Origin of the sequence: Hyphomonas atlantica corrig., assembly GCF_000682715.1 — a bacterium.
Taxonomy (GTDB): domain Bacteria; phylum Pseudomonadota; class Alphaproteobacteria; order Caulobacterales; family Hyphomonadaceae; genus Hyphomonas; species Hyphomonas atlantica.
This window is the reverse complement of the sequence record NZ_AWFH01000013.1, coordinates 1-43172: the sequence shown is the minus strand read 5'-3', so window position 1 is coordinate 43172 and position 43172 is coordinate 1. Positions and strand designations below refer to the sequence as shown.

The following is a 43172-nucleotide window of genomic DNA, read 5'->3' as shown; positions in this document are numbered from 1 at the left end:
CTGGTGGATCACCCCTGTGGGGCAGGCCAAGTCCTTCGTGTCGAATGCAAACAATTCGCATCTTTGGTCGATGGCGATTCAGAGATGGAACGCAGACTAGGCGACCTTACAGGTGAGATGCTTCATGCGCGCCTAGCAGATAATGTTGAGCCAAAAGGCAAGTTGTCCACCGATTGGGTGACCATGTCGGTCTTGGTCGGAGCTGGCTGCTGGTTAATTCTAGCTGTGATACTAAAAACTCAATTTGGTTTTTCGTTTGGCGTGTCAGCGCTTATCGGAGCTATCTTTGGAGCGATGGCCAGCATATTTCTATTGATGAATAATCCCAAGTTCTTTTACCGATCAATGTTTCGCCTCACTCTATTGGCCGGATTGGGGTACGCCACTTTTGGCGGAATCGTAGTTGCTGGTGGCACCAGATTAGAAATCCTGCCAGGCACATCCGGTGACCTCGGTAGCTACATCATCACTCTGATTTTTGTCTTTCTGATCTGTATGCTCTGCGTTTGGAAAGATAAATCATCTTAGCTTGTGCCCACCTCACCGTTCTGGTGAGTAGAGAAAAGCGGATCACCTAGCTTCTCGAATGTGATCGGAAAGCTGAGTTCATCCTAAATGAAGAGTTTTTGTTCCCTCTTCATCCCGCGAAATCCATCGGTTCGAAACGGCGAAAGAGAGTAACTTTTCAGCCTGTCGAACGAGAATTTTTTTCATCACTCCCACCAAGTTCCTCCTTGGCCAGTTTCTGCTGACGCTTTTGCTAATCACCTGTTCGGTGTGGATCGCGACGCAATGGGTGGCGGAGGTTCTTGACCATCAGCCTCGCTTGGGCGGTCCTTGGTTCGAACTAGCGGGTCAGCCTGTCTACAAACCCTGGCGGCTGTTCCAGTGGTGGTATGCCTATGACGCTTATGCGCCGAATGTATTTGCGCGTGCGGGTTTGATTGCCTCGCTGGGGGGCATCGCCGGGATTGTGATGGCGATCATCGCGTCGCTCTGGCGGGCAAGACGTGAGAAGAATGCGACGACTTATGGCTCCGCGCGCTGGTCATCGGTTCGGGATGTCCGACTATCCGGCCTGCTTGGCTCGTCAGGTGTGGTGCTGGGACAGTTCAACGGACGCTATCTCCGGCACGCTGGCGCCGAGCACGTAATGGCCTTTGCGCCAACCCGGTCGGGCAAGGGTGTGGGCTTGGTGATCCCTACCCTTCTTTCCTGGACCGGCAATGCGATCATTCATGACATCAAAGGAGAGAACTGGGCACTGACATCGAATTGGCGATCGAGCTTCTCTCGCTGTGTCCGTTTCGATCCGACGGATTTGTCGAGTTCGCGGTTCAATCCACTGCTGGAAGTGCGGCTCGGCGCGCACGAGGTTCGGGATGCGCAGAATGTGGCAGACATTCTGGTCGATCCGGATGGATCCCTCGAGCGGCGAAGTCATTGGGACAAGACGGCGCATTCACTGCTGGTTGGTGCAATCCTGCATGTTATCTACGCTGAAGATGATAAGTCGCTCGCGGGCGTGGCGACCCTGCTGTCCGATCCGGCCCGGCCGATCGATGACACGCTGGAGCGAATGCTTGAGGCGAACCATCTGGGAAGCCGTGACCGGCCATTGACGCATCCGGTTGTGGCGGAAGCAGCGCGAGAACTCCTGAATAAGTCTGAGAATGAAAAGTCGTCGGTCGTGTCGACGGCGATCTCGTTCCTGGGGCTTTACCGCGACCCGGTCGTGCAGCGGGCGACATCCGGCTCGGATTGGCGGATCGAGGACCTGTTCCGGGGAGAGATTCCAGCATCGCTCTACCTAGTCGTTCCGCCGTCTGATCTCTCACGGACCAAGCCGTTGATGCGGTTGATCCTCAACCAGATTGCGCGCCGGCTTTGTGAAGAGTTGCCACATGGGCAGGACCGTCGGCAGACCCTGTTGTTGCTGGATGAATTCCCGGCGCTCGGACGGCTGGACTTCTTCGAGAGTTCGCTGGCCTTCATGGCTGGGTATGGGATCCGTGCCTTCCTGATTGCCCAGTCCCTGAACCAGGTCGAGAAGGCCTATGGGCAGAACAATTCGATCCTCGACAACTGCCATGTCCGGATCGCGTTCGCGACGAATGACGAGCGCACTGCCAAGCGCATCTCCGACATGCTAGGCACCACGACAGAGCAGCGAAACCAGAAGAACTATACCGGGCACCGGCTCGCACCCTGGCTCAGCCATGTCATGGTCTCACAGCAGGAAACACAACGCCCGCTCCTGACGCCCGGCGAGGTGATGCAGTTGTCGGCTGATGACTCCCTGATCTTTCTGGCAAGCCATCCGCCAATCCGCGCAAAGAAACTGCGCTACTATGAAGACCGAAACTTCACCGAGCGGGTCGGCGCGCTACCGATTGCGGCGACCGATGCGCATACGTCGCAGTTCGGCGGGCACAGCTATGCCGGCCCGTCGCCGTCCAGCGAGAATTCCGGCGGACTGGCGCGGTCTGTCGGTCCGGATTTCGGAGATCAGGAGGAGGCCACACAGAACATAGCGGCGGAGGCAGAACACGTCCCGCCTGAAAGAGGCGGCATACAGGACCAGATTGCCCGCTACTACCTGCAAGTTGACGCGTCTCGCGGACGGGAGGTCTGACCATGGCGAAGAACCCTCGCCTACATGTGCGGATCTCTGAAACAAACCTTCAAAAATTGCGGCAGATTTCCGGAACGCATGGCGTCCATATGGGCGCCCTGGTCGATGAAGCCCTGACCCTTCTCTTCTCTCCACCAGGCGAACGTCCGGACGCGGCCATCCTACAGCGACTGGACCGCGTTGAGGACCAGAGCGAGACATTGGAAACAGGCACAGCCTTCCACACCGACCTGCTGATTGAATTCATCTTCGAATGGCTGAGGCAGAGGCCGGGCAGGAATCCATTGGAGACGCCTGCAGATGCAGCGCGTGCGCGAACAGAACTCGAAGCTCTCACCCGGCGCGTCGTTGACCGCGCGAACCCGCACATCTGGCACTAGAGCCCTGATTTTCTGACACATCCGGGGAATGAGACGTTCATACCTCTGATTGAACAATCGGAGGTGAAATATGCGCAAACGTTTATGGCAGGTAGATGCGGTTGTCGTGGACCTCGAGGACCGGGATGCGACCGTCAGCATGGTTCATCAAAAGTCCCTGAGCGAGGTCATCGTGAAATTGAGGCTGTCCCCCCGCCAGCTCAATGATGCCGCAACGCCTTTGCGAAAACGCATAGAAACACTGGCGGCAGATCTCGTCCTTGATCTCGGGTCCTTCCTGGACTCGGTCTCCGATTAGGACGAAGAGACTACCGCAAGCACCATGACGCCCGCAATAATGAGGCCAATAAGCCCCCAGAACCACAGGGGCGGTGGCCGCGGGACATAGTCTCCCGTCTCATCCTTGTCCCAACCACCCATGGCACGCCCTCCCATCCGGGCCGAGTGTGCCAGCCAGGACGAAAAATTCAATACGAGCCGGCGCGTGGCTCACCGCATGATGTTCGAGACTGTCTTGCTGTCCTGGACGGTCCGGCTAGGCTGATCACATGACGAATCGCCCCGGTCCCGTGACGTCAGTGATCCTTGTCCTGACGCTCACCTCCTGTTCCCCGCCGACCAATACGGAGACGGTCACTGGAGCCGCGTCGGTTATTGATGGCGACACAATCGAGATTCATGGACAGCGCATCCGGCTGTCCGGGTACGACACACCGGAACGCGGCGCACGCTGCGGGACGGTCAATGTCTACCAGAAGGCTGCCTTCGCCCTCTCAGACCTGATTGGCAATCGGACCGTGACCTGCGCCGTCACTGACACCGACAAGTACGGCAGAGGCGTGGCCACTTGCTCGGCGGGTAGTGTTGATTTCGGAGACCATATGGTCGCAGCAGGTTGGGGCCGGGACTGGCCACGTTACAGCAGACGCCGCTATGCAGACGCGGAAGCTGAGGCGCGTGCGAGCAAAGCCGGGATCTGGGGACTGAATTGCCCGTCCGACCTCTGGGGCGACCGCACCTACAATTGACGAAGCTCACCCTGCTCGTCCAGGGCCTGCCGGAACGTGCGGGCGGCCTCTGGGGTCCGGAACATGAAATATGCCGTGTGCTCTCCTTTCCTGAATTTGCCATGGAGCCGCCACTCGTCCCCGAACGTCTCGTTGAGCCAGCTCGACAACACATCGAGCCGCTTGCCCAGTCCGTGACCGGGAATGGGAAGTTCGACATGATGGCGGAAATCGCGCGCATCCTGCTTCGCCCTGAGCACTGATTTGTATCGTCCCATATCGTCTCCACCTATAAATTTTGTTCTTGTTTTGTTTCTCTTCGCTTTCTGGAAGAGTTCAAGTTCGGCAGGGCGGAAAGATGTGAATTTCCCCTCTGTGTCCTCCTGGCTCCCGCAGGTGCCTTTCATCTCTTCCGGCCCCAATTGTGCGGCGGCCATAGATGGCCTGATGCTGGTCCCATCACTAATGAGGACCACGCCCCGCCATGCCTGCCCTGTCCCAGCCCAGCGAAACCGAGACCCGCCGCACGGCGATGCTCCGGACAGCATTCGATGGGCCGGTTGGCGTGGCCTTGGCCGCTCCCGATACAATCGAAATCCTCGCCAATCCCGATGGCTCGGTCTGGGTCGAGACGGCCGGGCATGGATTGCGGCAGGCGAACGAGACGCTCGAACGCGCGGAACGCGAGCGGATCATCCGGCTGGTCGCCTCCTCTGTCGGGGATGTCTGCAGCCCGGCCTCGCCAATCGTCTCGGCAGAGCTGCCCGGCTCCGGCGAGCGCTTTGAAGGCATCCTGCCGCCCGTCTCGGAAGCGCCCTGCTTTGCAATCCGCAAACCCGCTGACCGGCCCCTTTCGCTCGATGCCTGTGTCGAGACGGGCGCGCTGACGCCGGCGCTCTGCGCCGGACTGAAACAGGCGCTGGAAGACCGGCTCAACATCGTCATTGCAGGCGGCACGTCATCCGGGAAGACGACGTTTGCCAATGCCTTGCTGTCTGAACCTGCTTTGGCCGAGGACCGGATCGTCATCCTGGAGGATACCCGCGAGCTGCGTTGCAAGGCTGAGGATGTCACGCAACTGCGTACCCACCGGTCCGGCATCACGCTGCGCGACCTTGTCCGGTCAACCCTGCGGCTTCGGCCGGACCGGATCATAGTCGGCGAGGTGCGCGGCGGCGAAGCGCTCGATCTCCTCAAGGCCTGGAACACCGGCCATCCGGGCGGGATCACGACGCTACATGCCAATTCTGCGTGCGGCGCGCTCACTCGTCTTGAACAGCTGGTCGAGGAAGCGACGCCCGCCCTGCCGCACGCCCTGATTGGCGAGGCAATTGACGTGATTGTCTTCATGTCCCGCGCAAGCGGCGTACGCCGCGTCGAACAGGCGCTGCGAATTACCGGTTTTGACGGGGCGGAGTACCGCACCGAAGCGCTCTCCACCCCGTTCCTCAACATCGTGCATTAAGGAGACCCATTGCATGTTCTATGATCAGATCAAGGCGCTCAACCGATCCCTGATGGCCGGCCTGCTGATGGTTCTGGCAGGTATCCTGGCCCTCCCGGCGCGCGCGGCCGGCACGGGCATGCCCTGGGAAGACCCGCTCGACCAGATCCTGCAATCCATCGAAGGCCCGGTCGCCCGGATCGTCGCGGTGATCATCATTACCCTGACAGGCCTGACCCTCGCCTTTGGGGAGACTTCCGGCGGATTCCGCAAACTCATCCAGATCGTGTTCGGCCTGTCGATCGCCTTTGCGGCCACATCCTTCTTCCTGACCTTCTTTTCCTTCGGCGGCGGCGCGGTGCTCTGATGCTGGACGGTTACGAGATCCCCCTTCACCGGTCGCTCATTGATCCCCTCCTGATGGCCGGTGCACCGCGCGCCGCAGCCATCGCGATCGGGACCCTTGCGGCGGCTTTGGCCCTTGGGCTCCGTCTCTGGGTTCCCGGCCTCGTCGTCTGGCTGGCAGGACATTCGTTCGCCGTCCTCCTGGCACGGTCGGACCCCGACTTCCTCTGGGTCGCAATCCGGTCAGCCCGGCACCGGGAGCATTTGTCATGCTGAATTTGACCGAATACGCTGCCCGCCCCCGACACCTCGCGGACTATCTCCCCTGGGCCTGCCTCGTCGCGCCGGGCGTCGTCCTCAACAAGGATGGCGCGTTCCAGACCAGTTTTCGCTATCGAGGCCCCGACCTTGAGAGCTCGACCGAAGCCGAACTCGTCTCGGTCTCAGCCCGGCTCAATAATGTCCTGCGTCGGTTCGGATCGGGATGGGCGCTCTTCTTCGACGCGGTGCGATCAGACGCCTCACCGCTCGAGACCAGTGAGTTTGCGAGCGCGGCGGCCTGGCTGATCGAACAGGAACGGCGCGCATCCCTCGAGATGACGGGCGCACAATTGGAAAGCACCTACTATCTCACCCTTCTCTGGTTACCTCCGGCCGATGCAACCGGCCGGGCGGAAAAAGCCCTGATCGAACGTCCTGCAACACGCGGCGGCGAAGACTGGCGGCAGCGGCTTGAGCACTTCCAGACCCGCGCTGCACAGACGCTGGATCTTCTCTCCACCACTTTCGACGACATTCATCCGCTATCGGATGAAGAAACGCTGACTTATCTCCATGCCTGTGTCTCCTCGAAACGGCATACCGTTTCGGTTCCGGAACTGCCAGTCTTCCTCGACGCCGTGCTCGCTGATGAGAGCCTTGCCGGCGGGTTGGAGCCGCGCATCGGCGACACGCATCTTGCAAGTCTCACCCTGCTTGGCTTTCCGGCCTCGACCCTGCCGGGCATGCTCGATGAACTGAACCGGCTCGGCTTCCCGTACCGCTGGACGACCCGCTATATCGCCATGGACAAGGCCGAGGCCGAGAAGCTTCTCGCCAGGAAGCGCCGGCACTGGTTTGCGAAACGGAAATCGATTGGCGCAGTGCTGCGCGAAACCCTGTTCAACGAGCAGGCTGCCCTGCTTGACAATGATGCCGACAACAAAGCCGCCGACGCCGATGCGGCCCTGCAGGCCCTCGGCTCTGATCTGGTTTCCTATGGATATCTCACAACCACCCTGACCGTTTGGGGCGCGTCGCGCGAAGAGGTCGAGGAGCGCATCCGGAATGCCGAACGCGCGATCCACGGACGCGGCTTCACGACAATCCGCGAAACCCTGAACGCTGTGGAAGCCTGGCTCGGATCACTCCCTGGTCACGTCTATGCCAATGTCCGCCAGCCGGTCCTGCACACGCTCAACCTCTCCCATCTGGTTCCGGTCTCTTCGGTCTGGGCCGGCAATGCGCGCAATGAGCATTTGGCAGACCGCGCCCTGATCGAGGCACAAACGGACGGAACGACGCCGTTCCGGCTCAACCTCCATGTGGGAGATGTCGGCCATACAATGATCATTGGCCCGACAGGCTCCGGCAAGTCCGTGTTGGTCTCGCTTCTGATCGCGCAGTGGCAACGCTATGGGGGCGCACAGACCTTTGTCTTCGAAAAGGGACGGTCCGCCCGCGCAATGACCCTTGCTCTGGAGGGCACCTGGCTGCCGCTGACCGGCGATGCGAGGCCAGCGCTCCAGCCCCTGAAGGACATCGACACAGACCGGGGCGCCGGCTTTGCGACAGACTGGTTGCTCGGCCTGCTCCGGGCGGAGGGCGTAATAGTCACGCCGGCTCTGAAATCGGATCTGTGGGATGCGATCAAATCCCTGGCGTCCGCCCCCATTTCCCAGCGGACCCTGACCGGGCTCGCCCTGATTCTGCAATCGGATACGCTGAAGGCCGCGCTCCACCCTTACACGCTGGACGGCGCGCATGGGCATTTGCTCGACAGCGATACAGAGACGCTGGACCTGTCATCGGTGGCCTGTTTCGAGATGGATGAGCTGATGCAGACCCCGGCAATCGTCGCCCCGGTCATCACCTATTTGTTCCACCGGCTGGAAGACCGGTTCGATGGCCGCCCGACCCTGCTCATCCTGGATGAGGCATGGCTATTTCTGGACCATGCGGTTTTTTCTGCCCGGCTGCGCGACTGGTTGAAGACACTGCGCAAGAAGAATGTGGCCGTCATCTTTGCGACCCAATCGCTGGCGGACATCGAAACTGCCTCAATTGCCCCCACCCTGATCGATTCCTGCCCCACACGGATATTCCTGCCAAATGAGCGCGCCCGCGAGCCGTCAGTCTCGGCGGTTTATGAGCGGTTCGGCCTGAATGAGCGGCAAATCGACCTTCTCGCAAAGGCGACGCCGAAGCAGGATTATTATTATGCCTCGCCGCTGGGCTGCCGGCTGTTCGAACTCGGCCTCGGTGAGCTAGCGCTCGCGTTTTGCGGCGCCGCTGCACCATCTGACCAGACCTTGATGGACACGCTCCATCCGCCGCCGGCTCCAGCCGATTTTGCCCACACCTGGCTAAAGCTCAAACAGCTCGGCTGGGCAGCCGACCTGCTGGCCGGAGTCACAGCGCCATCCTCGCCCATCGCTGCCGAATAGGAGATTTTCCATGAAAGCCTGCCTCTCATCCCTCGTCCTGGCCGCCCTGCCTCTGACAGGTCTTGTCGCGCCGCCTGCCTCGGCCCAATTGTTTGGCGGCGGGATTGTCTACGATCCGACAAACCATGCAGAGAACATTCTGCAGGCCACACGGGCCTTGCAGCAGATCGACAACCAGATCCGTCAGCTTACGCATGAAATCGACATGATCGAAAAGATGGCGCGGGACCTGGAGTCGCTGCCTGTCGAATATGTGCGGGCCATCATCGCCAATCGCATCCGCCGGATCGGCGAATTGATGGAAGAGGCCGAGGGCGTCGGCTACGGCGTCGAGAAGGTCAAACGCGACTATGAAGACCTCTATCCCGAAACCTATGGCGAGACGCCGCCAGCCAATGCGGTTCTTGTCGAAGACGCGCGGGCGCGCTGGCAGCAATCCCGGTCTGCGCACAAGCACACGCTACTGATGGTGGCCGAGACGGTGCGGGACAATGACCGCGACGCCGAAGCGCTGACCGGGCTTGTCGAGGAGAGCCAGATAGCTGTCGGCAATCTCCAGGCGCTTCAGGCCGGCAACCAGATCGAGGCCATGGCAGCCCAGCAGCTCATGCAGATGGAAGCCATGATGGCGGCGCATTACCGCGCCGAGGCCCTCGACCGGGCGCGCGAGCTGGAAGAAGCCGAGCGCGGCCGCGCGCGCCTCCAGAGCTTCTTCGGGAACTAGACCGTCATGGATGAAATGGGCGTCATTGACCGGTTTCTGGAGACCTTCATTGCCTATGTCGATTCAGGCTTCGGCCTGCTGGCAGGCGATGTCGCCTATCTGACAAGCACGCTGATCGTGATCGACATCACGCTGGCAGGCCTGTTCTGGGCCCTCTCGCAGAATGCAGATGTGATCTCGGGTTTGCTCAAGAAGGTCCTCTATGTCGGCTTCTTCGCCTTCATCCTCGGCAATTTCTCCCTCCTGGCAAACATCCTCTTTGCGAGTTTTGCCAATCTGGGTGTGAAGGCGGGCGCCTCGACACTGACAGCGGAGGATTTGATGCGGCCCGGCTATATTGCCGGGGTCGGGTTCGAGGCGGCGCAGCCGCTGCTCGAGGAGATCGGCGACATGCTGGGGCCGATCCGCTTCTTCCATAATTTCATCCTGATCGCCGTCATGCTGATTGCCTGGGCGATTATCCTCGTCGCCTTCTTCGTTCTGGCGGTCCAGCTCTTTGTCGCGATCCTGGAGTTCAAGCTGACGACGCTGGCGGGCTTTGTGCTCGTGCCTTTCGCGCTCTGGAACAAGACCTCGTTCCTTGCCGAGCGGGTGCTCGGCAATGTCATCACGTCCGGTATCAAACTGATGGTGCTCGCGATCGTCATCGGGATTGGCTCGACGCTCTTCATGTCGATCACCGAGGCCTTTGGCGGGCCGGGCGATGTGACGCTGGCGGAAGTCATGGGCACGGTTCTCGCCTCCATGGTTTTCCTGTGGATGGGTGTGTTCGCGCCCGGCATTGCCTCCGGCCTTGTCACTGGCGCGCCGCAACTAGGTGCCGGCTCCGTTGTCGGCACAACCGCGGCTGTTGGCGCAGGCGCTGTGCTGGCGACGACGGGAACGGTTGCGGCAGGGCGTGCGGCCCTCGGCGGCGTATCCGGCGCGGTGAAGGCCGGAGCATCTATGTCGGGCGGTTCCCGCACTTCTTATGACCTCGGCCGCATGGCCTCTGGAAAAACAGGCTGGCGCGGGGCAGCGGCGGGTGTTGCCGGCGTCGCGCAGGCTGGCGGTGATACGCTCCGCCGGATGGCAGGACGGCCCTTTGCCTCTGTCGGCAATGCTTATCGGCGCGGCAGCGAAACGGCATTCGCCGCGACCGGCGGCACCATGGCAGCCGCATCAGGCGATGCGCCGTCTGCCGGCTCTGCCAGCCCGGCCTGGGCGCGGCGCCTTCGCACAGAACAACGCCTGCAGCATGCCGGCGCAATCACGGTTCACGCCCTGAAGGACGGTGATCGCGGCATGGCGGGCGACAATCCGAAACTCAGACAAGACGAGGACTGATGAGCATGGCCTTCCGGCGATCTTCCACCCATTACGGGCAAAGTCCGCATCCCGTAACACCCTACCAGAAAGCGGGCCAGATCTGGGACGAGCGGATCGGTTCGGCCCGCGTCCAGGCAAAGAACTGGCGGCTGATGGCGTTGGGTCTGCTAGGGCTCCTGGCGGCATCCTCCGCAGCCCTTGTCTGGCGCAGCCTGCAGTCGACGGTCACCCCCTATGTGATTGAGGTCGATGAGATGGGCGCCGTGAAGACAATCGGCGAGGCGCTGTCGGACTATCAGCCGACGGATGCGCAGATTGCACATCATGTCGCCAATTTCATTTCAGATGTGCGGAGCCTGTCGATTGACCCGGTTATTGTCCGGCAAAACTGGCTCAGCGCCTATGACTATGTGACCGACAAGGCGGCGATCACACTCAGTGACTATGCCAGGGACAATGATCCCTTCGCAGATCTCGGCCGGCGCTCACGAAGCGTCGAAGTGGTGAGCGTCGTACGCGTGTCAGAGGAAACATTCCAGGCGCGTTGGCTCGAAAAGACCTACGAACATGGCGCGCTCACCGGCGTCAAACGGTTCACCGGCCTCTTCACCATCGTCAATTCCCCGCCGCGCGATGCGGAGACTCTCCGCGCCAATCCCCTCGGCCTCTACATCCACAGCCTCAATTGGGGCGAAGACCTTGTCACAGGAGACAACCAATGATCCGTACAATGAGCCTCGTATCCGCCCTTGCTCTGGCCGCGGCCTGCGCGAGCGTTCCGCCGGGGCCGGTCATTGAGGGCGCCGCCATTATTGAAGCGGCATTTGTGGAAGACGTGCTGGAGCGCCCTGTCGAGATTGTCGAAACCCCGACCGTGCTGGCGCTGCCCGGCCAGATGAAACCGGTGGACGGCACGAAGCGCACTGTTACACACGAGCAGACGACACCGACCGAGACAATCCTCAAGGGCACGAACGAGGCCAGGGTCGAACCTTCCGTCGATGGCTATGTGAACGCGATCCAAATCTATCCCTATACAGAAGGCGCCCTCTACCGGCTCTATGCCGCGCCGGGTCAGGTCTCCGACATTGCGCTACAACCGGGTGAGAAATTGGTCTCCGTCTCGGCAGGCGATACGGTCCGCTGGATTGTCGGGGACACGTCCTCCGGCTCAGGCGGCACGGCCCGCGCGCATGTGCTGGTCAAACCGATCACCGCTGATCTTTCGACCAATCTGATGATCGCGACCGACCGGAGGACCTATCACCTCGAGCTCGAAAGCGTCGCCGGCACCTATATGGCAGCTCTTTCCTGGCGCTATCCGGCGGATGAGCTGGCAGACCTGGTGTCACGCAACAAACTGGCGTCCGTGCGTGAGAATGCCTCCATCGCGCCGGGCGTTGCGGTTGACCGGCTCGACTTCGATTATCTGATTGAAGGCGACAAGCCTGCCTGGCGGCCTGTGCGCGTGTTCGATGACGGGCGGCAGGTCTTCATCCAAATGCCCGCAGACCTTGCGACGATGGACGCCCCGCCGCTCTTCATCCTTGGAGCATCAGGCGATGCCGAACTCGTCAATTATCGCCTGCGCGGCAATTATTACATCGTCGACCATCTGTTCCGCGCTGCAGAACTTCGGATCGGTGAGAAGGAGCAGATCGTGGTGCGGATCCGCAAGCGGGTGCAACGCTCCGGCCTTGCGAGCCTGTTCGAGAGCGAGGCATGAGCGAGCCGGCTCCTTTCCCGAAACAGGCGGACGAATTGAAACTGCGCGCGCGGCCGCAGCCCGTCACGCGGATAAACCGCAAGGTGCTGATGGCGGGCATATGTGTCGGTGTGCTGGGCCTCTTCGCCGCCGCCTCCATCGCGCTTGATCCACCAAAGGCCGTCCATCCGGCCGATCGGCAGGAACTCTACAATACGGAGACCAAGCGCGCGCCTGACGGGCTCTCGGACCTGCCCAGCTCCTACCTCAATTGGCAACCGGCTGCCGGCACGCCAAGACTTGGCGTGCCCATGGCGGGTGATCTCGGCGGCACTGTCGTGGCGGAGGAGGAAGAATGGGGCCTTGAGCCTGACTGGAATGTCGCGCCGTCAGATGATTTCCGGCCATCGGCAGAAGATGAGGCCCTCCGCGCGCAGAGACTGGCGGATGCGAAGCTGGCGGATGCGGCTGGCAGGGCCGACGTGTTCTTCGATGTCGGCAATCGGCAATTACTGGCCGGGTCAGTGTCTGAAACGGGGCGTCTGCCGAACAGTCTCGGTTCGGATTTTCTGAAGGTCCCTGCGCAGGGCGCAGGTCCACCCGGCTTTGCGGTCGCACCCGACAGGAACTTCCAGGCAGAGAAGATCGCGTTCGCGGCAGAGAAGCGGAATGGTGACATCTACAACCCTCATGATGTCGAGACCCCGGTCTCGCCCTATCAGGTCATGGCAGGCACGCTGATTCCGGCCTCTCTTGTCACAGGGCTGAATTCTGACCTGCCGGGCAGTATCATCGCGCAGGTGACCCAGCCCGTCTATGACACGGTGAGCGGCGCGCATCTGCTGATCCCGCAGGGCGCGCGCCTGATCGGGCGCTACCAGTCGGAAGTCTCCTTTGGCCAGGAACGCGCGCTCCTGGTCTGGGACCGGATTATCCTGCCAGATGGTAGCTCGCTGCAGATATCTGAACCTGCTTCAGATGCGCAGGGTTATGCGGGTGTGTCGGACCGAACCGACCACCACTGGGACCGCGTGTTTGCGGCCGCGGGGCTCGCGACGCTGCTCGGTATCGGCTCCGAACTCGGCTCGGACGATGATGATGTCGAGCGCGCGATAAGACGCGGGTTCGGGGACAGCGTCTCGGAAGCCGGTCAGCGTGTCGTCGACCGCAATCTCGGCATTCAGCCTACAATCCGCATACGACCAGGCTGGCCTGTGCGGGTGATCGTGACGCGAGACCTCGTACTGAGGCCTTATTTGGAAGGAGCTCGGCCATGAGCCTCCGCATCGGACGCCTCCCGGACAGGACCCCCGTCAAGCTCACAATATCTGTCGAACCTGAACTTGCGTCTGCGCTGGCTGACTATGCCGCGATCTATGCCGAGACCTATAGCGCGGACGAGAAACCCGAAGCCCTGGTGCCCGCCATGCTGGACATGTTCCTCAGCTCGGATGCCGGGTTCAAGCGGGCCCGAAAAGCCCTTCATGCCAGAGCCAGCAAAGGAGAATAGCAATGGCAACAATCGGCACCTTCAGCCAGAAGGATGGCAAATGGACCGGAACCATCCGGACCATGACGATCAATGTGAAAGCCCAGATGGTCCCGGTGACCGAGAAAACCGAAAGCGGACCGGATTACCGGATCTTTGCCGGCGGCGCAGAGCTCGGTGCAGCCTGGCGAGAGGAGAGCAAGGATGGCGAGACACCTTACCTCGCCGTGAAGCTCGATGATCCGGGGTTCGAGAAGCCGCTGCGGGCAGCCTTTTTCGAAAAGGAAGAAGATGGCAGTGGTGTATTGGTCTGGAACCGGCAGAAGCTGGACTGAACCATGGGCCATGCCAAACCTGTCACCGTCGGCGATATTGAGGACGTTCTTGATATCGCCGCGCGCGTGATCGACAAATTTGGCTATAAGTATTGGCCGATCTTTGAGCGGCTCGAGGCGGAGCTGGAATGCCGCTCCAGCCGGGAGGAGCGGCTAAAGGCAAGGCTGGATCGTTCGGTTGCTCCGTGACAGCGGTTGCTTGCACAGCTTGTCCCTATGCTAGCTCAATGAGTGAAGTCGGAACGAACTCAAACTTCGGGCCACTTTGCGGGTGTCAGACCAGATCCCCTCTCGCCGGTACAGCTCGGTAATGGAAGGTTCTCCGCGCAGGCCTTCCAGCGCGACACGGTTCCTCTCGTTGGCGGAGAGTTTATGTCGGATCCTGCGGCGTAGTTCTTAAACATGTCCTTCAGTCGATCCGTCCGGCCCGGATTTCTGTCTCATCTTCGCCGCCTTGATGGGCTACGTTGTGCCAGAAATCCTCCTAGAGCAATTTGGCCGGTCTGCCTCATGGTCGCTGACGCGGACAACCAGAACAGATGCAACTTGGTCTCCACTCAGCACCTCGTGAGTAAAGTGCCGATGCCATATTCCGTTTTGACGGCCACCAGCAGGCACGTTACTTCCCGAGACCTATGCATAGAGAATGGCAGATCAATCCCTCGTCGCTAGTCGCAGCGCTCATCTTTCTGGGCATTCTGGGCCGGCTTATCGAACTCGTCCTTCCTGTCTTCGTGGCGGCAGCGGGTCGCGATCTGAGCTTCAGCAATGACACACTCGGTATCATTGCAGGTGCAGAGCTGATCGGCACGGTCGTCTTTTCGCTTTTTTGCGCAAAGTCTCTATCGCTACTCGGGGCCAGAACCTTGGCCTGCATAGGTGTGGTCTGTCTTACCCTAGGTAATTTCCTCACAGGATTAGCGCACGGTGCCGGTTCTCTCATTGGGTTGAGATTTCTTGCTGGTTTGCTGGGGGAAGGCCCTCTTCTCGTCGTCGCAGTAACTCTGCTCGGACAGCAAAAGAACGCAAGCCGCGTTTACGCCCTGTTTATGGGAAGCCAAATGATCATCGGTGGCCTGGCGCTCGCCTTGCTAGGATGGATCGACTCATTGGCCGGCTTTCGAGGTGTCTCATTCTCCATGACGGCTCTGACGATTGCAGGCCTGGCGGCGGCGCTCTTGACGCCATCTCAGAAAAGCACCGCGAAGGCTGAGCCACCTTTGGATCGAATGTTTAAAATGGACGCTGCCACTTTGGTCCTCATCGGCATGGCAAGCTTCCACATCTCTGTCGCCGCGGCTTGGACGTTCCTGCAGCAGAAAGGGTCATTTATCGGATTGGATGAAGCTGAGAGCGGTGCATTGCTCGCCATTATGTTATCTGGTGGTCTGTTTGGCGCTGCCTATGTGGCGCTTCTGCAAACTGGGCGAGTCTGGGTCCTGATCTCTTGCGCGACACTTGCTCTCAGTGCGAACGCCGCGCTTTTGACAAATTCTCCAGTGGTCTACGCCATTGCCGGAACCTGCCTCATGATTTCATGGAACATCGCTGTACCCCATCAGATCGCTCAGCTGGGCGAGGATATTGGCGCAAAGAGACGGCTGGCACTGGTGCCCGGTGCGCAAGGGCTGGGTCTGGCCGCAGGTCCCGTGCTTGCCGGTCACATATCCGCACCAGGTCAATACATTGGAGTTGCCTGTCTGGTTGCTTTGAGTTTGGCGGTTGCGTACTTTTGTTTCTGGATGGGATACAAAAGTGTCCGGGGGGATTGAATGTTTTACGAAAAACACTGCAGCAAGCTGATTACAGATATGACACAAGTTGTTGTGGCAGTAGGCTTGGTGTCTATCACTGCGAACTATGTCAGAACGAGCAGCGCGGAAGTCACGTTGCTCCAGAATCCGGACTTTTGGCATCGGTCCATACTTCTCGGTCTGACGGTTCTCTTCTCTGCCTATCATTTGCTTGTCTACATCGCTGACAGCCAAACCAATGCCAGCGGAGACACGAGTTGGGCGCGGGAGTTTGAAAGTCCCCTTGTTGTCATCTTCCTATTCTTGTTGGACCTTCTGGCGCTCGCAGCTATGGGCGCAATGTTTGGTGTCCTGGCAATCGGACAACCCGCCCCTGATCAGGTCGTGGATGTGTTCGCGGTCAGTTGGCGCACGCTGGCCTTGCTCGCCGGACTCGCCGCCACATGGCACATAATGATTGGGCTTTGGCACATTGCAGCCAGGTCAAAGATTTTTGCGAGCTTGAGTCACCTCACCTTTGCAGTCGCCCACATAGGTTTGTCGATCGTCGCGGGCTTGAGCGGAGCAGTCGATGGGACGAATGTATCGATGCAGCTCTGGACCTTGGCGTTCGGTCTTGTGATTGCAGTGCTATATCTGTCGAGAGGTCGAAGAGTTCTCAAGCAAGCGATAGCTCATTCAGCTGAGTCATGACCCGTTTGCGGTGGCTCTGCCGCCCGCTCCCACCCGGGTGGATCCAATATCTTCGGCTCAAACCATCGAGAACTACCGGCACAGTGAACCCTATCGAATGGTGGTGAACCGATACATAGGAAGATGCCACGCGTTAACAGTCAACGACCACGTCATGCCGGAACAGGCCATTGGTCGGGCCCTCCTCGAAAGGCCGAAAATCGCCGATAGATGACAATCGATGTTCGGCAATAATTGCGCGGCGGGATCATTTTGATCGTGACAGGCCTTATAAAGCGGAGCTCAATTCTCCAGCACGCTGAGCATGATCCGGGTGAGCGCCGCGATAGCGGCCTTGCGGCTGATACGTCCGGGTATCGATTCTTGCGCCAACGCATCAGCCGCGCCGATCAGGCCGAGCATGACTCCTTTTTCATCCTTTTCAGAGAAGGTCTTGTACGGCGCGAGAGCTCGACGAAATAGATCCGTATACGACTCTCTTAACTCATGACCAAATGCGTCCTGCGCCCCAGTTGCGGCCAACGCAGCAGTGATTGATGTGAACTCCGGACCACTCTCGAACGCGCAATCAATATATGCCATCGCGAGCACATCGACAGCGGCGCCGAGACTGTCGGCGTGCTGTTCCAAGTCTGCTAGAGTGGCATCAATACGGTGCGCATCAAAATGGCGGTAAAGGGCCTTCAGCAATCCGGTGCGGGACTCGAAGTGTTCATATGCAATAGGCTTGCTCACACCAGCCCGCTCGGCAACGCGAGCAAGTGTCAGCGCATCGGCGCCCTCGTCCCGCACAATCCCCGCAGCCGCATCGAGCAATTGTTTTCTCCGCTGATCGCGCGGCAAACGTCTCCCTGCCATGATTTCCCGTTGACTCCCTACCTACGATACGTAACTTACACATCGTAACTTACGTTTGGTAATAATTCGTGGAGATGTACATGGCAAATGCGACAGTGCAAGCTGAAGCCTTGAGCGAAAGCGACAAGATGCGGTTTGCGCCGCTGGTTGCGCAGCTCGTGCGCGCCACCGGACCGGTCAGCTATGACTACCAATTTGGCACCGATGGGCTGCTGGAGCGGCTTGTGGCAGTGTCATGGCCCCGTCCTGAAACACTGTTTTGCGCCGCCTGCTCGACCACCATCATCGACGAAGGAGACTTGCTGGGCATTGAACTCGGCTTCGCGGGCCCGAACTTCTACGCATTCAAGGAAAACCTTGCGGCGCTGGCGCAGGGCCTATTGGCCCGGGGCGAGGCAAGCTATGAGGAGCTGGCGGGCTTGATGGTGCGAGCCAGAAAAGCCAGCTATCTCAACGCCTATATACCCGATGATGTGTATTACCTGCATGCTCTGGCCGCCTTTCCCCGGCACCGGGGCAAGGGACTCGGCAAGGCATTGCTGCAGGCCGCCATCGCACGGGCGCGGGCGCAGGGCTTCCGGGAACTGCAACTGGACGTGCTCGCCGACAATCCGGCCGTGAGCTTCTACCAGGCGATGGGCCTTTCCATCGTCTCAGAAATCAGGTCTCCTGAATTATCGAGGGATCACGGCTTTCCGCCTGAATACCGCATGGCGGTGTCGCTGTGAGGACGCGCATTCTGATTGCCGGCGGTTGGGGACTTGTCGGTTCCCGGATTGGAAAAGTTCTGCGCGAAGCGGAACATGACGTGGACCTCGTGCTGGGGGGCCGCAATCCTGATACCGGTAAGGTGCTGGCCGCGAATCTCGGCGCCAGCCTCGTCCGGCTGGATGTCGATGCTCCCTTAGAAGGCCTCGCGGCGGCCGGCCCTGTGGACCTGGTGATCGCGGCCCTTCAGGATCCAGACGATACGCTTCTGGCTGCCACCCTCCATTCCGGGGCAGGTTATATTGGCATCACCCGCACTGTCGACAACATGGCCTCGAGCGCGATCATAGCCGCCAACTGCGCCCAGCGACCTGCGATGATTCTGGGTCACTGGCAGGCGGGCGTGTTGACTCTTGCCGCCCTGTCTGCCGCGCGCCGCTTCGACACTGTCGACCGCGTCGAGATGGCCGCACTCTATGACTATGACGACCCGATTGGACCGATGACTGAAGCTGACGCCACCGGCTTCGTGGGTGAGGCCCTGATCCGACAAAACGGCCGCTGGCAAAAGGTCCTTGCACCAGATGCGGCCCGGTCGGTTCGCAGTGCAGGCCAGGCATCTTTTGATGCCATGCCCATGGGCGTGCTGGATACACCGGCTCTGACTGCAAAAACCGGCGCAAGGGATGTCCGGTTCGATCTCGGGTCCGGCGACTCACTCGGAACAATTGCGGGACGCGCAGCCTCGCACGATCTCTATATCGACATCACAGGCAGCAGGGCGGGTACTCCCGTCCATGATCGTACCCTTGTCTCCGATCCCCTTGGACAGGCTCACCTGACAGCGCTCGGTGTGCTCATTGGTGCAGAGCGGCTCCTCGGGCTCGACGGCGATCGGCCGCCGGAAGGACTGATCTTCCCTGAATCCATAATCGATCCCGACAGGGCGGTCGCCCGCCTTCGGAACTTTGGTGTCCAAATCGAGCCCCTGTCATGATGCGCGCCCTTGCGGTTGATCCTGTCACGCATTCCTCACGCATGGTAGATGTACCGGTTCCGAAACCGAAGCCAGGGCAAATCCTGGTCGAAGTGACAGTGGCCGGGGTCAACGAGATGGATGTCGAGGTCCGGGCGGGAGGCTGGGCGGCACAGGTGAAGCGCTTCCGGCGCGTTGGGCCGGTGCTCACGGGGTTCGAATTTGCAGGTATCGCTCGGACATCCGGCAAGCGCATTCGCGTCGGTCAACGGATCATGGGATACTCTCCGGTGCTGAACGGGCCGCGGGTGCATGCGCAGTTTGCCACGGTTCAAGAGAGAAGTATCCTCGCAATACCGGATTCTCTGAGCGATGAATCAGCCGCGGCACTCTGCGTTATGGGCCTGACCGCTGTGGAAGTCCTGGAACGCCTCTATCCGTTATCTCCTGCGCAATCCTGCTTAGTCATCGGCGCTGCTGGCGGGTTCGGCACCTACGCCGTACAGCTTGCCGCCAGCCGGGGCGCCCAGGTAACAGCCGTCGCCTCGGCAGCCAATGAAAGGTGGGTGCGCGCGCAGGGTGCGCAGGAGTTCAGGGCTTATGAAACGGCTCCCGCTCTTCAACCGGGTGACACCTACGACCTCATCATCGACACACCAGCACACCTGTCGTTCCACACCGCCGCACCAAGCCTCAACCGCTCAGGCATGTACGTATCCAGCGATCCAACATCAGACCTAGTCGGCCTCGCGCGGTCCAGCATTTCGCCCCGCCGTTCAGGCTTCCTTTTGATGCTGAAGACGTCCCCGTCCCGCCTCACCCGGCTCGCAGAACTTGCGGGTAAAGGTTCACTGCACGCTGCAATCGACAGCGTCTTCGACATTGCGGAGGCCGACAAGGCGTTCGACCGTTATGCGACGCGCGGGAAACAGGGCCGTGTGCTGCTCAGGATTTGAACGACAGGATGACGCCGCCTTGAGAAACACGGATTCGAAATATCAGAATGCTGGAAAACATACGTCACAAACACGTATGGACTGAATGGCAGGAAAGGGCCAATTCCGGTCTCTCACCCGGCTCGGCTCTAATGTCAGCTTTTTCATCCCCCGCCGCCGAATATTTCCTTGGAGAACGGGTGCGCAATTCTCGACAATTGCGCCCGCCGAAACGACAGGGATCCTCCCTGACCGTATTCTGGCCGATTGTTCTTGTGGCCCATCAGGGCGCAGCGCAGGCCATAATCAAGATTGCCTTCCAGCATGCGGTCCTCGAACGAGTGACGCAGCGAATAGATGACATGATCCTTGGTCGGCAGGAGTCCACGTTGTTTGAAAGCTTTCATCAGATTGGCTGAGACAAGCGTGTTGCGGTCATAATAGTGCTCAAACCCGGTTGGACAGAGCTTCATGGCGGGAAGCGCGATACCGACAAGCGGGATCTCCCGCTCTGAATCACTCGTCTTGAGTTCGCGGTTCTGCTCCGGCCGGATCACGATGTGGGGGATTTCATGGTCGAGCCGGATATCGTTCGGTCTCAGATTGACGATCTCACTGAGACGGGCACCGGTCTCAACAAGGAGATAAATGATCACCCGCAGTTCGAGACGAAGGTCATCGAACACACCTGGCGCAAGGATTTTCTCTCTCACCCATGCGTCACTGAATGAAGCGCGTTTTACGCGGGACTTGCCCGCGAAGAAAAAGCCACGGAACGGGTCATCGACATCGGTCTCACCGCGATATTTGAAGTAACGCAGATACAGCGAGCGCATGTTTCCGATATGGCGATTGACCGTGTTCGGGGTGAAGGGTTTTGAGCCATCCGTCTGAGGCAACATGCGTGACTGCCACCAATCACGGTAGCGTGTCGCAACATCCCTTGTGATGTCTAGAAGCGGAATGTCGCCTTCCCGATCAATGAAATAGTCTATCGAAACCTGCTTGCGCTTCTGCCAGGCTTTCCGCTGGGCCTCTGATTTGTTGAACTGGTCATCGAATGCGATTTTGGCGACGTAGAGCTCGAACGCTTCCGAGACCGTCGTACGGTCCTTTGCGGCAGGTGCACCGCCGAGTAATGCTTCAGCCTTCTCTTCGGTTGGCGTATGTCCCCGATCAACTTCCCTGAGCCGGGCGATGAGTTCGTCGAGATCTGGCAGGGCGGCGATTTCATCGACAGGACGATAGACAAAGCCTTCCGCCATGGCGCGGGCGACCGCAGCGCGATGGCGTTCGGTCGCGGCCCGGCTTCTTGACCGTTGTGTACCTTCTCTCTGGAGAGCCAGGCTGTTCCAGAGGGCGGCGTCGGCTTCTGCCAAACTGTTGCGGCGCATCATGGCCACTTCGAGAGACTGGGTGCGCAAGGCGATCTGGATCAGGCCGCGTTTGTCGACGTCTTTGAAGCGAGCCGGAACGCGCCTGACATAGTGCCACCAACCGCCGCGATCCTTTAGAAATTTTGATCCGAGTGAGAAATGCTTCATCGCCGTTTGTAGTGCAAAAAGTTTGCATTTTGTGGTGCAAATTGTAGTGCACGACCGGCGGAAAGGCGTGGAAGACCCGTAGATTCTCCAAGACTTTCAATGATTTCAAGGGATTTGGCAGTCGCCATCTGAAGAGAAATGGCGCGAGTGACGTGCCACATTCCATATTTTTTATCCATATTTTTCAATCACTTACGGGAAGTGTAATCGATTCTTGGTCCTCAGCTCGGTCTGATTTTGGTCCACAGTTTTGTAGACCGCTTGAGTTCGACGCCGCTCACCGGCACCGATAGCCATAGTTAACGCGGATTGTACTCCCTGCCAAATCAAGCTTGATCTATAGAACTAGATTTCACCGCTAACTACAATGCACAGAGCGCCGAAACTCAACACATCATACTAAAGTCAACACCTAGCGCTCGACCGATATCCGCATCATGCCCAGCAATCCTCCAAGAACGATATCGCCGCCCGGCAGGAGGTGAATGACAGAGTAAGCGCCATTGTAAATGTGGCTATCACCAAGGCGAAGCCGTGTAACGGCTTCACCCGTCTCCCAATCAAGACCTGTGACCTCCCATTTTCCGTCTACGAAACCATTGACATAGACCTGTTGGGCGCCGCCAGAAATCATGGGGACGGTTGATGGGCTCGATACAGTGGGATTTGCCCAGGCACGCACCCAGCGGTCAGCTTCAACGTCCCATTCAAACTTTTCAGCACCCGTCGGTCCTTTGCGTAGTCTACCAGACATGACAACATTCTCCAGCATTGTTGGCAATGGCGATGGCAATGTGTTGTTTACCACCAAGGCACCGTAGCCATATACCGCAACGGATTGCTCAGACTGGGCGCGCTCAAGGTCAGACTTTCCGAAACTAACCTGAATCTGGTCGGCAATTCGACGCGATTTGGTCCCTGGCTTCTGGACGAAATCCTCTGGAATATCGTCGCGCCAGAAGGCGACGACATTCATAATCAACTCTCCGTCCGTGATGACAACAAGTTTGTCTTCCTCGTCTCCGAAGCCCATAAGTGAGGGCGTAGAGCCTGATCCGTTGCCGAGACTCACGCCGCCAAGTTTGCCGGTGAAGGAATCGTATTCTGATGACCACGCGCCATACCCTCTAGAGTGAAGTGTTTCCCCGTCCCAAACCAGTTTATGGAGCCTCCTATTTGAGAGAACATAAATGCCACCACCCTCATCAATGGCGATCGAGTTCGTAACCTGCTCATCGTCAGCCAACTCATGAATGATCGGTGCCTGTTCAAAATTTCGGTCTACGATGACGACAACGCCGCCCATCGTCACCAGCGCCAGCATGCCATCATAAGTCAGATTCAATCCGAACACAGCATCAGGGTCTTCCAGTGTTGGATTGAAATATTCGCGCGGCAGCTGAAAGCGGCGCTTTTCCACCAGTGGTGACAGCGGATTGCCGGGTTCGGCATCACCATAAACGACGACATCGTTGTTGACGACAGTGTAGAAGTCACCATTGCGGTCGACGACATTATAGATTGCTGCTCTGGCGACGACCCGCTCAACATAACGTGGATAGTTCCGATTGAGATAGCCAAGCAGTTCAGCTTCTGAGGCCGTACTATCCATTTCGACGGCGATACGTTCAGCATCCTCGACAGACATGAAGGGTTGACCTTCCACAGGCAGAGCATTGATCAGTTGAAACTTGCCATCGCTAATCAGGATTTTGGAGATACGATTATTGTTGGCGGAGATGGCCACCTGCTCACCTGAAGGATAAGTTGGTAATTGCATAAGCGTGAGGTTCACCAACCCTGCCGGGACCCTTTGAATACCCTCATCATCAATCTCGTGAATACCGACCGGCCCAGCAAACGGAAGGGAATCCTGTTGAGCCGGATTAAAATGCGTGGTGGCAAGCTCGCTGTCCACCAGATTTGGGTTCATTGGAGGAAACTCCGGACCCGACGCATCAAAGACTGGGATAGTGGAGCATGCACCAAGCACGGCTACGATTGCGACTGCAGCAGCAGCGATATGAGGTTTCATTTGTTGTCTCCCAGAGTGACAGATTTGTACTGGTTTAGCGAATTGTCAGAATACTATTCAGCTTGAGACGTCGACTGTTGCTCGTCTTGAAACGCCATCCAGGCTCGAGAGAGGATGAAATCCTCAATATCATCGACTTCCTGTTGGCTTAGGCGGCCGGCGAAGTTGGGCATGCCAATCGCTTCGCCGGCCCCTTGAAGGAGGAAAGCATCAAAAGTGTCTATCCCGAGAGTCGCTGACTGCCTCAGATCGGGGAGCGTTCCGGACGAAATGGCCGCGCCGCCATGGCAGACACCGCAGAATCGACCGTAGAGGTCTGTGCCCCGTACAACCGCTTCAGCCGAATGCGGCTGTCGCGCTGGCTCAGGCGTTGCCTTCTGCGGAAGCGCGGCGACGTTTAGCTCGCCCTCTCCGCCAAGTTTGAAGGCAAGTACATGGCCTTCAACCGGGCCTCCTGTCTGCCCGACATAGAAGCCGGCGAGCAAATTGGCACCACTGCCCCAACCAGCTGATACAGCAACATACTGCTCGCCATTGACCTCATACGCCACAGGTCCACCGACCATTGCGACACCAACCGGATACGACCACAGTTCTTCGCCTGTTTTGGCGTTGTAAGCATTGAAAACGCCGCTCGTCGTGCCTTGGAATACCAGATCTCCAGACGTTGTCAGCGTACCTCCATTCCACATTCGCTCATGCTGAACACGCCAGACTTCTTTCTGAGCTACCGGATCCCAGGCAGCAAGATGTGCTTGGACAAGTTGGCGCAGAAGTGTGCGACGTGCTTCTTCTGTTTCCGGTAATGCGTCTGTCAGGCTGACACCGATATTGAATGCGTCTCGGTCAAAGCGGGCAATCTCGCCCTCGATCTGATCGGAATAGAGGAAAGGAACATCTTGTGCGGGAATATATACCAGCCCTGTTTCCGGATTGAATGACATGGGGTGCCAGTTGTGGGCACCAAATGGGCTGGGTTTGACGAGCGCAGGTCCACCAGACAGATAGCGCGCCTCGGGGTTTTCAACAGGACGCCCGGTCTCCATATCGATATGTGTGGCCCAGTTAATGGGAACAAATGGCTCTGCGGAAATAAGTTCGCCGCTTATTCGGTCGATGACATAAAAGAAGCCGTTTTTCGGCGCTTGCATCAGCACCTGACGAAGCTCTCCCTCGATCTCAAGATCAGCTAGAATGATATTCTGCGTAGCTGTGTAGTCCCAAGTTTCGCCCGGCGTCGTCTGATAGTGCCAGACATATTCTCCTGTGTCTGGACGTAACGCGACGATTGATGACAGGAACAGATTGTCGCCGCCGTCCGGGCTTCGTACTTTCTGATTCCAGGGCGAGCCGTTTCCAACGCCGATATAGAGGAGGTCCAGTTCAGGATCGAATGCCATGCTGTCCCAGACAGTCCCGCCACCGCCCAGCTTCCACCATTCGCCTGTCCAGGTCTCAGCAGCCATCTCGATGGCTTCGTTTTCGAATCCATTATCCGGATTTCCCGGCACAGTGTAGAACTTCCAGGCCCGTTCACCTGTTTCAGCATCATAGGCTGCAACAAATCCGCGAACGCCGAACTCACCACCGCCATTTCCGATGATGACCTTGCCTTTCACAATGCGAGGCGCCCCTGTGATCGTATAGGGTTCTTCGAGCGGTACAGTACGGGTCTCCCAGATCTGTTCGCCTGACTTTGAATCAAGAGCGATCAGACGACCATCCAGCGACCCGAATATGACCTTGTCGTTATAGACAGCCACGCCGCGATTGACGACATCGCAACAAGCATGTGCGCCCTTTGATCGGGGAACCTCCGGATCGTAGCGCCAAAGAATTTCTCCTGTGGCAGCATTAAGCGCCAGCACTTCGCTCCACGAACCCGTAGTGTACATGACACCATCAACAATGATCGGGGTTGCCTCTACGCCACGATAGCTGCCAAGCGGTGCCGCCCAGGCAAGATCCAGCTGGTCGATTGTTTCCAGATTAATGGCGTCAAGCGCGCTAAACCGCGTTTCTGAAAACGTGCCACCATGAGTAAGCCAGTTATGTGGTTCGCCTGCGGCATTGAGCAAACGTTCCTCATTGATCCCCTGGGAGGCTTGTGTGGAAGCGTCGCCAGAGTCGACCGCCCCTCCACAGGCAGCCAGAAGACCGATCGTAGCGCCCGTCAGAATGACTTTCAGCGCTGTAGCGGGCATTTTTTTGCCGTTCATTTTGTCCTCCCGGACACCCCAGTGGATGAGGTTCTGGATTTTTTCTCATACCAAGCAAGATTGCACTGGAACGGCGAAGTTTCTCAAGCCCCGCGCAACGCCAATGTTCCGTCATTTTGTGCCAGCGACAAAGCCTGGGACACCTACTTGCAACGGATCTAGTTGCGGGTTTTCAACTCCTTGAGCAGCTCTTGCTGGTGCTGACCATGCTCAGGTGCTGGACCGGGGATTGCCTGCACGTTCGATTGGAAACGCGGGGCCGGAACAGCCTGAACATAACCCTGGCTGTTTTCAAAGATTCCGCGCGCCAGATTATGAGGGTGCAAAGGTGCACTGATCGGACTTTCCACAAGGCCAAAGCATGCATCGGTCCCCTCTAGTAAGTCTTGCCAGTATGCAGATGGTTCGGTTGCGAAAAGAGCACGAAACTTCTCTGACTGCTTCGACCAGCTATCACGATCATACTGGTCTTCGAAGTCGGGATCGCCTGTAAGACCGAGGCGCTGTAGAAGTTCTGCGTAAAATTTCGGTTCTAGCGCGCCAAGCGTGATGTCACGCCCGTCTGCACAGCGATAGGAACTGTACCAAGGGGAATCATCCAGAAAGCCGCGCCCGCGCTCGGCTTGCATCATGCCGCTGGGCAGCAAATCGAAGATGAGGTTCATCATATGCGCCGACCCATCGACAATCGCTGCATCAATCACATCGCCCTCACCGGTGGCTCTGGCCTTTAGAATGCCCGCGAGAATGCCAATCGTCAGATAGTTCGCACCGCCGCCAATGTCCCCGACCAAGCCTGGTGGCGGCAGTGATCGCGTTCCAGTTGGGCTTGCAAACCAGGCAGCTGAACTGACGGATACATAATTGATATCATGTCCAGCCGCCTGGGCGAGCGGTCCCGCCTGCCCCCAGCCCGTCATGCGACCAAAGACAAGCTGTGGGTTCCGCCCCAGACAAACTTCCGGACCAAGGCCCAGGCGTTCCATCACTCCCGGCCGCATGCCCTCGATCAGGGCGTCCGCCGTCGCAATCAGATCCAGCGCGACCGCGCGGTCTTCAGAGTCTTTCAGGTCCAGAGCGATCGAGCGCTTGCCTCTTTTCAGAATGCCGACAGGCAAAGTCGATCCCGGATCGGAGCCCTTGGTCTTTCGCTCTATGAGAACGACATCCGCGCCCAGATCGGCCAGATGCATGCCACAAAAGGGCGCCGGCCCAATGCCCTCGATTTCGACAATCCGAATGCCCTGCAGAGGCCCTTTAGACACGGGACGTCACCTGAACGCCGAGACGCCCGTCAGGCTCCGCCCGATAAGGAGTTTCTGGATCTCAGTCGTTCCATCCGGAATGGGTGCGATCATCGCTTCGCGGGCGAGGCGCTCGACAATGAACTCCTTCGTGACGCCATTACCGCCGTGAATCTGTACTGCCTGGCGCGTTGCACTGACAGCGATTTCGGTACCGTACCATTTTGCCATTGCGCACTCCTTGTCGCAGCGCTGTCCGGCGTCAATCATGCCCGCTGCGCGCAAAGACAACAGGCGCGCTGCATCGATCTCTGTGGCCATTACAGCTAACTTTTCTGCAATGAGCTGGTGGCCGGCAATTGGTTTGCCATGCTGCGAACGGTCGATTGCATATTTTATTGACTCATCAAGCGCGCGCCGCGCCATGCCATAGCCCCACGACCCGACGTGAACTCGCGCGCGTTCGAACAGGGTGAGCGTGTTCTTCAGACCCGAGCCTATTTCACCGATAGTATTCTCGACCGGAACGCGCACATCATCGAGAAAAACCTGTGATGTTGATTGTCGATTGAGCGCGATCTTTGGAATACCGCGGACTTCATAAGGATGCTCATTGCGATCGAGCAGGATATGGGTCAGTTCGTTCTCGCCAGTTCGGCAGGTGCAGATGAAAAAATCTGAGTACTCACCATTGGTGATCCATGTTTTCTCACCAGAAATCACCCAATGGTCACCATCTCGCACAGCCCTGGTTTTCGCCGCCGCGACATCCGAACCGACATCCGGCTCGGAAATGCCGACAGACGCAAAAAGTTCCCCCGCCAACAATCTAGGCAGGTAACGTGTCTTGATGTGCTCCGGCGCGAGTTTGACCAGCATCGACGCTGCGCTGCCATTAACAAGTGCGGCTATCGCCAAGTCTCCCGAACTATAGGCAAGCTCTTCAATTAGTTGAACGTGCAGCTTCCAGGACAACCCCAGCCCGCCGGCAGATTCCGGCTGTGGGGCGTTGACGAGACCAAATTCTGCCAGCTTTTGCGTCCAGCTTTGCATTTTGTCCTTTGGAACGAAGTCTTCCCCATGCGCAGCCAGTTCCGGCTCCAGCTGCTCATCAAGATAGCGACGCAGGCTTTCGATTGCGGCGAGCTCAGCCTTGTCAAAGAAAATATCTAATCCCCCAATCATGCATTTGCCCTCTTGAAAATGTTGACCACAGCAACACCCTCCTCAATGCCAATTAGGCCGCCGCTGTTTTCGTGGATAGCGTGTCGGGCACCATCAACCTGGCGCTTTCCAGCTTCGCCGCGTAATTGGGTGACAAGCTCATGAATTTGCCCCAGCCCGGTTGCGCCGATGGGGTGGCCTTTGGACTCCAGCCCGCCAGACGGATTGATCGGGATTGAGCCGCCAATCGTGAAGTCCCCGCGTTCCGCTGCCGGGCCTGCTTCACCGATCGGAACTAACATCAAGTTCTCGGCGTGCATCAACTCACCAATCGCGGTTGCATCGTGCACCTCGGCAACGTCCATGTCTTCTGGTGAAAGGCAGGCCATTTCATACGCCCTCTCAGCGGCAATTCGCGCAACATGGCGTTCCGGTGCATCGGCGCTGCGCGCGGGGTTTCCACTTGCAACGGCGCTGGCCATAACCTGGACGGCTCGTGACGTAGTGGCACCAATCTTCCTCAAGCCTTCCTCATTGCAAAGGATGACCGCTGCAGCACCATCCGAGATCGGTGAGCACATTGGCAGCGTCAAAGGGTAAGTGATGGGAGGTGCTGAAAGAATTTCATCAATCGTGTAAGGCTGACGGTATTGCGAATACTCATTGTGCTCTGAATGCTGATGATTTTTCGCGGCTATCGCAGCAATCTGGCGCTGAGTCGTGCCATAGCGCTTCATATGGTTCCGGCCGAACGCTGCGTAGATTTTCATGAATACGCTATAAGGGCGTTCAGATTCCGATCCCTCCGGTTCGGCAACACCTTCACCCAACTGGAGAAGCCTTTTGGCATTCTCCTCAGGTGTCTCAACATCCCAACCGCCATCGAACACAGCGAACATCCTCGCCTTGTCAGGCACGTTCATTTTCTCGACACCCGCCGCCAGGACAACGTCCTGCATACCAGCCTTAAGCGCCTGAACAGCAAGGTGAAAGGAGGATGAACTGGACGCACAGGCGTTTTCAATATTGAATGCGGGAATACCTGTCAGCCCGATCTTGCTGAGCGCAACCTGGCCAGGAACAAAGGTTTGTCCCTGCAAGAAACCTTGGGTCGCACTGGAATGGTAAACTGCCTCCACGGCGGCCTTGGTGCAGCCTGCATCATCCGCCGCACGCAAAATGGCGGTGTCCAGCAATTCAGAAATACTTGTTTCCAGATGCCGCCCGAAATGCGTCATGCCGACGCCTACAATATAAATCTTACTATCCGACAAGACTCTCTCCCCATCTACAGATGGCCGCTACTGGCCTGAATATTTCGGTGTTCGTTTCTCACTGAAGGCTGAAAGCCCTTCGAGGAAGTCAGCGGATTTTGCATGCGCTTCGAGATGGCGCATTTCCAACGCGATGGCTTCGCGCGCGGACAAGTGTGCGCTTCCGGCAACCATCTCCTTCATACGCTGAAGTACAAGCGGGCTTTTCTCCGCCAGCTTTGCAGCAAGCGCCTCTGCAGCCGATGACAAGTCGTCATCCTCAACAACTTGGCTTACAAATCCGGCTTCACGAAACGCTTCCGCCGACCAATGATCGCCGGAGAATAGGAGATAATTCGCTTTCTTTTCGCCAACATACCTCGGCAAGAGAGATCCCCCGCCGCCCGGCAGAACACCAAAATTGGAATGGGCGTCGCCCAGCCGCGCACTGCGCGCCGCCATCACGACATCGCAGGTCATGGCTAGCTCCAGTCCGCCGGCCAAAGTCAATCCATTGAGCGCTGCAATTGTCGGCTTCGGCAAAGCACGAATAGCCAAAAACACGTTCTGAATGTCGCGAAGGAAGCCAAGAAACCCGGTATTGTCACCAGCCTGAACTTCCCCCAAAACGCCCTTCAGGTCAGCACCGCAGCAAAAGGCGCGCCCGCTCCCAGTGATAGTCAGCACTCGAATCTCATCGCGCTCGGCAACATCTTTCACACATTGCGCAAGTTCATTCACCATTAGAGCGGACAGTGCATTCATGCTGCCCGGACGCGTCAGGGTAATTCGTGCACACGAATCTTCCGCCTCAAATTTCAGGGTTTCAAACGACAATTGTCCAATTCCAAGCATTGGGCCGCGTTCGCTCCAAAACTTGGCCCGTTCCAGATGAGGCTTCACTTTATCGGGCCAGAAAACTTATTGAACATCAGACGCATGTCACCGTGCGCCAAAGCGTCGTCAGTCGAGCCGCCCAAGGCAATGCAGAGCTCTAGCGATGTCAGCTGTCGTCCAGCTGGCGCTCATTCTCGAGGAATTCCTGCGGGGACTGCCCCGTTAACCGGCGAAACGCACGGGAGAAATTGCTGGGGTCCTTGTATCCCAACAGATACGATATCTCCTTGATGGACCGACGACCTGTCCGCAAATAGCCGATAGCGAGATGCTGGCGAACATCGTCGAGCACGGTGTTGAAGGTTGTGCCCTCATCCTGTAATTGGCGCTGAAGACTTCGGTTACTTGTATTTAGCTCTCTTGAAACCGACTCCAGGGAGACAGCTCCATCCGGTAGCATTTCGACAATCGCCGCCCGGATCCGCGGAATAATTTGTTGTTCATCGAACCGGGCAATGTATTCCATCGCAATCTGGTCATTCCTTCGAACAATGTCGGAATTCGCGCCGCGCAGCACGCGCGTATAGTCCTTCTCGGCCACATGCAGCTCTAGACTGTCGTGACCATATTCGATCGGACAACAGAAAAAGGCATCAAATTCATCCATCGCGACCTTACCAGGTTTCGGACGACGCATTCTTACCAAAACAGGAGAATAGTCCGCTCGGTAAACCATTCTGACGAAGCGAAGCACCGTCGCCAAAAAAACATCCTGGCGGACCGGCGGCACGTCTTCCTTGAGTTCAATGGAATGAATGAGGCACCCCTTCCTGATTTCAGACCTTGTCTCAGCAGAATGAGAAATTAGCCTGAAAAAACGATCAAACCGGTGGAAGAATGTTTCCAGCGTTCGGCTTGAGAACAATGAATACCCAAGCGCATGCATTGAGCCGGGCGTATTTCGCTCGGCCAGCTTCAGCCCGATCGTCTCATCACCTGTCGCCTCTACGATGAGCTCAATGAAGCGACTGAATCGTCTAGACCGCACCCTGGCATTCGGGTCCTGGAGAATATCAGGATCAACTTCCGCACGCCGGAGTAGATCTGGCACATCAATGGAAAAGTCAAATTCGTCCAATATGGCCACAATCTGTATGAGCCAGGATGCAATGACTGACCGCGTCTCACTCAATTCTGGTTGCGCCTTACCTGATGATGTGTTGTTCAAATATCGATTGTCCTGTACGACCGTCTTCGATGACGAGCTTTATCGGTTCATGACGGTTTGTCCAATTTCTGAACAGGATTGTACACGCTTCAACCAATACTGCGGACCTGGCCGCCCCAGTATTTCTTACGTACATCCTTTCGCAACACCTTACCAACGACGCTCAGAGGCAGTTCTTCCACGAACAACACGGATTTTGGTGTTTTGAAAGATCCGATCTGCTCTTTTACATAGGCGATCAGGTCAGATTCGGCCACCTCAACAGAGTCATTAAGGATGACTTCCGCATGTACAGCCTCGCCCCATTCTTCGTGGGGAACACCGACAACCGCCGACATCAAAACGCCAGGATGGGAGTTGACTGCGGCCTCAACTTCAGTCGCATAGACATTAAAACCACCCGTGATGATCATGTCCTTCTTCCGATCAACCAGGTAGCAATATCCGTTTTCGTCCGTATATCCGATATCCCCTGACTTCCAGTATCCGTTGACGAATTCCTCCTTCGTCTTCTCTGGATTGCCTTCATAGCCAAGACAGGTTGAGCGCGATCGCAAATAGAACTCGCCGAGTTCGCCTACAGGAACTGGATTGCCATCATCATCGCAAACCGACAGTTCGATCCCGGTTGAGCGTCGACCCGCGGACGCGAGTCGGCCTTCAGTCTCGGAGTCTACGATATGATCTTTCTTGCTCAGGCAGAGGGTTGCCGCCAGGTGTTCCGTGGAGCCGTACACTTGTGTGAATATTGAACCGAACCGCTCAACCAGGAGCTTAGCCTTGGCCGGGCTCATGGGGGCCGCGCCATACAACACCGTGCGCAATGAGGACAGGTCATATTCTCGGGCTTCGGGCATTTCCAAAAGGCGGTACGCCAGAGTCGGTACGATGAAGGCGTGGGAAATCTTTTCTTGCTGGATATAGCGGCACCAGTTCTCCAGACTGGGCGCGTTCATTGTGACCGTGCAACCACCGCTGAACAGAACCGGCAAAAGCATCATACCGCTGCCATGGCTAATGGGAGCTATATGCAGCATGCGGCAGCCATCGAAGAAATCCGGGTCTGGAAGTGTCAGGAAACTATCGCGGCACCCCAGAATGTTGTCGATTGAATACTTCGCGCACTTGCTGTCACCAGTCGTGCCTCCTGTAAAGCGCATGAGCACGACGTGCGTTCGATCATCGATTTCAATATCTGTGTTCTCTGTCGACGCGTTCGCCAAAAGATCGGGAAGGGCCAACACGCCTGAATATGGCTTGACCAGAGCATCCATCACAACAATCTGAATGCCGCGTTCGGTAAGCGGGCCAGCATGGGAGGCCAGGAGGTCATTCTCGATGAACGCGACTTTGGGCTTGACGATGTCGATCTGGCCGAGATGCGTTTCCAGGCTGTCGAGGTAGTTGGCATGACAACATGTTGCATAAGCTTTTGCAGCTGACCCCCAATGGAACAGGGAGAGATTGTCATTTTGCAGCATACAGACATATCGGTCGCCCGCGCCGAGATTCAGGTTTCCATTGAGAATATGTGCAATCTGATTGGTTATGATGTGATAGTCACGAAAACTCAGCCGGCGGCCACGCTCAAGATTCACAATCGCCTCACGATCCCCGAAGGATTCCGCGAGCCCTTGCATGATACGGCTGTAATTTAGTCGCCCGCCTTCTGTCGAAACCAATGCTGCAGCAGAACTTGGAGCGACGTCAACAGGCACCAGTTCACGGTCATTGCGCTTTTTTGAGAAAATTCCGAACACAGAGACTGTCCTCCCTTTTGTCTACACCACCCTAAGATTGCCGCGTACAGGATCGATTTAGAGCAGCTTTCTAAATAGATTCAGCAACCGGCCCGTCTTCGAAGAATAGGGAGGCAGCAATTGGCTAAGCACACTGATCTTCGATTGTGAGAACACCGGCTTCAAATGACTGAACCGCTCGAAACTTCCCGGCCCCAAATAGGATCCGATCCCGCTTTGCCCGATGCCGCCAAATGGAAGACGGCGCTGGAAGACGTGCATCACCGTGCCGTTCAGGGTCACGCCGCCAGCATGAGTTTCGCCAAGGATTTTTCGTCGACCTGCACTATCTTTACCGAAATAGTAAAGTGCCAGTGGCCGCTCGCCAGCATTGATGTACTCGATTACTTCGTCTTCCGTACGATAGGTCAGGATCGGCAGAATCGGCCCGAAAATCTCTTCCTGCATCAGCCCCATATCGCTTGCAACATTGGTCACAACCAGCGGGGCTATTCGATGAGCAGCCTCGAACATGCCATCACCACTGCCTGCGAGATTGGTCACTCCGGCACCTTTTGCGCGGGCGTCATCAACCAGTCCCCGCAAACGGTCAAACTGCCGGTGATTTATAATGCTTGTATAGTCCTGATTGGCTTCGATCTCGCCAAAACACTTGTGCACCTGCCTGGCGAGCGCTGACACAAAGTCTTCTACGCTCCCTTCTGGAACGAATGCGTAGTCGACACCGATGCACGTTTGTCCTGCGTTGAGGAGCTTGCCGAAAACAAGGCTCTGCGCGACTTCTGGAAAATGAGCACTTTTATCAATGATAATGGGGCACTTGCCGCCAAGCTCAAGCGTCACTGGTGTCAAATTGGCTGCGGCCGACTGGGCGACTTTTTTACCTGTATTGGGCGAACCGGTGAAGAGAATATGATCGAATGGAAGAGACGTCATCTGCTGCGCGACATCCGGGCCGCCGGTTACCACTGCCATCTCTTCTTCTGAAAAATACTTGCGAACAAGACTCTGCGAAATTTCAGCTGAATGAGCCGAAATTTCACTCGGCTTGGCAATAATCCGGTTGCCAGCCGCCAACGCACCCGCCGCACCGGCGAACACTGTGCCATAGGGATAGTTCCAGGTTCCGAGAATGCCGACGACCCCAAGGGGTTGCGGAATTAGGCGCGAAGATCCCGGCAATCCAAACGTGTCGGTTTTGACACTGCGCGGCTTCATCCATTGTTTCAAATGGCGCCGCGCGAATTTTACGTCCGACAGGACCAACATGATGTCCGTCAGTATGGTTTCATACCGGCTGCGCATACCGAAATCGGCAGCGACGGCGTCGATCAGTTCGTCTTCATGCGTCTCGAACATCTTGCCGAGCCGGGCGAGCAGGTCCATGCGCGCCTCATAACTGCGCGACACCTGCTGACGCGTGAGGCTGCGCTGCAGGGCGAAAACCCGCTCAAGCTCGGTGATGCCGCTCTCAACACCCATTATCTCGCCCTCAGCCGTGTCGCCGCGTCCAGCCGGATCGTCTCGCCATTGAGGTAACCGTTCTCGACGATAAACTGGCATGCGTGCGCGAATTCCATCGGGTCTCCAGCCCGGCGTGGCGCCTCGATTGTATCGACCAATGAGGCAACCACTTTGTCGCCCAGGCCTTTGACCATCTGTGTAAGGAACAAGCCCGGCGCGATCGCATTTACCCGAACGCCGACGGCTCCGAGCTCCCTCGCCGCCGGCATGTTCATGCCGATCACACCCGCTTTGGACGCCGAATAGCCAGACTGACCGACTTGCCCTTCATAGGCGGCACCGGATGACACATTGATTACAACGCCGCGCTCGCCTTGATCATCTGGCGTGTTCTTTGCCATCTCGGCAACGCATTTGCTCATGACATTAAACGTGCCGACCAGGTTGACCATTATCACCTTTGTGAACTTGGAGAGTTCGCAAGGGTTGCCTTCCCTGTCGAGAATTTTGGTCGGGGCCGGAATGCCCGCCGCGTTGACGGCAATATGAACTGCGCCGAACTGATCTCTCGTTTTCTCAACTGCCTCAGCAACTGACTGATCATCGGTCACATCGACCTTGAAGAACTGGCAGACCTTGTTTCCAAGTTCGCCACAGAGCGCGTTTCCTGCGACTTCGCTCAGATCGAAGAGCGCGACGCGTGCGCCCTGCTCAACAAAACTGCGCGCCGCAGCAGCGCCTAGTCCAGAGGCACCACCTGTAACCACAGCGACTTTTCCATCGAGTTTCATGTTCGCAAGCTCCTGACCTGTTATTGTAAGCTTTCAACTGCTCAAGTCTGGAGCAGCCTCCCTTCGATGGAAAGGAGGCTGCTACAAGACGATCAGAAATTTATACGGCCTTCGGCACCAATCACGCGCGGCTCTTCGATCCAGCCAACATACACGCCCGGGCTGAGTGGCGCGTCGACCGAGGCGGTATAGGTGGCTTCATCGGTTAGGTTGCGACCGAATACACGGAATCCGTAGCGGCCAAACTCCACCCCGACATGAGCATCGAATTTCGTATATCCTTCCTGAAACGCGTTCGGGTCGAGGTCGCCATCCAGGAACATCTCGTCCTTGAAGTTGGCTCCAATCCGGGCATTCAGATCGAAATTCTCGAAACTGCGATTGAAGGCGAGATAGACGTTACCACTGAACTCGGGCGCAAAGGCCCCGCGTTCGCCGGCAAGGTCCTTGGTACCCACACCTGCAGAATCCGGGCATGTGCCCAAGCCCGTTTCGATGACTGAACACCCTGCCCCTGGGAAGGACTGGAATTCGTGATCGAGATAGGCGAACGCACCGCCAATCTCGATTTCGTCGCTGAGAAGGAACTGGCCATCAAGTTCCAGCCCCTGCACTTGAAGTTCAGCCGCGTTCCCAACCACGAAGCTTGTCCCACTCCACGAGGTTACCTGCAGGTCTTCTAACTCGCTTCGGAAAATGACTGCCCCGATGCGAGCACGGTCACCCATGAACTGGTGCTTGATACCAGCTTCCCAAGCCGTGACTTTCTCATCATCAAATTCATGACCCGGACGCGGGCTCCCATCCGGTTCCGCCGTGTCAGGACTGAAATTGTAACCACCAGATTTATAGCCAGTGGAATAGGAAATATAGGCCGACCCGTTGTCAGCATACTGCCAGCGCAGTTTTACAGATGGATCAAAATGATCTTCTGTTCGCGTATCGTTGAGGTCAGCAGCAAAGCGGTTGAGCAATGCGGCAAAAGTCGTTGCAGAGTTCAATCCATCTGCACCTCCAACAGTAGCGGCGGCGGTTAGATATTCGGTTAGATCGGCAGACCCGATCGTGTCTGCGGGTGTGACAAGGCCAACGAAGTCTCGGGGTGTGCCGGCTCCAACAACAACACTCTTATCGATGCTCTTCTCATCTTCGGAGTAACGCAAACCTAGTTCAAGTGTGACGCTGTCGGTCAGGTCAATGCCAAGCTCGCCAAAAAGCGCAATCGTTTCGGCTTGTTGATCGAAGAAAGTGCGTTGAGCAACGTTAACAATACCGCCGGGCAAAATCGATGTTGGCAAAACGCCAAATGTGCCATTGAACGCCGTTGTCTCTTCAATATAAGCATCCTGGTTTTCATAATACAGCCCGCCCAAGAAATTTATGCGCCCATCCCAGTCTGTGGCAATGCGAAGTTCCTGGCTAAACATGTCCAGTTCTTCTTCATCAAGATTGTGAATGAAGCTGACAGGCAGAAAATCCACATCGTGATGTTGAGCGAAATCGAAAGAGGAGTAGCCAGTAATCGAAGTGAGGGTAAAGTTATCGAACTCCCATTCTGCCTTCACAGATCCGCTCAATGATTCGGTTGTCTCCGTGTCGGAGATTGGAGGATCGCCGACACGGAATGCGGGATTGCCGCTGAAGCTGACATAAGCGGTATCGCCAGTAGAAACTCCAAAGTCTGGATGAAGCATTTGTGAGAGCGCTATCGTGCTAGGCGTCGGCAGGCGATCATCAATCGCATTAATGGTAAGCTCCTTACCGACCCCGTCCATTTCAAGATAGCTCAGTTTCGTCTCAACGTTTAAACTCTCCGTTGGTTGCCAGGCGAGCGTCGCCCGGGCGAACATGTCTTCGCGCTCGGCTTCGTCGCGATCAAAGACACGGTTCTCAACATATCCGTCAGTTGTCGTATAACGAATTGCCAACCGGCCTGCCAAATTATCCGCCAAGCCCGCGGAAAAGACGCCCGAGTAGCTTTGCGTATTGAATTCTGGTTCCCAGGTGACACCGACCCAACCATTGAGTTCCTCTCCGACTTCTGGCGAGGCCGTTTCAAGCTTGATCGCGCCAGCAACCGTGTTCTTACCGAATAGAACGCCTTGGGGCCCACGCAGAACCTCGACTTGCTGCAGGTCGAACTGGGACTGTGAGAATTGGCGGCTGCGCGGCTGATAAACGCCATCCACATAAAGGCCAACCGATTGCTCGAATCCCTTGTTGATACCAGATCCGACACCTCGGATAAAGATGTTCGAGGTTTGCGCTCCCCGACCGACCTGCAGGCCCGGCACGCGCGCGGAAATCTGCTCAAGGTTCGTGACCCCTTGCGCTTCCAGCTCTGCTCCGGAAACGGCGGTCACGGCCACCGGCGCATTGATCAGCGTCTCGTCCCGTTTACGTGCCGTAACAGTCACTGTTGTCAGTCTTGCTTCCCGCTCCGCTTCTGTTTCGGCAGGGACATCTGCCACTTGCCCATAGGCCGGCGTGGCAAGGGCAATGGCGATCGGCAAAATTGCTGCGCCGCTCAAATTGAGTCTAAACTTCTGGTTCATATATATCCTCCCAAGAGCCCTTTTGTGCTCCGTGTTTCCGTTCCCGCTATGATGCACAAGGACGCGAAAGTAGATTATGAACTCTGGTGAAAGATGGCTCTGTTAGAGTCATACCAGTTCACGCCAACAGATCGTCATTCCGCGATACGAGAGGGCCTTATCCTGCTCAAATCCTTCCATGCCCGACATCCGCGATCGTCCGACCAGATGACCTAGCCCCCTGAACAGCCTAGTTCTATAACTAAAACATGGCTGCAGTTCAGGGGGCTAGGTCACTCGGATATGGCGATATCACCCCTCAAGGGCATTACCCTCAAGCCGCCGCCGCGTTCGAGGCGGTCATTGGTGTTCTGTATACGGTAATATTGTTGTCTCGGTTGGTGGGCATGTACGGAACTCGCACCGCAACGAAACCATCGAGCCAGCGCCTGCTCGTGTGAAATGTATCCATACTTCCGAATCAAGACTTCTGAACCGAGAATTATGATGGGTCCATTTCTCCCGTCTAGGCGGCCGGCTCAGGCGCGGCAGACATTTTGCTGCTCACCTGCTCATTGAAATACTCCAATCGCCTCTGCCCCAGCGCATGCGCGATATCACGCTCCCCCTCAGGAATAGGTTCGGTCCGCGTAAGCCAATAGTACACAAAGTGCGACAGCGTGGCGTAAGTGTAGGCTAGGTCCTTTTCCATATCCGCCTGATGCTGATCGAAGGCGTCCATGCGGGCGAGCAAACGCTCTTCCAGCACTGAACGCGCTTCTGGATCGAACCATGCTCTCAGTGCGTCTTCAACGATCGCCGTTTTTGTCACCCCTGGCTTGTCAGCTGCCTCACACAGTTGCGCATAGAGCTTTGTCGAAATCCGTATGTTGACGCGCGGCTTTCCCATCCACTCAGAACCCCGGAAGGACGTCAGGGTCGCCGCGATCCGCAGCAACGGCGCGTCTTACGGCTTCGAGGTTTTGATCGCTGGTCGGATCAACCTCATCGTCGATGTCGGCATCAACGCTTGGCTCGGCAGTGCGTTTTTCCGGCAGATCATCATTCGTGTGCTCAGGTTCTCGAGTCCGTTTCAGCGACACACTATCAGGATGTTCCCTATCCTCAGCCTCCGGCTCCTTGAAGGGCGGCGCTGCAACAATGGATGTCCACTCTGCGTCACACGCGGCGTCGTCCCATTCGACGGGCGCTGGCGACAAGACTCGTTTCGTAAAATTTGCGTCTTTGAAATAACAAAGCTTCCTGGCGAGCACGGGCGGCGCTCCGGACACCATGATAATTTCATCACTGGCAGAAAGTTGCATGACCTCGCCGGGCGTTATAAGCGCGCGCTGAGTTTCCTGGCGTGAAACCATCAAGTGAGAGAGCCAGGGCGCAAGCCGGTGACCGGTATAGTTCTTCTGCGAGCGGAGTTCCGTTGTTGTTCCGAGCGCATCAGAGACGCGCTTGGCGGTGCGTTCATCATTGGTCGCGAAAGCAATGCGCACATGACAATTATCCAGGATCGAATTATTGGGCCCGTAAGCCTTTTCGATCTGGTTCAGGGATTGAGCGATCAGATAGGCGCGGATGCCATAGCCTGCCATGAAGGCGAGTGCACTTTCAAAGAAGTCCAGCCGCCCGAGCGCAGGAAACTCATCCAGCATGAAGAGCAGTTTCCGGCGGTTCTTTTCGGGCAAATCTTCCGTCAGCCTGCGTCCAATCTGGTTAAGGATCAGCCGGATCAGCGGCTTCGTCCGAGACAGGTCGGATGGCGGGACGACCAGATAGAGCGAAAGCGGGCTCTCCCCTTCAACCAGGTCCTCGATGCGCCAGTCTGATCGGCTGGTGACTTCCGCGATGACTGGGTCACGATAAAGCGACAGGAAACTCATGGCCGTGGACAGAACCCCGGAGCGCTCATTTTCAGACTTGTTCAAAAGCTCGCGTGCGGCTTGCGCGACAATCGGGTGAACGCCTCTATCTCCCAGATGCGGCGTCGTCATCATGATACGGAGTGTGACGGCAAAGGAGCGTTTCGGATCGGATAGGAACCGCACGCAGCCGCTGAGCGTCTTGTCTTCTTCGGCATAAAGCACGTGCAGGATAATGCCGACCAGCAAGGCATGTCCGGTTTTCTCCCAATGATTACGGCGCTCGAGTGAGCCTTCTGGATCAACCAGAATGTCTGCAATGTTCTGAACATCGCGCACTTCGCGCTCGCCGCAGCGCACAGCTATAAGCGGATTGTATTTCGGCGAGCGCCTGTCGGTCGGATCAAACCGAATGCAGCGCGAAAAACTTGAGCGCCAGCCAGAAGTGAGTTCCCAGTTTTCGCCTTTGATGTCGTGGATGACGGCGCTGCCGGTCCAGGACAGCAAGGTCGGCACCACAAGCCCCACGCCCTTGCCTGAGCGTGTTGGCGCAAACGCCATGACATGTTCAGGGCCATCATGACGCAGATAGCGCTTTTGCCAACGTCCCAGGAACACGCCCTTGTCCGCAAACAGTCCGGCGCGTTTCAAATCGGGTGCGCTGGCCCACCGCGCCGAGCCGTAAGTGGTGACATGGCGCTCGTGGCGACTGCGCAAGACAGAACCAATGATCGCGGCCAGAAATCCGAGCGCCGAACCGGAGACCGCGATCAGGCCGCCACGTGCGAACACTTCCGGCGCATAGGCTTCATAGGCGTACCACCATTGGAACAGCCGCCAGGGTTTATAGATTGGTGTCTCGCCTGCAATGAACCAAGGCGCGCCGAGCGCAGCCTGATGGCCAAGCGCGTCAGCGGTAATTTGTGTGGCCAGCCAGACCGCGCCAATGATCAGTGCGAATACCACCATGATCTGGCCAATGAGTATCTTTGTGCCGGTCACGGCGCGCCTCCTTGAAAAAGCAATTTGTCTTCTCCCAAGGATGATTGCTGAGACTGGTCCTGGACCAGCGGGATTCTGCGCCATTTCCTGCATCGCTCTGCAAAGCCATCCAAACCGTCTAGCGGGACAGCCCTCTGGAACGCCCTATATCCACGCTCCAACCAATACCTGACGCGGTGCGCTTGATGGTCATCTCGCGCCCCATTTGCCGACCAATACTGCCACGCCATGGCACCAGTGCGAATTCCTTTGCGTTGCCAATGATCGCCATACGCCCTGCTGCAAGATCGACATGACCTTCGAGTTTTCCGTCAAAACGGTCGCCTTTCGCTAGCTGAACAGGGGTTCGGCCTGAGGCCGCCCCGATCGCGTCCCGCTCGCGCTGCAGTTCCAGAGCGCGCAGCTGGCTTCTCTGCTCTTCCATGAGTTCTGGTTGGTTGGAACCCAGATAGCCTTGTTCGCGGAGCCAGATCTCCCGACGTGCTTTCAAGTCCTTCAAGGTTTGCTGCTGCGCTGCTGCACCCTCTGACAGGTCGTCGATCCAGGTTGCGCCAAAGCGGTCGATCTGCATCTCCGGTGAAAGCCAGGACAGGACACTCATTTTGACGCCGCCGGATCCGCGCGCCTCATATGCCGCTGCGCGCTCCAGAAACTCTTCGCCGACGTGCCACTCGCCGGTCGCAAGGCGCTCCCCAATTCCTGCCCGTCGCAAGGCTTCGAGCCGCCGCTTCAAGCTGAGATGATAGGCCGGTTTTGATCCAGGATCATGGCGGGCGTGCAAGTCTTCCGACCAGATACCGCCGGTTTGCTCTGCGACCTTGGCAATAGCCTTGTCCGAGGCACGCGCCATGGCTCTTGCTTCGGAGAGCTCCACCACAGCGCCTTGCGGCGGTCGGGCGTGAACATCGACCGTTGCAGCGGGTACATGCCAGATACCGCCATCAAAATCTTCAACGAGCAGATAGCGCGTATCGCGAAGTTCATCCTCCGGGCCATAAGCCTTCACGATCCCACGAATGGGAGCGGCATCTTTTGCGCGGTCCTGAACAAATCGAATGTCGGGCTCACGCTCCCCGAATTCAGCGGCAAGTGTGCGGATGATATCACCGCGCCGCGCCCGGCGTTTCAGCTGTTCTTGCCAGTCCTGTTTCATTCGCCAGGAGAGCGTTCTGTCCCGTTCAGCAAGTCCAAGGGATTCAAGGTGCCTGATGCGCGCGAGTCGCAAGGACCGATCAAACCGCTCTTTACTTGAGCTTGCACCACCTGGACCGAATACGCCGTTCTCCAATCTCGTTTCGATCTCATGATCGAGCCCGGTCCAGCGGTCCTGATCCACCTGCTTCTGGCGCGCACCCGCAATCTCCAGAGTACGTCTTGGTCCGAGCCTTTGGGTGGCAAGCTCTTCGGCAGCTTCGCGAAGGCCCTTTGTGAGATAGTCCCGCGCGATGACGACATCCTTCATCCGGGCGTCGCGACCCCGCACAACAATATGGGTATGCGGATGACCTGTATTGTGATGATCGACGGCGACCCAATCGAGACGTCGCCCGACATCGCGTTCCATTTTGCCCATGAGCTCGCGGGTTGACTGTTTGAGGTCACCCATACGCGCACCATCCTCCGGCGAAACGATGATCCGGAACTGGTGGCGGTCATGCTCGCTGCGTTCCAGAAAGTCGCGGGGGCTGATCCCCTCCTGGTCGCGGTCATAAAGCACGCCGCCTTCTCCCTCGCGATCGACACCGTCGCGCTGCAGATAGCTGACATGGGCGCGAAAGAGGCCCGGACCTGCGCCGCGCGCTCTTGCGATATGCACTTTGACAATGACGCGGCGCATTTGCTGGCGGGACAAATGCCTGTAGCGAGAACCGCCGGTTCGGGCCGCGCCACCCGTGCCATAACGTGCGCCGGTAAAGGCAGACTTCCGAGAGACTTTAGAAAGTCTCGCTCCGGTCTTGTTCAACTGTCGTGATAGACGCTTGCCTGCAGGCGCGCCTTGATCGCGTATGCGTCCGAGTCGCGGCGTGAAAGGTCTTTCCTCGCTCATTGCAGGCCGCTCAATCCGCACACCATGGAATTCGTAGTAATTTCAACGCGTTTCCAGAAACACATGCACCACAATGCTGTGCAAAGGGCGCCAAAAAACAGATGTGCAGACAAGGGGTTAGGCGCCATGTGGTGCCATAGCTTCAATCTTGCCCTCACTAACCCCGGCCTTCCTG

Annotated in this window: 42 protein-coding genes; 23 read left to right on the top strand and 19 right to left on the bottom strand. The window is 57.4% G+C overall.

Annotation, left to right across the window (positions count from 1 at the left end):
- From HY36_RS09030 to HY36_RS09015, 4 genes are all read left to right on the top strand, one after another.
- Positions 1-528 (top strand): hypothetical protein (locus HY36_RS09030; protein ID WP_206741174.1); only part of this gene is annotated, 528 nt, incomplete at its 5' end.
- Between the two features lie 184 nt (positions 529-712).
- Positions 713-2635, top strand: coding sequence for an IncP-type conjugal transfer protein TraG (gene traG / locus HY36_RS09025; RefSeq protein WP_081806124.1), 1923 nt, complete (start codon positions 713-715; stop codon positions 2633-2635).
- A gap of 2 nt (positions 2636-2637) precedes the next feature.
- Positions 2638-3015 carry a hypothetical protein gene (locus HY36_RS09020; RefSeq protein ID WP_035551512.1) on the top strand — a complete coding sequence of 126 codons (378 nt, stop codon included), beginning with the start codon at positions 2638-2640 and terminating at the stop codon, positions 3013-3015.
- Between the two features lie 70 nt (positions 3016-3085).
- The gene (locus HY36_RS09015; RefSeq protein ID WP_035551510.1) at positions 3086-3313 is read left to right on the top strand and encodes a hypothetical protein; all 228 of its coding nucleotides are present in this window, start codon (positions 3086-3088) and stop codon (positions 3311-3313) included.
- Here the strand turns inward: HY36_RS09015 and HY36_RS18820 are convergent.
- Positions 3310-3435: a hypothetical protein gene (locus HY36_RS18820; protein ID WP_276325158.1), complete on the bottom strand. Its 126-nt coding sequence runs from the start codon at positions 3433-3435 to the stop codon at positions 3310-3312. The genes HY36_RS09015 and HY36_RS18820 overlap by 4 nt on opposite strands.
- Before the next feature lie 128 nt (positions 3436-3563).
- Between HY36_RS18820 and HY36_RS09010 the strand changes: the two genes are divergently transcribed.
- Entirely contained in the window at positions 3564-4043 is a 480-nt protein-coding gene (locus tag HY36_RS09010; RefSeq protein WP_051602660.1) for a thermonuclease family protein, read from the top strand.
- On the opposite strand, the gene HY36_RS18355 is transcribed toward HY36_RS09010, so the two are convergent.
- On the bottom strand, positions 4034-4300 hold the full coding sequence (locus HY36_RS18355) for a hypothetical protein (protein WP_155841819.1): 267 nt from the start codon (positions 4298-4300) through the stop codon (positions 4034-4036). The two genes, HY36_RS09010 and HY36_RS18355, sit on opposite strands and share 10 nt — an antisense overlap.
- Positions 4301-4506: 206 nt before the next feature.
- On the opposite strand from HY36_RS18355, the gene trbB reads away from it, so the two are divergent.
- From trbB to HY36_RS08935, 14 genes are all read left to right on the top strand, one after another.
- Positions 4507-5487 (top strand): P-type conjugative transfer ATPase TrbB, encoded by a 981-nt coding sequence (gene trbB / locus HY36_RS09000; RefSeq protein ID WP_081806123.1) that lies wholly within the window; start codon positions 4507-4509, stop codon positions 5485-5487.
- A gap of 52 nt (positions 5488-5539) precedes the next feature.
- The gene (locus HY36_RS08995) at positions 5540-5833 is read left to right on the top strand and encodes a TrbC/VirB2 family protein (protein WP_420896676.1); all 294 of its coding nucleotides are present in this window, start codon (positions 5540-5542) and stop codon (positions 5831-5833) included.
- Positions 5833-6087: a VirB3 family type IV secretion system protein gene (locus HY36_RS08990; RefSeq protein WP_035551504.1), complete on the top strand. Its 255-nt coding sequence runs from the start codon at positions 5833-5835 to the stop codon at positions 6085-6087. The genes HY36_RS08995 and HY36_RS08990 overlap by 1 nt, the downstream gene beginning before the upstream one ends.
- On the top strand, positions 6081-8516 hold the full coding sequence (gene trbE, locus HY36_RS08985) for a conjugal transfer protein TrbE (RefSeq protein ID WP_035551501.1): 2436 nt from the start codon (positions 6081-6083) through the stop codon (positions 8514-8516). The genes HY36_RS08990 and trbE overlap by 7 nt, the downstream gene beginning before the upstream one ends.
- 10 nt (positions 8517-8526) lie before the next feature.
- Positions 8527-9240: a P-type conjugative transfer protein TrbJ gene (trbJ, locus tag HY36_RS08980; protein ID WP_035551498.1), complete on the top strand. Its 714-nt coding sequence runs from the start codon at positions 8527-8529 to the stop codon at positions 9238-9240.
- Positions 9241-9246: 6 nt separating this feature from the next.
- Complete coding sequence (gene trbL, locus HY36_RS08975) at positions 9247-10566, top strand: P-type conjugative transfer protein TrbL (protein WP_035551496.1); 1320 nt, start codon at positions 9247-9249, stop codon at positions 10564-10566.
- Positions 10567-10571: 5 nt separating this feature from the next.
- Positions 10572-11270, top strand: a complete 699-nt coding sequence (trbF, locus tag HY36_RS08970; protein ID WP_035551531.1) for a conjugal transfer protein TrbF — start codon at positions 10572-10574, stop codon at positions 11268-11270.
- On the top strand, positions 11267-12274 hold the full coding sequence (gene trbG, locus HY36_RS08965) for a P-type conjugative transfer protein TrbG (protein WP_035551492.1): 1008 nt from the start codon (positions 11267-11269) through the stop codon (positions 12272-12274). Before trbF ends, trbG begins: the two co-directional genes overlap by 4 nt.
- On the top strand, positions 12271-13530 hold the full coding sequence (locus HY36_RS08960) for a TrbI/VirB10 family protein (RefSeq protein WP_035551489.1): 1260 nt from the start codon (positions 12271-12273) through the stop codon (positions 13528-13530). The genes trbG and HY36_RS08960 overlap by 4 nt, the downstream gene beginning before the upstream one ends.
- Positions 13527-13763, top strand: coding sequence for a DUF2274 domain-containing protein (locus HY36_RS08955; protein ID WP_035551487.1), 237 nt, complete (start codon positions 13527-13529; stop codon positions 13761-13763). The genes HY36_RS08960 and HY36_RS08955 overlap by 4 nt, the downstream gene beginning before the upstream one ends.
- A 2-nt stretch (positions 13764-13765) precedes the next feature.
- Positions 13766-14077: a DUF736 domain-containing protein gene (locus HY36_RS08950; RefSeq protein ID WP_035551486.1), complete on the top strand. Its 312-nt coding sequence runs from the start codon at positions 13766-13768 to the stop codon at positions 14075-14077.
- Between the two features lie 3 nt (positions 14078-14080).
- A complete protein-coding gene (locus HY36_RS08945; protein WP_035551483.1) occupies positions 14081-14266 on the top strand; it encodes a hypothetical protein in 186 nt (61 codons plus the stop codon).
- A 446-nt stretch (positions 14267-14712) separates the two neighbouring features.
- On the top strand, positions 14713-15849 hold the full coding sequence (locus HY36_RS08940; protein WP_035551480.1) for an MFS transporter: 1137 nt from the start codon (positions 14713-14715) through the stop codon (positions 15847-15849).
- A gap of 39 nt (positions 15850-15888) precedes the next feature.
- The gene (locus HY36_RS08935; protein ID WP_155841817.1) at positions 15889-16524 is read left to right on the top strand and encodes a hypothetical protein; all 636 of its coding nucleotides are present in this window, start codon (positions 15889-15891) and stop codon (positions 16522-16524) included.
- Between the two features lie 282 nt (positions 16525-16806).
- On the opposite strand, the gene HY36_RS08930 is transcribed toward HY36_RS08935, so the two are convergent.
- A complete protein-coding gene (locus HY36_RS08930; protein WP_035551474.1) occupies positions 16807-17382 on the bottom strand; it encodes a TetR/AcrR family transcriptional regulator in 576 nt (191 codons plus the stop codon).
- Positions 17383-17462: 80 nt separating this feature from the next.
- Here HY36_RS08930 and HY36_RS08925 point away from each other — a divergent pair, with 80 nt between their 5' ends.
- The 3 genes from HY36_RS08925 to HY36_RS08915 are packed head-to-tail and all read left to right on the top strand — an operon-like array spanning position 17463 to position 20022.
- A complete protein-coding gene (locus tag HY36_RS08925) occupies positions 17463-18110 on the top strand; it encodes a GNAT family N-acetyltransferase (RefSeq protein WP_035551472.1) in 648 nt (215 codons plus the stop codon).
- Positions 18107-19087, top strand: coding sequence for a hypothetical protein (locus HY36_RS08920; RefSeq protein ID WP_035551470.1), 981 nt, complete (start codon positions 18107-18109; stop codon positions 19085-19087). The genes HY36_RS08925 and HY36_RS08920 overlap by 4 nt, the downstream gene beginning before the upstream one ends.
- Entirely contained in the window at positions 19084-20022 is a 939-nt protein-coding gene (locus tag HY36_RS08915) for an NAD(P)-dependent alcohol dehydrogenase (protein WP_035551467.1), read from the top strand. The genes HY36_RS08920 and HY36_RS08915 overlap by 4 nt, the downstream gene beginning before the upstream one ends.
- Before the next feature lie 143 nt (positions 20023-20165).
- On the opposite strand, the gene HY36_RS08910 is transcribed toward HY36_RS08915, so the two are convergent.
- The 13 genes from HY36_RS08910 to HY36_RS08855 form a co-directional block, all read right to left on the bottom strand.
- Positions 20166-21545 carry a tyrosine-type recombinase/integrase gene (locus tag HY36_RS08910; protein WP_035551464.1) on the bottom strand — a complete coding sequence of 460 codons (1380 nt, stop codon included), beginning with the start codon at positions 21543-21545 and terminating at the stop codon, positions 20166-20168.
- Positions 21542-21724, bottom strand: a complete 183-nt coding sequence (locus HY36_RS18520; protein ID WP_162175973.1) for a hypothetical protein — start codon at positions 21722-21724, stop codon at positions 21542-21544. Before HY36_RS18520 ends, HY36_RS08910 begins: the two co-directional genes overlap by 4 nt.
- Positions 21725-21957: 233 nt before the next feature.
- Positions 21958-23580, bottom strand: coding sequence for a hypothetical protein (locus HY36_RS08905; RefSeq protein ID WP_139068737.1), 1623 nt, complete (start codon positions 23578-23580; stop codon positions 21958-21960).
- A gap of 53 nt (positions 23581-23633) precedes the next feature.
- Positions 23634-25799, bottom strand: a complete 2166-nt coding sequence (locus tag HY36_RS08900; protein ID WP_206741173.1) for a PQQ-dependent dehydrogenase, methanol/ethanol family — start codon at positions 25797-25799, stop codon at positions 23634-23636.
- A gap of 158 nt (positions 25800-25957) precedes the next feature.
- Positions 25958-27064 (bottom strand): CaiB/BaiF CoA transferase family protein, encoded by a 1107-nt coding sequence (locus tag HY36_RS08895; protein ID WP_035551462.1) that lies wholly within the window; start codon positions 27062-27064, stop codon positions 25958-25960.
- 6 nt (positions 27065-27070) lie between these two features.
- Complete coding sequence (locus HY36_RS08890) at positions 27071-28228, bottom strand: acyl-CoA dehydrogenase family protein (protein ID WP_051599724.1); 1158 nt, start codon at positions 28226-28228, stop codon at positions 27071-27073.
- Positions 28225-29481 carry a thiolase family protein gene (locus tag HY36_RS08885; protein ID WP_241764176.1) on the bottom strand — a complete coding sequence of 419 codons (1257 nt, stop codon included), beginning with the start codon at positions 29479-29481 and terminating at the stop codon, positions 28225-28227. The genes HY36_RS08890 and HY36_RS08885 overlap by 4 nt, the downstream gene beginning before the upstream one ends.
- Before the next feature lie 27 nt (positions 29482-29508).
- The gene (locus tag HY36_RS08880; protein ID WP_051602658.1) at positions 29509-30315 is read right to left on the bottom strand and encodes an enoyl-CoA hydratase/isomerase family protein; all 807 of its coding nucleotides are present in this window, start codon (positions 30313-30315) and stop codon (positions 29509-29511) included.
- A gap of 148 nt (positions 30316-30463) precedes the next feature.
- Positions 30464-31489 carry a helix-turn-helix domain-containing protein gene (locus tag HY36_RS08875; RefSeq protein WP_034763799.1) on the bottom strand — a complete coding sequence of 342 codons (1026 nt, stop codon included), beginning with the start codon at positions 31487-31489 and terminating at the stop codon, positions 30464-30466.
- 125 nt (positions 31490-31614) lie between these two features.
- Complete coding sequence (locus HY36_RS08870; RefSeq protein WP_206741172.1) at positions 31615-33285, bottom strand: class I adenylate-forming enzyme family protein; 1671 nt, start codon at positions 33283-33285, stop codon at positions 31615-31617.
- Positions 33286-33342: 57 nt separating this feature from the next.
- Positions 33343-34848 (bottom strand): aldehyde dehydrogenase family protein, encoded by a 1506-nt coding sequence (locus tag HY36_RS08865; protein ID WP_241764175.1) that lies wholly within the window; start codon positions 34846-34848, stop codon positions 33343-33345.
- Positions 34767-35540, bottom strand: a complete 774-nt coding sequence (locus tag HY36_RS08860; RefSeq protein ID WP_035551455.1) for an SDR family NAD(P)-dependent oxidoreductase — start codon at positions 35538-35540, stop codon at positions 34767-34769. The genes HY36_RS08865 and HY36_RS08860 overlap by 82 nt, the downstream gene beginning before the upstream one ends.
- Before the next feature lie 92 nt (positions 35541-35632).
- Positions 35633-38095 carry a TonB-dependent receptor gene (locus tag HY36_RS08855; RefSeq protein WP_035551452.1) on the bottom strand — a complete coding sequence of 821 codons (2463 nt, stop codon included), beginning with the start codon at positions 38093-38095 and terminating at the stop codon, positions 35633-35635.
- Positions 38096-38343: 248 nt separating this feature from the next.
- On the opposite strand from HY36_RS08855, the gene HY36_RS18120 reads away from it, so the two are divergent.
- Positions 38344-38535 carry an ion channel gene (locus tag HY36_RS18120; protein WP_081806120.1) on the top strand — a complete coding sequence of 64 codons (192 nt, stop codon included), beginning with the start codon at positions 38344-38346 and terminating at the stop codon, positions 38533-38535.
- A gap of 65 nt (positions 38536-38600) precedes the next feature.
- On the opposite strand, the gene HY36_RS08850 is transcribed toward HY36_RS18120, so the two are convergent.
- From HY36_RS08850 to HY36_RS08840, 3 genes are all read right to left on the bottom strand, one after another.
- Positions 38601-38906, bottom strand: coding sequence for a hypothetical protein (locus tag HY36_RS08850; RefSeq protein WP_206741171.1), 306 nt, complete (start codon positions 38904-38906; stop codon positions 38601-38603).
- An 82-nt stretch (positions 38907-38988) separates the two neighbouring features.
- Positions 38989-40950: a conjugal transfer protein TraG gene (locus HY36_RS08845; protein ID WP_035551448.1), complete on the bottom strand. Its 1962-nt coding sequence runs from the start codon at positions 40948-40950 to the stop codon at positions 38989-38991.
- 118 nt (positions 40951-41068) lie between these two features.
- Complete coding sequence (locus HY36_RS08840) at positions 41069-42997, bottom strand: DUF3363 domain-containing protein (protein ID WP_081806119.1); 1929 nt, start codon at positions 42995-42997, stop codon at positions 41069-41071.
- Positions 42998-43172: the final 175 nt, after the last annotated feature.

Coding starts and splice junctions, on each gene's coding strand:
- HY36_RS09015 (WP_035551510.1), top strand. CDS start 3,086: ATGCGCAAACGTTTATGGCAGGTAGATGCGGTTGTCGTGGACCTCGAG.
- HY36_RS08960 (WP_035551489.1), top strand. CDS start 12,271: ATGAGCGAGCCGGCTCCTTTCCCGAAACAGGCGGACGAATTGAAACTG.
- trbL (WP_035551496.1), top strand. CDS start 9,247: ATGGATGAAATGGGCGTCATTGACCGGTTTCTGGAGACCTTCATTGCC.
- HY36_RS08910 (WP_035551464.1), bottom strand. CDS start 21,545: ATGAAGCATTTCTCACTCGGATCAAAATTTCTAAAGGATCGCGGCGGT.
- HY36_RS08865 (WP_241764175.1), bottom strand. CDS start 34,848: ATGCCAGTTTATCGTCGAGAACGGTTACCTCAATGGCGAGACGATCCG.
- HY36_RS18355 (WP_155841819.1), bottom strand. CDS start 4,300: ATGGGACGATACAAATCAGTGCTCAGGGCGAAGCAGGATGCGCGCGAT.
- trbB (WP_081806123.1), top strand. CDS start 4,507: ATGCCTGCCCTGTCCCAGCCCAGCGAAACCGAGACCCGCCGCACGGCG.
- HY36_RS18820 (WP_276325158.1), bottom strand. CDS start 3,435: ATGGGTGGTTGGGACAAGGATGAGACGGGAGACTATGTCCCGCGGCCA.
- HY36_RS09010 (WP_051602660.1), top strand. CDS start 3,564: ATGACGAATCGCCCCGGTCCCGTGACGTCAGTGATCCTTGTCCTGACG.
- HY36_RS08935 (WP_155841817.1), top strand. CDS start 15,889: ATGACACAAGTTGTTGTGGCAGTAGGCTTGGTGTCTATCACTGCGAAC.
- HY36_RS08930 (WP_035551474.1), bottom strand. CDS start 17,382: ATGGCAGGGAGACGTTTGCCGCGCGATCAGCGGAGAAAACAATTGCTC.
- HY36_RS08840 (WP_081806119.1), bottom strand. CDS start 42,997: ATGAGCGAGGAAAGACCTTTCACGCCGCGACTCGGACGCATACGCGAT.
- HY36_RS08900 (WP_206741173.1), bottom strand. CDS start 25,799: ATGAACGGCAAAAAAATGCCCGCTACAGCGCTGAAAGTCATTCTGACG.
- HY36_RS08950 (WP_035551486.1), top strand. CDS start 13,766: ATGGCAACAATCGGCACCTTCAGCCAGAAGGATGGCAAATGGACCGGA.
- HY36_RS08940 (WP_035551480.1), top strand. CDS start 14,713: ATGCATAGAGAATGGCAGATCAATCCCTCGTCGCTAGTCGCAGCGCTC.
- HY36_RS08995 (WP_420896676.1), top strand. CDS start 5,540: ATGGCCGGCCTGCTGATGGTTCTGGCAGGTATCCTGGCCCTCCCGGCG.
- HY36_RS08915 (WP_035551467.1), top strand. CDS start 19,084: ATGATGCGCGCCCTTGCGGTTGATCCTGTCACGCATTCCTCACGCATG.
- HY36_RS08860 (WP_035551455.1), bottom strand. CDS start 35,540: ATGAAACTCGATGGAAAAGTCGCTGTGGTTACAGGTGGTGCCTCTGGA.
- HY36_RS08905 (WP_139068737.1), bottom strand. CDS start 23,580: ATGAAACCTCATATCGCTGCTGCTGCAGTCGCAATCGTAGCCGTGCTT.
- trbE (WP_035551501.1), top strand. CDS start 6,081: ATGCTGAATTTGACCGAATACGCTGCCCGCCCCCGACACCTCGCGGAC.
- HY36_RS08925 (WP_035551472.1), top strand. CDS start 17,463: ATGGCAAATGCGACAGTGCAAGCTGAAGCCTTGAGCGAAAGCGACAAG.
- HY36_RS09020 (WP_035551512.1), top strand. CDS start 2,638: ATGGCGAAGAACCCTCGCCTACATGTGCGGATCTCTGAAACAAACCTT.
- HY36_RS08990 (WP_035551504.1), top strand. CDS start 5,833: ATGCTGGACGGTTACGAGATCCCCCTTCACCGGTCGCTCATTGATCCC.
- HY36_RS18120 (WP_081806120.1), top strand. CDS start 38,344: ATGGCTGCAGTTCAGGGGGCTAGGTCACTCGGATATGGCGATATCACC.
- HY36_RS18520 (WP_162175973.1), bottom strand. CDS start 21,724: ATGGATAAAAAATATGGAATGTGGCACGTCACTCGCGCCATTTCTCTT.
- HY36_RS08945 (WP_035551483.1), top strand. CDS start 14,081: ATGGGCCATGCCAAACCTGTCACCGTCGGCGATATTGAGGACGTTCTT.
- HY36_RS08890 (WP_051599724.1), bottom strand. CDS start 28,228: ATGATTGGGGGATTAGATATTTTCTTTGACAAGGCTGAGCTCGCCGCA.
- HY36_RS08955 (WP_035551487.1), top strand. CDS start 13,527: ATGAGCCTCCGCATCGGACGCCTCCCGGACAGGACCCCCGTCAAGCTC.
- HY36_RS08880 (WP_051602658.1), bottom strand. CDS start 30,315: ATGCTTGGAATTGGACAATTGTCGTTTGAAACCCTGAAATTTGAGGCG.
- trbF (WP_035551531.1), top strand. CDS start 10,572: ATGGCCTTCCGGCGATCTTCCACCCATTACGGGCAAAGTCCGCATCCC.
- HY36_RS08855 (WP_035551452.1), bottom strand. CDS start 38,095: ATGAACCAGAAGTTTAGACTCAATTTGAGCGGCGCAGCAATTTTGCCG.
- trbJ (WP_035551498.1), top strand. CDS start 8,527: ATGAAAGCCTGCCTCTCATCCCTCGTCCTGGCCGCCCTGCCTCTGACA.
- trbG (WP_035551492.1), top strand. CDS start 11,267: ATGATCCGTACAATGAGCCTCGTATCCGCCCTTGCTCTGGCCGCGGCC.